Here is a 55,272-nt window from a genome sequence, read left to right as displayed (position 1 = left end):
AGTGGCTGACGCCCGAGGAGTCGGCGCGGGTGATGGACGACCCCGAGCGGGCGCACCGGGTCGAGGACGAGGTGGCGGACGTGCTCGCCTACCTGCTGCAGTTCTGCGCGGTGCTGGGCGTCGACCCGCTGTCGGCGCTGGATGCGAAGATCATGCGGAACGAGAAGAGGTTTCCCGCGCCCGGCGCGTGAACCGGGCCGCCCGGTCGGCCGGACCGGGAGGCTTTCTCACTCTCCGGAGTTGTGGAGCGGGGCGTTCTCGCAGAGTTTTCCACAGATTTCCGGCATGGTCTGGCGTATCCGTGCCCGACCCTTCACTCTGGGTAGTGGAACCGGTACGGCGTGCGCGGGGGCACGCGGAGAGAACGGGGGCGGCGTGGATGGACGCGGCACGGCTCATCGAGGTGGCCAGACGGGCTCTGGCGGTCAGTGAGGAACCACAGGCCGTTCTGGCCGAGGTGTGGCAGGCGCACGCCCTGGCCCAGGCGGTCGGCAGCCGGCTCGCGGTGTCCGGGCCGCCGGAGCTGAGAGGAGAGGCCCTCGGGCTGACGGAACTCGCCGGACGCGGCTGCGGGGCGCTGGGGCCCGCGCCGTTCGGCGCCGAGCACCTGCGCGCCGCGCGGCTGACCTCGGTGGGGGAGCCGTTCGCCGTGCTCGAGGCGCTGGGCGAGCTGCTCTCCGAGGCGGGCATCGCGATGATCGGCCTGGCCCCCGCCGCGGCGGACGACGACACGTACTGGCAGTGCATGGAGTCGATCGACGCGTCCGACGAGTCCCGTGACCGGGTGCTCCAGATGATCCGGCGCCTCACGCCATGACCGCCGCCCGGCCCGGATCCGGCGCCGCCGGGGCGGGGCGCCGCGGCGGGCCTCCGCAACGGCCCGCGGACCGGGCGCCGCACGCGAAGGCGCGCAGGCGGACGGCAGTGCGGTGCGGAAGCGGCCCGGGGCCGCCACGGCGTCCGTGGCGGCCCCGCAGGCAAGGCGCGGGCGGGTCAGGGGCGGGTGAGCACCGGGGGCTCGGTGCCGGCGCGGCCCGCGAGGACCGAGCGGTGGCGGCTGTAGCCGAGGTACACCGCCAGGCCCACGGCAAGGAACGCGGCGAACCGCACCCACGTGCCCCAGCCGGTCTCGAACATGAGGTACAGGCAGAACAGCACACCCAGCACCGGCAGCACCGGACCGAACGGCACCCGGAACGGCCGGGCCAGGTCCGGCTCCCGCCGGCGCAGCGCGATCACGGCGACGTTCACGGCGGCCATCGCGGCCAGCGTGCCGATGGTCGACAGGTCGATCAGCCCGTCCAGCGGCACGAACGCCGCGACCAGCCCGAAGACCACGCCGATGACGATGGTGCCGGTGACCGGGGTCGAGGTCCTCGGGGAGACCTTCTCGAAGAACCGCGGCATCAGGCCGTCACGCGACATCGACATCAGGATGCGGCTCTGCCCGTAGGTGACCGCCAGCGTCACCGAGGCGATGGCCACCACCGCGCCGAAGGCGATGACCGCACCGCCGACGTCGGAACCGGTGACCGTGTCGACCACGTGGGACAGCGCGGCCGGCCGGCTGCCCGCCTCCTCGGAGCCGATGGCGCCGATCGCCGCGAGCGCCACGGCGCAGTACAGGACGGTCACCGCGCCGATGCAGACCAGGATCGCGATCGGCACGTCACGCCGGGGGTTGCGGGACTCCTCGCCCGCGGTGGTGATCGCGTCGAAACCGATGTAGGAGAAGAACGCCGCCGAGGTGGCCGCGCCGATGCCGGCCACGCCCTCGGGCGCGAACGGGTTGAGGTGGCCGTCCTGGAAGGCGCTGAAGCCGACCGCGCAGAACACCAGCAGGATGCCGATCTTGATGACGGCCATCACCGCGGTGGCGCGGGCGCTCTCGCGGACGCCCCGGACCAGCAGCACCGTGGCCAGGCCGATCAGCACCACGGCCGGAAGGTTGACCACGCCGCCCTCGGTCGGCCCGTGCGAGAGCACGGCGGGCAGCTCGTGACCGAGGAGGCTGTCGAGGAGCTCGTTGACGTACTCGCTCCAGCCCACGGCGACGGCGGAGATGGAGATGCCGTACTCGAGGAGCAGGCACCAGCCCACCAGGAAGGCCCAGGTCTCCCCGAGACCGGCGTAGGCGAAGGAGTACGAGGAGCCGGCGACCGGGATGGCGCCGCCGAGCTCGGCGAAGGAGAAGGCGGTGAAGACGCAGGTGATCGCGGCGAGGACGTAGGAGACGACGACCGCGGGACCCGCCTCGGCGATCGAGTCCGACAGGCCGACGAAGATGCCGGTGCCGACCACGGCGCCCATGCCGAAGCAGATCAGGTGGAAGAGGCCCATGGTCCGCTTCAGACCGTGACCCTCGAGGTCGTGGCCCGATTCGGAGATCAGGAGCCGGGAGGACTTGACGCGTGGTGCGGGCATGACGGGTGGTGCTCGTTTCTGGGTGGTGCGGGTCGCGACGGGGTGGGTCGCGGTCGGACGGCACGGAAAGGGATGGTTCCACGCCGACCGTCGGTCGGTCCCGCGGCGCGACGGCCGCGGGGGAGTGTCACAGGGGCTTCGGAGCCGCCGAGGTCATCGGCCGAGCGCGGCGACCATGACGGCCTTGATGGTGTGGAGGCGGTTCTCCGCCTCGTCGAAGACGACGGAGTGCGCCGACTCGAAGACCTCGTCGGTGACCTCCAGCGACTCCAGGCCGTACTCGGCGTGGATCTGCTTGCCGACCTCGGTGCCGAGGTCGTGGAAGGCCGGAAGACAGTGCAGGAACTTCACGTCCGGGTCGCCCGTCGCGCGCAGGACGTCCATGGTCACCGCGTAGGGGGACAGGGCGGCGATCCGCTCGCCCCAGACCTCCTTGGGCTCGCCCATGGAGACCCAGACGTCGGTGGCGACGAAACCGGCGCCCCGCACGCCCTCGGCGACGTCCTCGGTGAGGGTGACGCGGGCGCCGCTGATCTCCGCCAGCTTGCGCGCCCGGGCGACGACCTCCTCGTCCGGCCAGTACGAGCGCGGCGCGACGATCCGCACGTCCATGCCGAGCAGGGCGCCGGTGACCAGGTAGGAGTTGCCCATGTTGAAGCGGGCGTCACCCAGGTAGGCGAAGGCGGTCTCCTCCAGCGGCGCGGCGCTGTGCTCGGTCATGGTGAGCACGTCGGCGAGCATCTGGGTGGGGTGCCAGTCGTCGGTGAGGCCGTTGAAGACCGGCACGCCCGCGTGCGCGGCGAGCTCCTCCACCTTGGCCTGGCTGTCGCCCCGGTACTCGATGCCGTCGTACATCCGGCCCAGCACCCGCGCGGTGTCCTTGACCGACTCCTTGTGCCCGATCTGCGAGGCGCTCGGGTCCAGGAACGTCGTCGAGGCGCCCTGGTCGGCCGCGGCCACCTCGAAGGCGCAGCGGGTGCGCGTCGAGGTCTTCTCGAAGATCAGCGCGATGTTGCGGCCCCGCAGGTACTGGGTCTCGGTCCCGGCCTTCTTGGCCGCCTTCAGCTCGGCGGCCAGCTCGACCAGGCCGCGGAACTCCTCGCGGCTGAAGTCCAGCTCCTTGAGGAAGCTGCGGCCGGCGAGGGCGGAGGGGAGGTGGGGCATCACGAGCTCCAGGGGCTGCTGCGGGAGACGGTGGAATCCGGACGGGGGCGGTGGAATTCTATACGCAAAAAAGAATGATTATGCACCGTTGCCGGACGCGCGAGACCCTACACCGGATCCCGCTCCACCGGACAGCTCATGCAGCGCGGCCCGCCCCGGCCCCGGCCGAGCTCGTTGCCGCGGATCTCCAGCACCTCCACGCCCTGCTTGCGCAGGTGCGTGTTGGTGGTGGTGTTCCGCTCGTAGGCGACCACCACGCCCGGCTCCACCGCCAGCACGTTGCACCCGTCGTCCCACTGCTCCCGCTCGGCGGCGTGGACGTCCTGGGTGGCGGTGAGGACCCGGATCTCGCTCAGGTCCAGCGCCGACGCGATGGCGCGGTGCATGTGCTCCGGCGGATGGTCCACGACCTCGATCCGCTGTCCGGCGCCGCCCGGGGTGATCGTGTACGAGCGCAGCATGCCCAGTCCCGCGTACTGGGTGAAGGTGTCCCCGTCGACCATGGTCATCACGGTGTCCAGGTGCATCGTCGCCCGCTTCTTCGGCATGTCCAGCGCCACCACGGTACGCGCCGAGCCGGTGGCGAACAGCTTGTGGGCGATCATCTCCACGGCCTGCGGAGTGGTCCGCTCGCTCATGCCGATCAGCACCGCGCCGTTGCCGATCACCAGGACGTCGCCGCCCTCGATGGTCGACGGGTAGTCGGCGTGTCCCTGCGACCAGATGTGGAACTCCTCCCGGCGGAAGAGCGGGTGGTGCCGGTAGATCGCCTCGAAGTGCACCGTCTCCCGGCGGCGGGCCTGCCAGCGCATCGCGTTGATGGACACCCCGTCGTAGAGCCAGGCGGAGGTGTCGCGGGTGAAGAGGTGGTTGGGCAGCGGGTCGAGCAGGAAGTCGTCCAGCTCCATCACGTGGAAGCGGACGGAGACCGGCTCCGGGTGCTCGTCCAGGTACTCCCGCTTGGTCATGCCCCCGATCAGGGCCTCGGCCAGCCGGTCGGCGGGCAGCGACTCGAAGACGGATCTGAGCCGGGAGGTGGCGAGCGGACCGAACTCCCGGGTGTCGAACACCTCGTCCAGGACCAGGGACCGCGCCTCGTCGATCGCGAGGGTCTCGGCCAGCAGGTCGCCGAAGAGGTGCACGGCCACCCCGCGCCCGCGCAGCACCGAGGCGAAGGCGTCGTGCTCGGCCTGGGCGCGCCGCACCCAGAGCACGTCGTCGAAGAGCAGGTCGTCCTTGTTGGACGGGGTGAGGCGCTTCAGTTCGAGGCCCGGACGGTGCAGGACGACGCGGCGCAGCCGGCCGGTCTCGGAGTCGACGTGGAATCCCATGTCCCTCATCCTGACCCCGCGAACCCGGTTTCATCCCTGTTCAGGGGGCCCTTCCGCCCGCTCGCAGGAGCGGGCCGCCCGGTGCGGCGCTTTACGCCAGCCATGATCCGTGCGAGGTTGCGGCATTGCGACAAGGCGGCGACATGCCGGAAACGGCATGCCGGAGACGGCATGAACCCGCCGCCCCATGGCGGGACGAGGACGAGTGGGGGCCCACGATGATCCAGGACGTGCTGGGACTGACGGAGAACGAGTCGAACGCCTACCGGGCGCTGCTGCGCCGGCCCTCCTGCTCCGCCGTGGAACTGGCCGACGTGCTGAGCGTGCCCGAGGGCGAGGCGGCCCGGCTCATGGGACGCCTGGAGGTGCTGGGCCTGGCCGCCCGCAACGGACAGGCGCCCGGCCGGCTGAGCGCCTCACCGCCCCAGCTGGCCCTCGGCTCCATGCTGGTGCACCGGCAGAACGCGCTCCGGCTGGCCGAACTCGAGCTCGGCTCCCTGGAGGAGCTCTACCGGGCGACCATGGCGGAACGATCCTCCTCCGACGTCCTCGACGTCGTCCGCGGCGCCGACGCCACCCGGCAGCGCCTGGAACAGCTCCAGACCGGTGCGCGCAGCGAGATCCTCTGCCTGGTGCAGGCCCCCGCCCGCTTCGTCTCCACCACCGAGAACACCGCCACCGAGGCCGCCGCGGCGGCCCGCGGGGTCGCCTACCGGGTGGTGCTGGAGCGGCGCATGCTGGAGGAGGACGACGGCATCGTCGAGGAGCTGGAGCGCGCGGTGCAGGCGGGCGAGGAGGTCCGGGTCAGCGACTCGGTCCCGGTGAAGCTGATGATCGCCGACCGGGAGCTCGCGATGGTCCCGATGGGAGGCCGCGGTCACCGGGCGGACGGCGCGCTGCTGGTCCGGCCCGGCGGCCTGCTCGACGCCCTCATCGGGCTCTTCGAACTGGTCTGGCAGCGCAGCTCCCGCCTCACCGTGCCCCGCGTCGGCCAGGTCGCCGTCTCCACGCCGAGCGCCCTCGACGAGACGGACGCCCGCATCATGAGCCTCCTCGTCGCCGGGCTCACCGACCAGGCGGTCGCGGTCCGTCTCGGTCTGTCGTTGCGCACCGTGCAGCGCCGGGTCGGCCAGCTGATGAAGCTCACCGGCGCCCAGACCCGCCTTCAACTGGGGCTTCAGGCGGCCCGGTTGGGCTGGGCCTGAGCTCCCGGGCGGCACCGGGACGGCGGGCCGGACCGGCCCCGGTGACACTCCGTCATGTCCGGCGCCTAAAATGATCAACGTGTCCGACCAGCGCGCTCCCCGTTCCCTCATCGTCACGCTCTACGGCGCGTACGGCCGCCACCTGCCCGGACCGCTGCCCGTCTCGGAGCTGATCCGGCTGCTCGCGGCGGTCGGCGTCGACGCCCCGTCGGTGCGGTCGGCGGTCTCCCGGCTCAAGCGGCGCGGCATGCTGGTCCCCGCCCGGACCGCCACGGGGGCGGCGGGCTACGCCCTCTCGCCGGACGCCCGGCAGACGCTGGACGACGCCGGACGCCGGCTGCTCGCCGGGCCGCCCGAGGGGGAGGAGTGGCTGCTGGCCGTCTTCTCCGTGCCGGAGACGCTGCGGCAGCGCCGGCACGTGCTGCGCACCCGGCTCGCCCGGCTCGGGTTCGGGGCGGCCGCGCCCGGCGTGTGGATAGCGCCGGCCCGCGTCCACGAGGAGGCCCGGCACACGCTGAGCCGGCTGGGCCTGGACCGGTACGTGGACTTCTTCCGTGGCGAGCACCTCGGGTTCACGCCCACCGAGGAGGCGCTCGGACGGTGGTGGGACCTCGACGCGATCGCCGCGCGGTACGAGGAGTTCCTCACCCGGCACACGGGGCTGCTCCGGTCCTGGGAGAACCGCGACGACACCCCGGCCGAGGAGGCGTACCGGGACTACCTCCTCGCCCTCGACGCCTGGCGCGAACTGCCGTACGCGGACCCCGGGCTGCCGCCGGACCTGCTGCCCGCGGACTGGCCCGGGCCGCGGGCCGGCGCCCTCTTCCACGCGCTGCGCGACCGCCTGCGCGACGCGGCGGAACGGTTCGTCACCGCCGGGTGACCCCACGGCCCCGCGGCGGGGACCCCGTGCGGCGCCCCCGCCCCGGGGCCCCGCACGGCGCCCCCGCGGCGGGGCCGTGACGCGGGGCATGCCCCCGCGGCCGGGTCACAGGCGCGGGTCGACCGGTTCCGACTCGAGGGCCAGGACCGCGAACACCGCCTCGTGGACGCGCCACAGCGGTTCGCCCTCCGCCAGCCGGTCCAGCCCCTCCAGCCCCAGCGCGTACTCCCGCAGCGCCAGCGACCGCTTGTGCCCGAGGTGCCGCTGCCGCAGCCGCTCCAGGTTCGCCGGCCGGGTGTACTCGGGGCCGTAGATGATCCGCAGGTACTCCCGCCCCCGGCACTTGACGCCGGGCTGCACCAGCCGCCCCTCCGCGTCCCGCACCAGCGCGCCGAGCGGCTTGACGACCATGCCCTCGCCGCCCCGCCCGGTCAGCTCCAGCCACCAGTCGACGCCCGCGGCCACCGAGGCCGCGTCGCCGGTGTCGACGACCAGCCGCCCGGTGCTCCGCAGCAGCCCGCTGCCGTCCGCCGCGACCAGCCGGTCGAGCCACGCCAGCTGCTCGTCGTGCGGCACGCCCGCCAGGTTGCGCCCCCGCCCGGCGAGGAGCTGGAACGGCGCGAACCGCACGCCGTCCAGGCCCTCCGTCGTCCAGCAGTAGCGCCGGTACGCCTCGGTGAACGCCCCCGCGTCCGCGGCCCGTCCACGCTGCCGGTCCAGCAGCCCCGCGACGTCCACGCCGCGCGCCCCGGCCGCCTCCAGTGCGGCCAGCGCACCCGGGAACACCGCCCCGGAGGCCGCGCCGACGGCCGCGTACTGGTTGCGCAGCAGCCCGCCCGCCTTCAGCGACCACGGCAGCAGCTCGCCGTCCAGCAGCAGCCAGTCGGTGTCCAGCTCCTCCCACAGCCCCGCCGCGCCGATCGCCGCGCGGAGCCGGCCGAGGACCTCCTCGGTGACCTGCTGGTCGTCGAAGAACGGCCGCCCGGTGCGGGTGTACAGCGAGCCGGTGGGCCCGTCCACGCCGAACCGCTCCCGGGCCGCCTCCGCGTCCCGGCAGACCAGCGCGACCGCGCGCGAGCCCATGTGCTTCTCCTCGCACACCACCCGCTCCACACCGGTCGCGGCATACTGCGCGAACGCCTCCAGCGGGTGCTCCAGGTAGCCCTCCACACGGGAGGTGGCCGTCGGCGCCATGGTCGGCGGCAGGTACGGCAGCAGCCGCGGGTCCACCGCGAACCGGCTGACGACCTCCAGCGCGGCGGCGGCGTTCTCCTCCCGCACCGAGATCCGCCCGGCGTGCCGGGTCTCCACGATCCGCTTGCCGTGCACGTCGCCCAGGTCCAGCGGACGCCCCTGGTGGCCGCCCGGCGCCTCGCCGGCCAGCGGCTTCACCGGCTCGTACCAGACCCGCTCGGCCGGCACCTCCACCAGCTCCCGCTCCGGGTAGCGCAGCGCGGTTAGCTTGCCGCCGAAGACGACACCGGTGTCCAGGCAGATGGTGTTGTTGAGCCAGGTCGCCGTCGGCACCGGGGTGTGGCCGTAGACCACGGCGGCACGGCCCCGGTAGTCCTCCGCCCACGGGTAGCGCACCGGCAGCCCGAACTCGTCGGTCTCGCCGGTGGTGTCGCCGTACAGGGCGTGCGAACGCACCCGGCCCGAGGTGCGGCCGTGGTACTTCTCCGGCAGACCGGCGTGGCAGACCACCAGCCGGCCCTCGTCGAGCACGTAGTGGCTGACCAGCCCGTCGAGGAACCTGCCGACGCGCTCCCTGAACTCCTCGCTCTCGCCCTCCATCTGGGCGATCGTCTCGGCCAGGCCGTGGGTGTGCTGGACCTGGCGGCCCCGCAGCCAACGGCCGAACTTGTTCTCGTGGTTGCCCGGCACGCACAGCGCGCTGCCCGACTCCACCATCGACATCACCCGCCGCAGCACGCCCGGCGAGTCGGGCCCGCGGTCCACCAGGTCGCCGACGAACACGGCGGTCCGGCCCTCCGGGTGCACACCGTCGGTGTAACCCAACTTCGCCAGCAGCGCCTCGAGTTCGGCGGAGCAGCCGTGGATGTCGCCGACGATGTCGAACGGACCGGTCAGGTGCCGCAGGTCGTTGAACCGCTTCTCGGTCACGACGGTGGCGTTCTCCACCTCCTCCACGCCGCGCAGCACGTGCACCTTGCGGAAGCCCTCGCGCTCCAGGTGCCGCATGGAGCGCTTGAGTTCGCGGACGTGCCGCTGGACGACCCGGCGCGGCATGTCCGCCCGGTCGGCCCGCGCCGCGTTGCGCTCGGCGCACACCGGCTCCGGCACGTCCAGCACGATCGCGATGGGCAGCACGTCGTGCTCCCGCGCGAGCCGGATCAGCTGGCGCCGTGCCTCCTGCTGGACGTTGGTGGCGTCCACCACGGTCCGCCGGCCGGCCGCGAGCCGCTTGCCGGCGATGTAGTGCAGCACGTCGAAGGCGTCCCTGGTCGCGCTCTGGTCGTTCTCGTCGTCGGACACCAGGCCGCGGCAGAAGTCCGAGGAGATCACCTCGGTCGGCTTGAACAGGCGTCGCGCGAACGTGGACTTGCCGGAGCCGGAGGCGCCGATCAGCACCACCAGGGACAGGTCGGTGACGGGCAGGGTGCGCCCGGTGGGCCGGGTCTCCCGCACAAGGGCGTCGGTCATGCCGCGGCCTCCTTACGGCCTTCGTCGTGGGTGCGGTCGGTGCCGCGGTCGGTGCGGTCGGTGCCGCGGTCGTCGGCGTCGCGGTCGGCGGTGCGCGGGGTGCCGCGGCCGGTGTGCCGCTCGCCGCCGGGGTCCGCGCAGAGGGTGAACAGGGCCAGCTGGGTCGGCGGCCCCACCTCGGGGTCGTCGGGTCCCACCGGCCGGTACTCGACGTCGTAGCCGTACCGCGCCGCCACCGAGTCGGCCCAGGCGCGGAACTCCTCCCGCGTCCACTCGAAGCGGTGGTCGTGGTGGCGCGTGCGACCGGCCGGCAGCGACTCCCAGCGGACGTTGTACTCGACGTTCGGGGTGGTCACGACGACCGTGCGGGGCCGCGCCGAGCCGAACACCGAGTACTCCAGCGCGGGCAGCCGCGGCAGGTCCAGGTGCTCGACGACCTCGCTCAGCACCGCCGCGTCGTACCCCTTGAGGCGGCTGTCGGTGTAGACCAGCGACCCCTGGAGCAGCCGGACCCGCGACGCCTGCCGCTCGCCCGTCCGCTCCAGCCGCAGCCGCCGCGAGGCCAGTGCCAGCGCCCGCATCGACACGTCCACGCCGACGACCTCGGTGTACCGGGTGTCCTTCAGCATCGCCTGCAGCAACTGCCCCTGGCCGCAGCCGAGGTCCAGCACCCGGGCGGCGCGCCGGTCGCGCAGCGCCGCCAGGATCGCCTCGCGGCGCCGCACCGCCAGCGGCACCGGCCGCTCCTCGGTGTCGGTGTCCGGGTCCACCGCGTTGTCGAGCTCCTCGACCTCGGTGTCGTCGGCCTCCGCCAGCCGCAGCAGTTCCTGCCGTTCGGTCTCCAGCCGGTCCATGACCTTCTGCGTCAGCGACCAGCGGCGCGACAGGTAGCGGCTGGTGATGAGCTTGTACTCCGGGTGGCCCGCCAGCCAGCGTTCACCCACCCGCAGCAGCTTGTCGACCTCGTCGGCGGAGACGTAGTAGTGCTTGGCGTCGTCCAGCACCGGCAGCAGCACGTACAGGTGCCGGAGGGCCTCCTCCACGGTCAGGCGCTCCGACTCCAGGACGAGCGAGACGTACCGGGAGTCCCCCCACTCCGGGAACTCCGTGTCCAGCGGCACCGGCCGTGCGTCGACCCTCCAGCCCAGTGGCTCGAACAGTCCGGCCACCAGCTCCGCACCGCCGCGCGCCGGCAGCGAGGGGATCTCCACCCGCAGCGGCAGCGGCCGCCCGGGCAGCTCCGGCCGCGCCTCGCACCGGCCCTTCATCGCCGTGGAGAACACCGCGCCCAGCGCCACCGCGAGCAGGGAGGAGGCCGCGTACGGCCGGTCGTTGACGTACTGCGCGAGCGCGGCGTCCGGAGCGCCGCCCCGCCCCTTGCCCCGGCCGCGGCGCACCAGGGCCACCGGGTCCACCTCCAGCAGCAGCGCCGCCGTGCAGCGCTCGTCGGAGGCCTCCGGGTAGAAGACGTGCGCCGTGCCGTAGGAGGTGGAGAAGGGCTGCGCCTTGCCGGGATGCTTGTGCAGCAGGAACCCGAGGTCGGTGGCCGGGCTCTGCGGCGTACCGGTCGTGGTGATGGTCAGGAACATCCGGTCCGGCCCCTCTCCGTCGTGTGCGTTCGGTCGCGTCCGGCCCGCACCGCGGCGGGACGTGCGAAACCCCCGGGACGCGCTGTCCCGGGGGTTGCGCAGGACGACGCCGCTCACGATCGCACAACCGGTGCGAGCTGCGCCTTCCTTTATCCGGCGGCCGGATGCGGGGGCCGGATGCGGGGGCCGGATGCGGCGGCCGGACGGGGCCGGACGCGGGGGCCGGTCAGCTGAGTCGGCTCTGCACCTGCGAGGAGATCAGCTCCAGGTGGTCCAGGTCCTCCAGGTCGAGCACCTGGAGGTAGATCCGCTGAGACCCGGCCTCGGCGTAGCGGCCGATCTTCTCGACCACCTCGGCGGGGGAGCCGGCCAGACCGTTGAGCTTCAGCTCGTCCACCTCGCGGCCGATCCGCTCGGCGCGGCGGGCCACCTCGGCGTCGTCACGGCCGACGCACACCACCAGGGCGTTGGAGTACGTCAGGTCGTCGGCGGACCGCCCGGCCTCCTCGGCGGCCGTGCCCACCCGCTCGAAGAGCACCTTGGTGTCCTCCACGGACACGAACGGCGCGTTGAACTCGTCCGCGTACCGGGCCGCCAGCCGGGGCGTGCGCTTGGCGCCGCTGCCGCCGATCAGCACCGGCACCTTCGCCTGCGCCGGCTTCGGCAGCGCGGGGGAGTCGGTCAGGTCGTAGTGCGTGCCGTGGTGGCTGTACGTCTTGCCCACCTCGGTCGCCCACAGGCCGGTGACGATCTCCAGCTGCTCCTCCAGGCGCGCGAACTTCTCCTTGGGGAAGGGGATGCCGTACGCCTTGTGCTCCTCCTCGTACCAGCCCGCGCCCAGGCCCAGTTCGACACGGCCGCCGGACATCTGGTCGACCTGCGCGACCTGGATGGCGAGGACGCCGGGGAGGCGGAAGGTGCCCGCCGTCATCAGCGTGCCGAGACGGATGCGCTTGGTCTCCCGGGCGAGACCCGCCAGGGTGATCCAGGCGTCGGTCGGACCGGGCAGGCCGGTGACGCCGCCCATGTGCAGGTAGTGGTCGGAGCGGAAGAAGGCGTCGAAGCCCAGGTCCTCGGTGGCCTTCGCGACGGTGAGCAGGGTGTCGTACGTCGCACCCTGCTGGGGTTCGGTGAAGATTCGCAGGTCCATGCCCCCATCCTGCACCGGCCGGGTGGGAGGCGGGCGCATTGGGGTGCCGGACGCCGGTCCGGGCGGTGAGCGCGCGCGGCCGATGTCCGTCCGGCCCCACGTTCACCTTGATCACCGCGCGGGTGAACTTCCGTCAACCGCGCTCCCTTCCGGCAGTCCGCTCAGTGACCGGCCCCGGCCGTGATCGTTGCTCGGGACGGAGCCGAAGATCGTCCGGCGCCCGCACCGGAGGTTCGCCGCCGGTGCGTCCGTAGTGTTCGCCCCTCGGGGCCAGGGCCTGGGAGCCTTCGATGTCGGAAGAGACCGTTCCGCAGTCCGCGCCGCAGTCGGCGCCGGGCGGGCCGGGTGCGCAGGGTGTGCCGCTGCAGCCGTCGGGTCTGCTGCAGCAGATGGAGGAGCTGATGGCGGCTCTCAACGCGGACCTCTCCGACCTGGGCGCGGCCCTCGGGGCCGACCCCGACCGCCGCGACCCGGTCTGACCCTCCGCCGCACCGCGGGCGGGCCTCACAGGGACTGGCCGCCCTCGGTGAGGCGGTGGTACCACCACACGTCGGGCTCCCACGGCCGGCGGCCGGCGAAGGGGTCGGGCAGCGTCCGCTCCCGGAACCGGGTGTCGAAACGGGCCACGTGACGCCTCAGCTCGGCCCGCGGCCGGTGCGGCAGCATGCGCAGCACCTCCTCGAGCACGTCGCGGGCGTGCCGCACGTCGGCGAGGGAGCACCCCCGGCAGGTGCAGAAGGTGTCCTGCGGGTACAGGGGCTTCCGGCCAGGCGTCCGCAGGAACTCCCGGCAGCGCCGCAGCGCGACCTCGGTGGCGCCGGGGAAGACGTAGTAGTCGTCGGAGAGGCGCTCCGCCCGGTGGACCGCCAGGCTGGTGCGTCCGGAGAGCCCGTGGATCCGTCCGGGCGGCGGGTCCTGCGGCGGGTCCTGCGGCGGGTCCTCCTGGAGGCGGGGGTAGTAACGAGGGGCGCGCAGGGCGCCGGGCCGTCTACGCGGCATCGGCCTTTCGGTACGCGATCACGCCCCTCATCCTGCCGCCCCCGCCTCCACGTGTCACCCCCATGGTCCGCCCCCGCACCGCGGTGGGGAGCCGGTCCGGGGATTCCGTCGACGTCCTGTTCGACTTCTGTGATGCCGCGCCGCAGGCCGACTTGGCCCCCGGACGCGGGGGAACGAGGGCGAGGACGCTGCGCGGAAGGAGAGCACGTGACGCATCCGTACTCCTCGCCGGCAGTTGCGTGGGTGCCGCCGGCGGGGACGACCCGCCCCGACCCGAACCCGCCCCGACGGTGACCGAGACGGTCACCGCGACGGCGGAACCCGCGCCGACGGTCACGGCGACCGAGACGGTGACCGAGCGGCCGGAGCGGGAGCCGGACCCGGAACCGGAGGAGACCACCGGAGGGGACGGGACCGGTGACGAGGACGACGGGACCGGCGGCGGGGGCGGCGACGTGTACTACGCGAACTGCGACGAGGCGCGTGCCGCCGGTGCGGCGCCCGTCCAGCAGGGCGAACCCGGTTACGGCCGTCACCTCGACCGGGACGGCGACGGAGTCGGCTGCGACACCTGAACCTGGGCCGTCCCAGGCGCGCGGCCGTGCCCCTCGGATCAGTCGTGGTCGTGGGGTCGGTCGAGGGTGAGGGTGAAGCGCTGTTTCTCCTGGGCGGAGGCGCCGACGCGGGCGTAGAAGCGGATGGCGCGCGCGTTCCAGGCGGGTGTCTGCCACTGGACCTGGCGGAGCCCCAGTTCGCGGGCGTGCGCGACCACCGCGTCCATCAGCGACTGCCCGGCCCCCCGGCCCCGGTGGCCGTCGCGCAGGAACAGGCAGTCCAGGTGCAGGTACTCCTCGCCGTCCCAGGTCGACACCTCCGGTGCGCACGAGGCGTACCCGACGATCTCCTCGCCCGGGAGAACGGCGACGAAGCAGCGCAGGCGCGGGCCGGCCGTACCGAAGAGCAGCGTCTCCAGCCGGCCGGCCAGGTCGGCGGGCGGCGGCGCGGCCCGCTCGTAGGCCGCGTGCTCGATCACCAGGCCGACCACCTGCGGCAGGTCCTCCGGGCATGCCTGCCGCACCCGCACCGTCACCGCGTCCGTTCGCACCGGAATCCCCCTACGACCGACCTGGCCAGACCACCGCCTGGGCGACGACGACCCGCTCGCCGTCGAAGGTGAGGGCCGGGCCCTCGTACAACTCGTAGCCGAGAGCGAGCACTTCACTCACGCGCCGGCAGAAGGCGGCGTCGTCCGGACCGGTCAGGACGCGGTAGGCGGGCAGTCCGTCGGGTGGTGTGGTCATGGGGGCAGGATCCCAGACGCCGCGTGCGGTGCGCGACCTCCTGGCAGTCCGGGGTCAGCCGCGGTTGTCCTGCCGTGGCTGCGCGGAATCCAACTGCCGCAGCCGGCAAAGCTCCGCCTCCGCCGCCTCCGGATGCCCGAGGTCCAGGGCCATCGCGGCGCGCCCGGCGAGGTAGAACGCGTCCTGGCGGACACACGGGTCCAGCCCCGGCCTGCGGCACAGGGCCAGGAAGGTCACCTCGATGCCGAGCTCGATGCGGGCCATCTCGTCCCGCACGACCACCGGGAGCGCGGAGAGCCAGAGGTCCTTGGCGTAGTCACGGGTCTGCCGGTCGGCCTCGTCCGGCCGCGCCTCGGTGGGCCGGTACGGGTGATCGGCCCACTCCGCGTCCGCCCACCGGACGAGCGTGTCCAGCTCGTGGCGGGCGCCCTCCATGTCCGGGGGCGAGGCGGAGAGGGCCGCGTCGGCCTCGGCGATCAGCCGGGCGAGACGGTGCCGCGCCTCCTCGTCGCCCGTCACGCACATCGCGACGAACCCCGACAGCACGTCCAGCTTCCGCCACACCTCCGCCTGCTGCCAGATCTCGTACAGGTCGCCCATGCACCGTTCCCTCTCCGCGGACGCCGCGTCCGCGCGCCCGCACCCTACGCCGCGCCCCCGCCGGCCGGTCCACCCGTTTTCCCGGGCCCGAGGGAGCCGAGGCCGTCCGGGAGCCGTGCGCGGACACCCCCGACCAGGACTTCGTCGTCCGTCGTCCGGGAGGACCGACCGCCGCACACCGGCGTCAGTGCGCCGCCCCGGTCTCGATCAGCAGGACGCCCGCGGCGATCAGGACGATGCCGAACGCCATCACACGGGTGAGGGGCTCGCCGAAGAGGACGCGGGACGCGACGGCGGTGAGGGCGACCCCGCAGGCGGTCCAGATGCCGTAGGCGACTCCGAGGGGCATGCCCCGGTCGAGTGCGGCGCTGAGGAGCACGAAGGCGCAGACGTAGCCCGTGGCGACGAGGGCGAACCAGCGGCGGGACGCGGCGGGCCGGGAGGCCATGCGGAGGGAGAGGGTGGCGCCCACCTCGGTGAGGATGGCGGCGGCGAGGAACAGCCAGGTCACGAGGCGGAGCCTCCCTCACGGACGCCGTCCCCCGCGTCGCCGCGCGCGTCGCCCTCCTCCTCCCCGCCCCCCGCGCCGCCGCGGGCGTGACCGCGTTCGTGCGCCTGCTGGGCGCCGAGTTCGACGCACAGGACACCGGCGATGACGAGGACGATGCCCAGGGCCATGACCGGGGTCAGCGGATCGCCGAAGAGGGCGGTGGCGAGGAGGGCGGTGAGGACGACGCCGGTCGCGCCCCAGATGCCGTAGGCGAGCCCGAGGGGCATGCCGGCCCGGAGCGTGAGGGAGAGGGCGGTGAAGGAGCCGAGGTAGCCGGTGACGACCAGCGCGTACCAGGCGGGGTGGCCGAGGGCGGCGCGGAGGGCGAGGGTGGCGGTGACCTCCAGGGCGATGGCGGTCGCCAGGAGCAGCCGGCGGCGTGTCATGAGCCCACCGTGCCGTGTTCCCGCCGGCCGGTCCAACGACGGGGGGCCGTGTGCCGCGCGGTCGCCGGAGCGCGCACCCCGGCGAGGGGCTTCGCCGGTATTCACGGGGCCGCGAAGTGGGTCACCGTCAGTGCCTCGTCCCACCGCGCGGCGGCCAGGTCGTCGTGCCGGATCAGGAACGTCGTGGAGTGCTCCTCGTAGACCCGGGCCTCCCGGGCGAGCGGTATCCATTCGCCGGCCAGCCGGAGCGCGTCCTCGTCCGCGTAGGACAGCCACGCGCCGTCCGCGAGGGACTTCGCCAGGACGCCGCCGACCGTCGCCTCGTCGTCGGCGTACCCGCCGATGACGAGGGGGGCGCCGGACGGCCACAGGTCGCGGGCCAGGGACCGGAGTCCGTCCAGGTGCGGCAGTTCGCGCTCCATGTACCGGGCCAGCCGCTGCTGGAAGGACGACATGTCCTCCCACTCGAGGTCCTCCCAGAACTCGTGCCAGCCCTCGTCCTCGTCGCCCTCCTCGAGCCAGAGGGGCAGCTCGGCCCTGAGGCCGGCCCGGACGTCGACGCGCTCGCCGACGCACGCGGGGTCCGGGGGTTCCGCGACCGCGGTCTCGGCGCCGGCCGGGACGTACACGACGCGTGCGTACGGCCCCGGGTCGGCCCGCGACGCGCCGAAGTCCCGCTCCCGGTGGACGAAGAAGAGCAGCGTCCCGTCGGCCGGCAGGCCGAAGCCGTCGACGGTCGGCAGCGCCCCGCAGTCGACGGACAGTAGCAACGGCAACGGGACGTCCCCGGCGGACGGCCACGCCATGCCCACCGGCAGCCGCGGCAGCCCGCCGATGTGCCCGACCGGAGCGCCCTCGCCGCCGGCCGACAGCCCGATCGCCAGGCGAAGGTGGCTGCCGAACCTGCTGATCTCGTCCTCCGGGACGCCCGACTCAAGCGCCGCCCGGCGAAACTCCCCCTGATGATCCATGCCGGAGACGATAGACGGCTCCCCCTCGGCCGGTGCCGGCCGAGGCGCCGCCGGCCGCGCGTTCGGCGACGTCGGCGGGAGCGGCGGCGATGACGTCGTCGAGCGCGGCGCGGGAGGTCTGCAGATCGACGATGGCCCGGGTGATCCGCTCGCGTTCCCTGGCCAGGTCGGCGAGGAGCCCGGGGCAGGTCGGCACCAGGCGTTCGTCCTCGTCGCGCAGGCAGGGCAGGATCGTCGCGATGGTGGCGGTGTTCAGGCCGGCCGCGAGGAGGCTGCGGATGCGGCGCACGGTGCCCACGTCCGCCTCCCGGTACTCGCGGTAGCCGCTGGGCCGCCGCTCGGGCCGGAGCAGGTCCTGCTCCTCGTAGTAGCGCAGCAACCGCTCGTGCACGCCGGTCCGGCGGGACAGCTCACCGATCCTCACGTCATCCTCCTCGGGACGCCTCGGGCGGGCGACGCCGCTTGACCCTCACATCGGTGTCAGACTCTAACGTCCTTTTCGTGCCCGGGAGTTACGCCTCATGCGTCTCCCGGCCGCGACCGATCCGGTGCCGCCCATCGCCCTCCCCGGAAGGACGAGTCCGACCATGCGAGCCGTCCAGATCGACCGCCACGGCGGTCCCGACGTCCTGACCCTCCGCGAGATCGCCGCGCCCGAACCCGCCGCAGGTGAGGTGCTCGTCCGCGCCGCGGCGACCAGCCTCAACCCGGTGGACCGGAAGACCCGTGCCTGGGAGGTCGGCCCGCCGCTGCCGGCCACGCTCGGCTGGGACCTCTCCGGCCGCGTCGTGGCGAGCGACGACCCGGCCCACGCGGTGGGAGCCCCGGTGATCGCCATGTCCGCGCAGATCGCCACCGGCCGCGGCACCTGGTCGGAACTGGTCGCCCTGCCCGGTCACCTGCTGGCACCGGCCCCGGCCGCCGTGCCGTTGACGGACGCGGCGGCGCTTCCGCTGGCCGGGACGACCGCCCTGCAGGCCCTGCGCGCCACGGAGTCGACCGCGGGGGAGCGCCTGCTGGTCGTCGGCGCCGCCGGGGCCGTCGGCGGTCTGGCCGTCCAACTCGCCCGCCTGACCGGCGTCCACGTCGACGCCCTGGTCTCCCGGCCCGGCCATGAGCGGGCGGCCCAGGAGCTCGGCGCGGAGCGGGCCTGGCACCACCCGGGGGACCTGCCCCGCGGCCGGTACGACGCCGTCCTCGACACCGCCGGAGTGGACGTGTCCGCGGCCCTCGTCCCCGGCGGGCGTTTCGTCTCCATCGCCGACCATCCCCTGCCCGACGTGCCGGGCGCCCGCAAGAGCTACGTCCAGGAGAACGCCACCGACCTGGCCCACCTCGCCCGACTGGTCGACGCCGGTGAGCTGCGGCTGCGGATCGCCGGCCGCTTCCCGCTCGACGACATCCGCGGCGCGCACGAGCGCTTCGAAGCCGGCGGCCTCCTCGGCAAGGTCCTCGTCACCTTCTGAGATGCTCTGCCGTGGCGGCGCCTTCTGGGGTGTCCGCGGTCCCTCGTAGGATCGGCTCCCGTGACCGCGCACCGTGAGCAGATCGCCCGAGTCGTCGCCTCCGTCGAGCCCCTCGACGCCCTGGAGGCCGAGCACCGCGGGGCCGTGCTGGAGTGGATCGGATCCGGAGCCGAGCTGTACCGGCTCGAGCCGCCGGACCGGCCGCCCATGCACCTGGTGTCGTACTTCGTGCCGTTCGACGACGCCACGGGCTCGCTGCTGCTCACCGACCACCGCAAGTCCGGACTGGTCCTGCCCCCGGGCGGCCACTGCGAGGCCGGGGAGCTGCCGTGGCAGACGGTGCGGCGGGAGTGCGTCGAGGAACTGGCAGTCGAGGCCGCCCCGTTGCCGTGGGTCGGCACCGGTCCGCTGTTCGTCACGGTCACCGAGACCCGGGGCACGGCGGTGCGGCGGCACACGGACGTGAGCCTGTGGCACGTGATCGACGTCGCGCGCTCCGACCCCCGACTGCGGCTGGACCCGGGCGAGTTCGACGGCGGCCACTGGCTGTCGTTCGACGAACTGCTCGCCCTGCCGCTCGATCGCCTCGACCCGCACGCGCACCGGTTCGCCCGCAAACTGCGCGCACGGCACGTGCGGGCCAGAGGCGTTGCGTCCTCTCTCCCGCGTGAACCATGATCGGGGCGACCGCCCCCGGAGGAAGAGAGCACCGTGCTGGAAGTGGATCAGCTGACACGCCGCTTCGGTGACCGTGTCGCAGTGGACGCGGCGTCGTTCCGGGTGGAACGGGGAAAGGTCACCGGCTTCGTCGGGGGCAACGGGGCGGGGAAGACCACCACCATGCGGATGATCATGGGTGTGCTGGCCCCCACCGGCGGTGAGATCCGCTGGAACGATTCGGCGCCCACCGCCGCGGACCGGCGGACCTTCGGCTACATGCCGGAGGAGCGCGGGCTGTACCCGAAGCAGCCCGTGCTCTCCCAGCTGGTCTACCTCGGGCGGCTGCGCGGGCTGAGCGCCGCCGAGGCCCGCTCGTCCGCCACCGCCCTGCTGGACCGCTTCGGCCTGGCGGACCGGCTCAACTCCCGTCTGGAGTCCTTGTCGCTGGGCAACCAGCAGCGCGTGCAGATCGCCGCCGCGCTGCTCGGCGAGCCCCGACTGCTGGTGCTGGACGAGCCGTTCTCCGGCCTTGACCCCGGCGCCGTGGACAGCATGACCGAGGTGCTGCGCGAGTTCGCCGGGCGCGGGGTGCCCGTGCTGTTCTCCTCGCACCAACTCGAACTGGTGGAGACCCTGTCCGACCGGCTGGTGATCCTGTCCGGCGGCAAGGTCGTGGCGCACGGCACCTCCGACGAGCTGCGCCGCCGCGGCCCCCGGCGGCACGTGCTGGTCACCGGCGGGGAGACCGGCTGGTTGCGCGATGTCTCCGGCGTCACGGTGATCGAGGAGGGCGAGGGCCGGGCCGTGCTGGAACTCGCCGACGGGCAGGCCACGGCCGACACGCTGCTCACGGAGGCACTGCGCCGCGGATCCGTGCGGGAGTTCGCCGAGCTGGTGCCGAGTGTCGCCGATGTCTACCGGGAGATGACCGCATGACCGCCCTGCGTGACCGTACCTGGTGGATCGTCGCCACCCGCGAGATGTCGGTGAAGATGCGCGACCGGGGCTTCCTGGTCTCGACCGGCATCACGCTGCTGCTGATCCTCGGCGTGCTCGGCTTCCAGGTCTTCATGGGGACCTCGGGCCGTGAGGTGACCGTCGCGGCGGTCGGCGACGGGTCCCGGCAGGTGCTGCAGCTGTCCACGGCGCTGGCCGAGGCGTCCGGGGAGGACGTCCGGTTCGAGGAACGTCCCGCCGGATCGGCCGCCGCGGCCCGCGCCCAGGTGCGCGACGACGAGGCAGACGTGGCCCTGCTGGCGTCCGGCGACGGCGGCTGGCAGCTGGTGGGCGCCGCCGAACGGAACTCCGACGCGGAGATCTGGATCGGCGCGGCGGTCCGCCAGACGGTGATGGAGGAGAACGCCGCGCGGGCCGGCACCAGCCTGGGCGAACTGGCGGCGGGCGCTGACGTGTCCTACACGCTGCTGGAGCCCGGCAAGCCGTCCGGGACGACCCTGTACTTCACGACCTTCGTCTTCACCTTCCTCTTCTACTTCTCGTCGGTGCTGCTGGGCAGCGGCCTCGCGGTGAGCGTGGTGGAGGAGAAGCAGAACCGGATCGTGGAGATCGTCGCCTCCTCCATCCGGGTGCGGGACCTGCTGATCGGCAAGACCCTCGGCGCGACGCTGATGGCCCTGGCCCAGATCGCGCTGCTGGCGGGCGTGGCGGTGGTCGCGCTGCTGGCGACCGGGCGGGACCGGCTCCTCGAGCAGATCAGCGGCGGGCTGGGCTGGTACCTGGTCTTCTACACGGTGGGCGTGGCCGTGCTGGCGTGCGTCTTCGCTGCCGCCGGGGCGGTGTCGACGCGGCACGAGGACATCGCGTCGACCACGACGCCCGTCTCCACCGTGCTGATGGTCATGATGTTCGCGAGCCTGCTGGCGTCCGGGTCGGTGAAGACGGTGCTGTCGTTCCTGCCGCTGGGGTCGGTGATGGTCATGCCGTCCCGGCTGGTGTCCGGGGACGCCGCGTGGTGGGAGGCGGCCGTCGCGCTGCTGATCTCGCTGGCCGCCGCGGCCGTGGTGATCCGGCTCGCCGAACGGATCTACCGGCGGGCGCTGATGCAGACCTCGGGGAAGCTCACGTTCCGGCAGGCGCTGCGGCTCACCGACTAGGACGTGGTCTCCGCGCGCGGCGTGCTCGCTCGGACTCGGCGACGTCCGCCGTCCAGGGGCCGTCCCCTCCCGCACGGTCGTGACGTGGGGGCCGCGGGGCGGGCGTTCGTGGGCGCCCGCCCCACGGGGCTCAGGCGGTCAGGAGGGTGAGGCCGTACCGGGAGAGGATCTCGTTGACCGGCTGGTGCCAGGTCTGGCCGCCGGTGGAGCAGTTGCCCCAGCCGCCGGAGGTGACGCCCTGCGCCTGGTCACCGCTGATGAACGCGCCGCCGGAGTCCCCGCCTTCGGCGCACACGCTGGTCTTGGTCATCTGGTACACCGCGCCCTGGCTGTAGTTGACCGTCTCGTTCTTGGCCAGGACGGTCCCGCAGTGCCAGCGGGTGGTGGAGCCGGAGCGGCAGATCGAGGCGCCGACCGGGGCCTCGGCGGAGCCGCGCACCAACTGGTCGGAGACGGTGCCCCAGCCGAGGACCACGGGAACCGTCCACCAGCCGCTGCCGACGTTCACCCACGCGTAGTCGTTGCCGGGGAACGACGAACCCTGGAAGGTGCCGATGTAGGTGCGGTCCCAGCCGTTCACCGCCTGCCCGACGCCTCCGCAGTGCCCGGCGGTGACGAAGCCGCCGACCACCGAGAAGCCGATGGAGCAGCGGACGTTGCCTGTGTAGTACGGGTCGCCGCCGACCGTGCCGGCCGCCAGGGTGCGCGGGGCGCCGGGGACGACGTCGACGGTGACGGGTCCGGCGGCGCGGGCCCGGTCGAGGAACCGCTGGACGGCGTCGTCGGAGCGGCTGCCGCCCGCCACGTTCACCACGACCGTGTTGGCGGCCGGGTCCACGTGCCAGCTGGTGACGCCGGCGGGGGCGTCGAGCCGGTCGACGCGCCGCTTGACGGCGTCGAGCTCGCGGGCGCTGTGCTCGACGGCGCGGACCGCGGCGCCGGTGGCTTCGACGGCCCGGCGGGTGCGGTCCGCGGCGTCCTCGGTGAGGGCGACGGTGAGCCGCCCGGAGGAGGCGTCGAACCAGGAGCCGCCGTACGCGGCGCCGGCGGCCTTGCGGGCCTTCGGCTCGGTGGTGGTGGCCCGCTCCTCCGCGGCGAGGCGGGTCTCGGCCTCGGAGGCGGTCAGACCCAGGTCCGCCCGCAGGGCACGGAGCAGGGCGGCGGAGGCGGGGGCCTCGGACGCCTCCCGGGCGCCGGCGCTGGAGGCCCGGTCGTCCGCGGCGGCCCGGTCGTGCGCGGCGGCCGAGGGGGCACCGGCACCGGCCCAGGCGCCGACCAGGAAGAGGGCGGCCAGAGCGGTGCGGGTGAGGGCGTTGCGTCTCATGGGAGTGCCTTTCGGTCGTTCCGGCGAGGTGGGGTGGAACGTGCTGAGAGCGCTCTCCGAACGGGCCGCGCGGAGTCCGCGCGGCCGGTGCCCGGCCCGGTGCGGGGCGGGCAGGGGTGTCCCTCCGCGGGAGCGGGCCGGGGTGGCCCGCCCCCGGGCGGGACGTTCAGGGGGAAGGGCCGGGCGTCAGGTGCCGGGGCCGAGCTCCATGGTCCAGGAGGTCGGGGCGCCGTCCTGGAGGTGGCCGTCGACCGGCGCCGAGCCGGTGGGGCCGACGTCGTCGTACGGGAAGGCGTAGCCGACGGTGGCGTGCTCGTGCACCAGCCGGGCGTAGTGGTTGGTGACCGGGTGGGTGTAGTACCGCTCCGGCGGCACGCCGTTCGGCTGGTCGTGGCCGCCCTCCACCAGCAGGGAGCTGCGGTTGAGGGCCGCGGCCAGCCGGGCCGCCACCGCGCCCCGGGCGTCGCCGCCCGAGTTGTACAACGGCCCGCTCGCGCAGCCGAAGATGTCGACGGCGCTCGGCCTGGTGAACGGCACCCCGTTGTCGTCGAGCCCGGCGAAGACGAGTGCCCCGCCCGTGACCCGGCCGGTGAACCTGCCGATGCCGCCCTGCCCGTCGACGGTGAGCGGTGTCGTCTCGAAGTGCCGCCACACCGCGTCCAGGTACGGCTCCCAGTAGCCGCCGAAAGCACCCGCCTCGTGCACGGGGGCCATGGCCCGGACCACCGTGCCCGTGTCGTCGGTGACCACGAGCCGGTCCCAGGGCGCGCCGTCGGCGGCGTGCTGGGCGCGCAGACCGTCGGCGATCCGGCCGAGGGCGCCGGCGGGCAGGGGAGGCACGGACTGCGGGCCCGCGCCGCCGGTGGTCGACATGGCGACGGGCAGGGACACCATGTCGACGTAGCTGATGTTCGCGTACAGGTTGGCGCTGTTGTAGGTGAACTCGCAGAAGGTCCAGTTGGTGCGCCAGTTGGGGTCGGCGGGGGTGAGCGCCGGCTGGACCATGCCCGGAATCCCGCCGCCCGCGGGCGGGTTGACGAAGAACTCCAGCTTCCTGCCGACCGAGAACCACACGCGGCCGCTGATCACGTACTGGTTCAGGGTGACCCGCACGCCGGGTGAGCCGGACGGGCCCAGCGGGATGGAGTGGTCGGGGACCGGGGTCAGGACCGCCGAAGGGCTGGACAGGCGGTGGAAGCCACCGTCGGCGCCGACGAAACCGGGCCACCCGGACTCGTCGGCGCCGCTGATGTAGGCGTAGACGGTGTCGCTGCCCGAGGTGTTGCGCAGGGTGACCGGCAGCGACGCCGCCGCGGCAGTGCTCTCCGCGCGCTCACCGGCCGCGGCCCGTGGGGCGCGCGAGAGGGCCCAGGCCGGCGCGCCCAGCGCGGCAGCGGCACCGGCGAGGACGAAGGATCGCCTCGAAACCACGTTGCTCCTCCTGAGGACGTCCCGAGGCGCGCGTCGACCGCACGCGTCCGGGAGGGTGGGGGGTGTTCAGGTGGGGTGGGGTGTGGGTGGGGCGGGGCGCTCGGGCAGGGAGGGGGAGGGGGACAGAACGGCCGGAGCGCCCGCCCCGTGTGGCGTGTTCGGAATTGATGAAAACGTGTGCCTGTTGTCGCGTCAAGAGCCTTGAGAGCGCTCTCAGTTGCGCAATGTTGTTGCGTTAAGCGGCTCTTCGGGGGTCGGCCTCGGGACCTCCGAGGTGGGGGCGCCTTCGCCGGTGTCCGGACCGGCAAGGGCTCCGGCGTCCGCCTCCGGCGCCCCGAACCGCGCGAGGTGGTGCCACACCTTCTTGATCGCCTGGGGGTCGTGGCGGCCGGTGCGCGCCGCGTCGCCCAGGATCCGGGGATCGAGCACGCCGTCGACGGCGATCCGCGCGCCCAGGTCGACGTACTCCTGTCCGCGGAAGTCGGGCCGGCGGCGCAGTTCCGCGACCTCGAGGCGGAAGCCGGGGTGCCACTCCACCGGGCACCCCACGCGCAGCGCCGCCGCCTCCACGGCCGTCCCCCGGTAGCAGGGGTCCAGGACCAGGGCCTCCGCGTCACGGTCCGGGCGCACCGGGCCGTGGACCTGCGCCTCGATGTAGTCGTCGAGGGGGTCCAGCCCCCCGGCGAGGGCCAGGTCGACGAGCCGTCCCATGCGGGCCGCGACGCCGAATTCCGTCGGGGAGAAGCAGCTGTCCGGGTAGCAGAACGTGGTCCGCTCCGATGCCGCGGGGGCGAGCCGGAAGTGGGCGGACCCGAACCGGGGCGCCCCGCCTACCGGCTTGCGGCGGAGGTTCAGCGCCCCGTAGACGGGACGTTCCCCGGCGGGCGCCTCGTCGTACGCCCCGCCGAACATCCGGCTCTCCCAGTGCCATCGGTCGCCGCCCGGGTGGGCGGTCAGCCCGCCGTTGCCGGTGCCGGTGACGAACTGCGAGCGGTAGACGCCGTCCCCGGCGAGGGCCTCCAGCATCGGCCTGCCGCGGAAGAGGTGGTCGGGATGGAAGTTGAGGGTGACGCGCAGCGACGGGTCCAACGGGGGCCCCTGCGGCGCCAGTTCGGCGACATGGCGGAGGGCCCGTTCCCGCGCCGCCGGCAGGACTCCGGGGCTCATCCGGCCAGTCTTCCCCGGCCCGGTGGGCCGCCGCACGCGAATTCCTGTGCAGCTCCACCGCACCTTGTGCGGCTCTACCGCACAGGGAGCCGTCGCCGCCCCTCCGGAGTGAAGGTGAAGGTCTCGCGGAAGGGCCCTGTTCCGCAGCGCACCGCCAGCAGGAGGGGTGCTTCGTGCTCGGGCGGCCATGACCGCTCGGATCCCGGAGCGCTGCCGTTCCAGAGGTGGAAGAACACCATCGGTTCCCTCGTGTCCTCCGTCAGGTAGCCGAGGGTCTTGCCGTAGTAGGGGTTGCTGCCCCCGAACAGGACGGACGGGGGACCGAACTCGTCGACGACGTCCGACCACACGCGGTCCTCACCCGCCCACCGGCGGACCGCACCCCGCAGGGCCGTGTATTCCTCAGGGTCCAGTACGCGGTCGGGCTTGAGCCAGCCACGGTGGTGCGCGAACTCGGCGTACACCGAGGCGATCCCGTGCTCGTGGGAGCGGCCCGGGAACAGGTCGCGGAACATGCCCCTGAGGCCGGTGCTGGACGAGGCGCCGCGCTCCTGCCACCTGCGCTGCTGGTCGGCCAACGCCTCGGGCTGTCCCTCCACGAACAGCAAGTGATCCAGCAGCATGCGCAAGGCCACCTCCTTCCCGTACATTCCGGGACGACGCAGAGCCAGGTTCAACTGATCGACGAGATGGGCACGGATCACGTCGGAGGCGGCGAGCGATATAGAAGCGGGCACACCACTGTCTCCCGCAGCATGCCGCCGGACCGCGATCACCGGCCTCGAGAAACACCACCCCCGTCATCTCGGAGGCTGACCCCGCTCCACTGCGAGGCGGACGCGGGGCGGGACAAGGCCGGCCTCCGCGTCGATCCGCGTCGCCGTGCCCCACGCCAGGGTGGACGCATGACGACGACACGGCACTCCCACCCGGACTCCGAAGCGACCGACCCCGCACGGCACAGCGTGCCCGCCTGGGCGGAGCGCGTCGCGCACGCCATCCCTCTGGTCGTACTGCCCATCGGCATCTGGCGCTTACCGATCGGCTTCGGGTACGGCATGGGCGGAGAGCCCATGCCCCCTGCCTGGTACAACGCCCCTTACGTCATCGGACTGACGATCCTCACCGAGTGCCTCGCGCTGCTCAGCTTCGGATTGGTCCGCCGCTGGGGCGAGGTCGTTCCCCCCTGGGTGCCGGGGCTGGGCGGGCGACGCATCCCGCCGGCCGCCGTGATCATCCCCGCAAGCGTGGGCGGTCTCTTCCTCACCGCGCTCTGCGTCCACTGGCTCTACGAAGCCGCCACCGCCGGAACGGAGGCCTGGCCGTACGACGAGGGCTGGGACGTCCTCGCGATGGCGATGAGCGGGCTGATGAACCTGTGGGGTCCGCTGCTTCTGGTCCTCACGTACGCGTACCACCGACGCCGCCGGACCTGATCCCCGTCCTGGACGGTTTCGTCCACGGCCCATCTACCCGGGTGGAGTGGCGAGTTGTCCGGATAAGGAACCCTTGACGCGGTTGGGGCCGATAGAGGAACCTGGGCGCTGTGCCAGGGGGGCCAGGGGAGGCCTCCCGCACGGCACGTCGCCGGGGGGCGCATGACCATAGGGGTGGTCGGCGGGGCGGGTGCGCGATCGGAGTTCCGGCTGCAGCGGCTGGAAGACGCGATGCGCAGACGTCTGGGCCGTGAATGTCTGTACGTGCCGTCGTGCCGTCTCGGGCTCTACCTGGCGCTGCGGCGCTGGTGCCGGCCGGGGGGCCGGGTGCTGATGTCACCGGTCAACGACGACGTCATCCTCTTCGTCGTGCTCGCGGCCGGACTCCGGCCCGTGCAGGCGCCGTTGAACCCGTACGACGGGTCGATCGACGTCGACGCCGTCGACCCGGAGGTGTGGCGGGGGCTCGCCGGGGTGCTCACCACCAACCTGTACGGCAACCCGGACCCGGCGCCCCGGCTGCGCGCCGCGTGTGACCGGTGGGGGATCCCGCTGGTCGAGGACGCCGCGCACGCCATCGGCAGCGAGGTGGACGGGCGGCCGGTGGGATCCTTCGGTACGGCGGCCGCGTTCAGCCTGTCCAAGCACGTGGGTGCCAAGGCCGGGGGAGTGCTGGCCTTCGACGACGACCCCGGCCTCCGCGAGGAACTGGTGCGGGCCCGCGACGCGCTGCTGGAACCCGCCCGGACGTCGAGCGAACTCGCCTACGCCGTGCGCCCGTTCGCCGAGGCGGCGGTGCGCTGGCTGGGGCTGCGGCGGGCCGCCTGGGCCACCCTGCGGCTGCTGGGGATGAGCGAACGCGACGGCATCCGCATGCCGTTGCGGGCGCCGGAGCTGGCCGCGGCGACGGCCTCGGCGCCCGGCCTCGCCGCCCACCACTCCTGGGTACGGGTCGACATGCACGACTACCGCCTCGCCCCCGGACGGGCCCGGACCCGCCGGATCATCCGAAGATTCGGGCGGCTCGACGACGTGCTCGCCGCCCACCGCGCGGGAACCGCGCTCCTGCTCGACACCGACTGGGCCGCACCCCGGGCCGCCGCCGGACCGCCCCAGCCGCTGTTCCGGGTGCCGCTGCTGGTCGACGACCGCGACGCCGCCGTCGCCGCGCTGGCCCGGCGCGGCATCGTCACCGGATACCTCTACGACCCCCCGCTCGACGACTACGCGGGCCCCGGGTTCACCGACCTCTCGACCCGGCCCGCGCCCGCCCGCCACTTCGCCCGGCACGCCCTCCCGGTGGACCCGCTGCGCGCCGCCGAGGCGATCGCCGCGCTGCGCCGGGCGGGGATCGGACCCGCCGCGGCGCTGCCCGCCGGGCATCCGGACACCGTCCCGAAGGGCGGAGGCGGTGGCTGACATCCAGGAGGTGGCGGACGTCACGGACAGCGGCTCGCGGACCGCCGGCGCACGGCGGCCGTCGAAGCGTGAGGACGGCGGGGACTCGCTGTTCAGGAACGCGTACTTCCTCATGCTCAGCACCGGCGTGTCCGCCGTGCTCGGCCTGGCCTTCTGGCTGGTCGCCGCCCGCCACTACTCCCAGGAGGCGGTGGGCCAGGGATCGGCCGCCGTCGCCGCGATGCGGCTGCTCGCCAGCATCACCGCCACCACGATGATCGGCGCCGTGGTCCGCTTCGTGCCGCGCGCCGGCCGCGCCACCGGCTCGCTGGTACTGCGCGCCTACGCCCTCAGTTCGCTGGTGGTGACCGTCGCCGGTGTCCTGTTCCTGCTCACCCTCGACCTGTGGGGGCCGTCGTACGCGCCGCTGGGCACCCCGCTCGCCGGGACGCTCTTCGTGGCCTCCTGCGTGGCCTGGGCGATCCTCACCCTGCAGGACGGCGTGCTCACCGGCCTGCGCGAGGCCGTCTGGGTGCCCCTCGGCAACGCGGTGTTCTCCCTGGGCAAGCTGGTCCTGCTGATCGTCCTCGCCGGCGCCCTGCCGGTGCTCGGCGTGTTCGTCTCCTGGGGCGCCGCCATCGCCCTCTCCACGGTGCCGCTCGCCTGGCTGGTGTTCCGCCGGCTGATCCCCCGGCAGGCGGCCGCCGACCGCCACCGCCGGCCGCCCACCCTCAGGACCATCGGCCGCTTCATCGCCGGCGACTCGGTCGGCGCCCTGTTCAGCCTGCTGATGATCAACCTGTTGCCGGTGATGGTGGCGGTCCGCCTCAGCGCCGAGGAGAACGGCTACTTCTACGTCGCCTACACCGTCGGCGGCACCATGGAGTTCCTCGCCATCAACATGGCGTCCTCACTGACCGCGCACGCCTCCCGCGACCCGCGCGCCCTCGCCGAAGGGGTCCGCGGAGCGCTCCGCCGGATGACCGTGCTGCTGGTGCCGGTGGTCGCCGTGCTGGCCGCGTTCGCGCCGCTCGTGCTCGCCCCGTTCGGCCGGAACTACGCGGACCAGGGAGCCACGGTGCTGCGGCTGCTGGCCGCCGCCGCGCTGCCGCGGGTGGCGGTCGAGCTCTACATCGGGGTGCTGCGGGTGGCGGGCCGCACCGCCATGCTCGCCCTGGTGCAGGGCGTGATGTGCGTGCTGGTGCTCGGGTCCGCCGCGCTGCTGCTCACCCCGGCCGGCATCGACGGGGCCGGCTGGGGCGTCCTGCTGAGCATGACCGCGGTCGCCCTGCTGTGCGTGCCCGGGCTGCGGGCCGCGCTGCGCGGCGAGGTCCAGGTCGCCGCCGACCTGGCCAACACCCCAGCCTACGGCACCCGTTGGGCACAGCTCAGGGCCGTCGACGGCGACGGCGAGGTGGTGCGGGCGACCTCCGTGAACGGGCGGGCGGCCTCCGTGACCGGGCGGGCTACCTCCGTGACCGGGCGGGCGACCGACGCCCGGTCCGCCCGGTCCGCCCGGTCCGCGTGGGACCGGGCGGTCGCCGTCGCGAGGGCGCCGCTCGGGCCGCTGGGGGAGCGGAGGCTGCGGGTGACCCTGTGGTGGCTGCTGGGCTCCGCCGTGGTCTTCTACGCGGCGGCCCTGCGGAACCTGCCGTGGTCGGCCGCCGACCGGACCGGCACCGCGGGCGTCGGCGACGCCGGCCGCACCGCCGAGGAGGTCCTCGCCGCCCTGCCGGGCATCGCGCTGGCCGCCGCGGTGGTGATGCTGCTGGTGTACGTCGCCGCGCTGACCCTGTGCGCCCCCTTCGACACCCGGCTGACCGCGGCCTCCCTGACCGCGCTGGTCCTCGCCCTCCACACCGCGCCCGCCGCGCTCGGCACACGGCCCCTCGCGGGAGGCGCGACCTGGTGGTCCGCCACCGTGGACGGGCCGCTCGCGGAGGTGCTGCGGTGGGCGCCCCACGCGTTCCTGGCGCTCGCCCTGGTGCCGCTGTGGCTGGTGCTCCGCCGGGCGCTGCGGCTGCCCGCGGAGACCTGCTGGTGGCTGCTGTGGCCCGCCGCGGTCCTCGGCTGGGCGCTGCGGGACACCCTGGCGCCCGCCGCACCGGGGCTCCTCGGGGCCCTGCTGCTGTTCGCCGCCGCCGGCGCCCTCGCCCACCGCGGCCCACGCGGCAGGCGCCCCGCCCCGGCCCCGCCGCCCCCGCCGCGCGTCCCCCGCCAGGGGAGACACGACGACCACTGACCGACCTGCCGGACGCCCGGGCCGAACGCCCCGCGGTGACGGCGCACCAGCGCGGGCGCGACCGCCGCCCGCCACCGACCACAGCCGCGGGGGGAACGTGCGACCGACAGCCACACCGGACCACACCGGGACACCGGAGCGGACCACGACCGGGGAAGGGAGAACCGAACCGGAGGCCGCCGGGTCCGACGGCGTGCCCGCCCTCGCCCGGCAGCCCGGCGCCGGAGGACCCGTCGGCGGCACCGGACCGCACGGTCCCGGGCGCCGCCGGTGGAGCGCCGTGTGGCCCGCCGTCCCGCTGCTGGCCGCGCTCGCCCTGTGGGCGTACGCCGTCCGGGTCACCGAGATCACCACGCTGGACGACTTCGGTCTCGTCACCGCCGTGCACCCCGCGTACTGGGCCGGACTCGCCGTGCTCACCGTGGGGTTCTGGTTCACCGTCCGGCGCCCGGACCGCTCCGAGGGCTGGTCCCTGGCGTACGTCCTCGGCCTGCTGGTCGTCGAGCGCGCCACCCAGGCCCTCGTCTATCCCACCCCCCTGTACGCCTGGGCGTGGAAGCACGACGCGGTCGTCGCCCACCTGCTGACCGAGGGCGGCCTGCAGACCGGGGCGGAACTCGGCGACATGGCCGTCTACGACCAGTGGCCCGGCTTCTTCGCCCTGCAGGCCGCCGTCGTCCGGCTCGCCGGCGTCGAGAACACCCTCACCCTGATGAGCTGGTGGCCGCTGCTCTCCGGCGTCCTGGTGCTGGCGCCCCTGGTGCTGATCCACCGCACCTTCACCCAGGACCGGCGGCTCGTCTGGACCGGCGTGTGGCTGTTCTGCGTCGGCAACTGGGTCGGCCAGGACTACTTCTCGCCGCAGTCCCTCGCGCTGGTGCTGCACCTGACGGTGATCGCCCTGGTGCTGCGCCGGTTCACCGCCGCCGACCGCCGCGGCCCCGGGCAGGCCGTGTGGACCACCGTGCTGATCCTGGTGATGGTCCCCATCGTGCTCTCCCACCAGCTCACCCCGGTGGTGACGATCATGTCGCTGGGCGTGCTGGCGCTCACCCGCCGCCACCGCGACTGGGTGCCCCTCCTGGCGGCCGTCGCCCTCTTCGCGGCCTGGAACCTCACCGCGTCGCTGCCCTTCCTGTCCGCGGCGCTGCCCGAGATGATCGCCTCCATCGGCGACATCGGCTCCAACGTCGAGACCGGGTACGGCACCACGCCCACCGGCACCGGAGCCGTGGCCACCTCCTGGGCGGCCCGCGCGCTGTCCGGCGCGGTGGTGCTGCTGGCCGTGCTCGGCGTCCTGCGGCAGCGCGAACTGCGGCGGCACGCACGGCCGTTGCTGCTGCTGACCGCGCTGCCGCTGCTGCTGATCGCCGCCAACGACTACGGAAGCGAGATGATCTTCCGGGTGCTGATGTTCATGCTGCCCGGCGCCGCCTTCTTCGCCGCCGCCGCGCTGCTGCCGCGGACCGGGGCCGCCGTCGAGGCGCCGCCACGCCGCGCGTCCGCCCTCCACGTCTGGCTGCCGCTGCCGGTGCTGCTCGCCGCCTCCCTGGCCTTCGTGCCCGCCTACGCGGGCAAGGACCGGCTGAGCTACTTCCCGCCCGAGGAGGTCGCCCTGGTCGGGGACCTCGTCGACCGCGCGCCCGACGGGTCGCTGATCGTCGCCCCCAACCGCAACTACCCGCTGGCCTACGACGACTACTGGCGGGTGGACCACTACTGGTTCCTCGAGGAGGACCGCACGGTGGTCGACGGCATCCTGCGGCGGCCCGCCTTCATGCTGGCCCTCGACATGAAGGACCTCCCCGCACCAGGACGCTCCTACCTCCTGTTCACCGAGGGCCAGCGGGCCAACGCCGAGATGAACGGGCAGCTCACGGAGGACGAATGGCGCCGCGTCGAGGAGTCGGTGGCCGCCTCCCCGTTCTTCGACCGGGTGGCTGGCAACGCCGCCGGCTCGGTGTACCAGCTCGACGTCGAGGCGATCGAGGAGGCCGCCCGGTGACCGCCCAGGAACTCGTCATGAGGATGCTGCCGCCCTTCGCCGGGTGGCTCGCGCTCGGCGCGCTCACCCTGCCCGACGGCTCCCCGGCGCGCGTCGCCGCCGTCGTGCTGTTCCTGGCGGCCGGACCGGGCACGGCGCTGGTGCGGATCTGGTGGCCCGTGCTGGGCGTCCGGCCCGCCGGTGCGCCCGCCGCCACCTGGGACCCCCGGTTCGCCCGCCGGACCGGCCTGCTGGAAGGGCTGCTCCTGGTGCCGCTGATCAGCGTCGCCGCCGTGACCGTCACCGCCACCGCCCTGCTGGCCGCGCACGCCTTCAGCGGCCGGCGCGTCCTGCTGGTGCTCACCCTGCTGACCATGCTCGCCGCGTACTGCCCGAGGACGCGTCCGTCCTGACCCGAGGAAGGCCGGTTCCGTGAGGTTGCCCCGTCGTTCCCGAAACCCTGACGGCCCGAACGCACGAGGCCCGAACGCACGAGACCCGAGCACTCGCGGACCGCGCCACGCCCGGCGCCGGTGGCCGCTGCTCCTCGTCGCCGCGGTCTGCGCCTCGCTGGTCACCGCACTGGCCGTCCGGGCCGGCGCGGGCCGGCCGGACGTCGCCCCGGAGTGCCGGGAGCCCGTCTCCGACCTGCTGGAGCCGGCCTGCGGCGCCTGGTTCGGCGCGTTCGTGCCGCACGCCAAGGCCGACCTGGAGGAGAAGGTCGAGGCCTACGAGCGGCGCGTCGGCCGCCGCCTCGACATCGTCTACACGTACCATGACATGTCCGAGGTCACCGCGACCCGCTGGGAGGGGCAGCTGCTGACCGCCCCGGAACAGCGGGTCGGCCGCGACCGGATGCTGCTCCTGTCCTGGGAGAGCAAGGTGTGGGGCGGCACCGAGGCCCAGCAGCCCCGCTGGGAGGACATCGCCGCCGGGAGGTACGACGCCGAGGTGATCGACGTCCAGGCGCGCCGGATCAAGGAGTACGGCGAACGCAACGACGGGCGGCAGGTGTTCCTCTCCTTCGACCTGGAGATGGACACCCGGGTCCCGGACCACGGCACCCCCGAGGAGTTCGTGGCCGCCTGGCGCCACATCCACGACCGCTTCCGGGAACTGGGCGTGGACAACGTGATCTGGACCTGGATCACCACGGGCTACCCCGGCCACCACGAGGTGATCCGCGAGCTCTACCCGGGCGACGACTACGTCGACTGGATCGGCTACAACCAGTACAACTACTACCGCTGCCACGCAACGGGGTGGAGGTCCTTCGAGGAGACCCAGACGGCGGTGCACCGCTGGATCCGCACCCACCTGTCGGACGACAAGCCGCTGATGCTCTCGGAGTTCGGCTCCGCCCACGACGCCGCGCGGCCCTCCCGGCAGGCCGACTGGTACCGGGACGTGCCGGACGTCCTCGAGAAGCTCGACGGGGTCAAGGCCGCCCTGCAGTGGAACTCCCGCGACCCCGGCCCGCACTGCGACCTCTCCCTGGCCAACGAGGAGTCCTGGGAGGCGATGCGACGGCTGGCGGCGAACCCCCACCTCAACCAGCCGCCGCCGTAGGGACGCCGGGTCCCTCAGCCCGCTCAGCCCGCTCAGCCCGCGAACTCGGGCCCGCGCGCCGCCGCGCGGGCCCTGCGGTACCAGCGCCAGCCGACCGTGAGGACGCCGTCCCGGTAGGGCGCGACCCGCGCGCCCTCCCCCCGCATCCACGCCTCCACGTCGGCCACCGTGTGGCCGCGCCGCACGATCAGCCGCGCGATCCGGTACCGCTCGTCCCGCTGCGAGCTCAGCGCGTGACGGACGGCAGCCGCCGTCTCGTAGCCGGAGCGCGCCGCCGCCCGCCGCACCGCGCCGCTGTTGTACCCGTGCGGGTACGCCAGGTGCCGGACCGGATGCCCCAGCGCGTCCTCCAGCACCGTCTTGCAGTGCCGCAGTTCGTACGCCAGGGCGCCCGGCCCCAGGGTGTCCAGCTGGGCGTGGGTCACCGTGTGACCGCCCACCTCGAGGCCCGCCTGCTCCAGCAGCGGCGCCTGGTCCAGCCGCATCATCGGCGCCGGCGGCAGCAGGCAGCGGCCGGACGGCACGATCGCCCCCGTGGTCAGGTAGGCGGTGCCCGGGAGGCCCCGCGCGGCCATCGCGGCGGCCGTCGGACCGGGCAGGTCCGCGAAACCGTCGTCGAAGGTCAGCACCACCGGCCGGGCCGGCAGCGGGGCGCGCCCCGCCAGGTGGTCGGCCAGCGCGCTCACCGTCACCGGCGTCCGGCCGCTCGCCACCACGGCGTCCAGCTGCGCCGCGAACTGCCGCGGTGTGACCGTGAACTCGGCGATCCAGTCCGGGGGATCGTCCATCACCGCGTGGTAGAGCAGCACCGGGACGGCGTCCGGCCGGGGCGCGCCCGCGGCCCCCGCCGCGCTCACCGGGCCGTCACCGCCCGCCGCAGCGCCCGGCGGGCGCGGGCGTAGCCCAGCGGCCCGTAGAGCATGCCCCGGCGCTGGAGCCGGGAGAGCCGCCTCGGCCAGGGATGGTCACGCCTCTCGTGGCCCCCCGGTGCCGTGCCGGGCCCGTCGCCGTCGCGGACGGCGGTGAGGCGGCGGGCGTGGGCGAGACCGCTCGGCAGGCGGCGCAGCAGCGCGGGCAGCAGGGCGGGGCGGCGCACCAGGACCGCCGTCAGGTAGGCGGTGAGCCCCGCGCCGTAGCCGAAGGCCTGGTTCTCCAGATCCCGCCAGGTCTCCCGGTGGTGGTGCCAGACCAGCGCGCGCGGCACGTACCGCAGCCGGTGGCCCTCGGCGAGGACGCGGACGAACGCGTACAGGTCGTCGCCGCCCTTCGCCGGGGTGCCCGTCCCGGTCGCCGCGTCGAAACCGCCGACGGCGCGGAGCACCTCCGTGCGGAACGCCATCGCCGCGCCCGAGCCGAACCGGCCGGCCGTGAACGGGAACAGCGGGTCGTCGGCGGGCGGATCGGCCGGGTCGAAGACGCGGGGCGCGAACCCCTTGGCGAAGCCGCCGTTGCTCTCCAGCAGCACCTGGGCGGGCGTGACCAGCCGGGCGGGCAGGATCAGGCCCGTCGTGCAGCCCAGGCGGGGGTCGGAGGCGAACGGGGCGGTCAGCTCCGACAGCCAGCGGGGGTCGGCGACCACGTCGTCGTCGGTGAACGCCACCACCTCGCCCGAGGCAGCGGCCAGCCCCGCGTTGTGGGCCCGGGCCAGCCCGGGCACGGGCTCCCGCACGTACCGCACGCGCTCGCCGTACCTGCCCTCGACCAGCTCGCGGGTGGCCGGGGTGACCGGCGCGTTGTCCACCACCACGACGTCGAAGTCCGGGTGGTCCTGGGCCAGCAGCGACTCCACCGCCCGGGCGAGCTGCTCCGCCCGCTCCCGCGTGGCGACCACCACCGTGGCGCGCGGCGGCCGTCCCGGATCCGGCCCGTCGCCGTCGGGGACCGGCAGCCGCCGCGCCGCCGCGGCCACCTCCTCCCGCGGATCCCGGCCCTCCGGCACGGTCACCAGCAGCGTGCCCACCGGCACGCCGCCGCGCCGCACCAGGGCGAACACCTCCCCGTGGGTGACCTGCGGGCTCCCGGGGCCCGGCCGGAGCACCGGCGGACCGTCCTGCGCGGCCTCACCCGTCCGAGGCCGCGGCCCCGGAAGTTCCAGCTCGGCGACCTGGACGGGCCGGACGGCCAGGAATCTGTCGATCTCCCGCTGTGTCGTACTACCGGTCATGCGAACTCCCCCTCTGTCGCGGCGGTTCCTTCCCCACCGCGGGTCGGCCGGGTGCGCGGTGCGGCGTGCGTTCCTCAACCGCGCAGGCGTCCCACGGCCTTCAGCGAACGCGCCGCCAACGAGGCCAGCCGGGGCCGGCCGCGCACGAACCCGTGGGCGCGGCGGGCCGGCTCGCGACCCAGCCAGTGCAGGGCGGCGCCCACGCCCGGCCGGATCACCGTCCCCTCGTGGACCCGCAGTTCACCGGTCTTGAGCGCGTCCTTGTACTCGGCCGCCCCGCGCCCCATGTCCAGCAGCCCGATGCCCGCCGCGGCGGCCGCCTCCGCCATCCGCAGGTGCAGCACCAGCCCCGGCGAGTACTTCGCCAACTCCGGTTCGTACGCCGGGAACCAGCAGGCCAGGACGGTGGACGAACGCAGACCGAAGTGCGCGGCCACCGGCCGGTCGGCGGCGTACAGCACCGACAGCACGCCCGAGCACTCCTGTGCCCGGGTGGCGGCCAGCAGGTGCACCAGCCGGCTGATCCACTCCCGGGCGAACCGGTCCCGGCGGCCGGTCCGGCGGTACTGCGCCGACTTCCACGCCATCAGGGTGCGCAACGCCCGTGGATCCCGCTCGTCGAAGACGAAGCGGACCTCGCCGACCTGGCGGCCGAGCCGCCGCTCCTTGGCCAGCGTGGTCTTCAGGAACTTCGGCGACTGCCGCCGCAGCACCTCGAGATAGGCCGGGTAGCCCTCCCTGACGTCGATCACGTACGACGGGCAGGCGTCGGCCGCGTGACCGGCGAAGAGGGCCTGTCCGTCCTCCAGGTTGTCGAAGGTGAAGCTGTTCAGCGAGCAGGCGCGCAGCAACTCTTGCGTGCTGAGCGTCACTTGGGGTCGCAGTACGGCGCCCTGCAGGTCGGAGACGCCGAGCCCGAGCGCGCGGCCGTTGCCCCACGGGCTTCTCTCGAAGGGCAGGAAGCCGACGATCTCCCGGTCGTCGCCGCCGAGGCCGCCGCCGCCCTCCTCGATCACCGCCACCCGCGCCTGCGGCCTGACCCGGCCCAGGGCGACCGCGAACTCGGGCTCCATGAAGGGGTTCCTGACCGCCCCCGACTTCGCCCTCAACTCCCGCCAGCTCTCGGTCTCCTCCGCCCCGAGCCGCTCGGGCCTCAGCACACGAACACGTCGTCCACCGCTCACGATGACCCCCCGGTCGAAGCGTCCACGGCCTCCGGACCCCCCGGTCCGTGGACACCGCGAGGATCGTATAGCGGCGGGGGAGTTCTCCGGTAGATACCGCCGCAGGACGTGACCAAGCGAGGAGAAAGCGACAACCGGAGCATTGGCTCCACCGGGCCGGCGGCGGCCCGTCCGCGGCGTCGCGATGACGCTGGCCGCGGCGTGGGGCGCGCTATAGCGTGGGGCGTCCGGTCACGGCGCCGCGCGCCGCGCGCAGTTCGAGGGGAACGGGACGGAAGGCATGTCGGGAGAGATCTCGTCCACGGAGGGGCCCCGGGGCACCGGGTCCGGCCAGGCACCCGAGGTGCGGGCCTCGCACGCGGACCGGGACCGGGTGGTGGACGTGCTGCGCGTCGCGGCGGGGGACGGCCTGCTGACCGCGGAGGAGCTGGACGAGCGCCTGGAGGCCGCCCTGTCGGCCCGCACCCTCGTGGAACTGTCCGGCCTCACCGCCGACCTGCCGCCCGTGTCGGTCACCGGCGGCGCGGTCCCCGGCGAGGTCAAGGACCTGGTCCGGATCGAGCAGGCGTTCAGCGGCGGGGTCCGGCGCGAGGGGCGCTGGGTGGTGCCGCGGACGCTGGAACTCGCCGTCACCTTCAGCGACGTGACCCTCGACTTCACGGACGCGGTGATCACGCACGACACCCTGCGGATCGATCTCCGCATGACGGGCAAGACGCTCACGCTGATCACCCGGCCGGGCATCGAGGTCGACACCGACGATTTGCAGCTGGTGCACAGCCGGGTCAGCCGCCGCCGGGCCGCCACGGCCCCCTACGCGCCGGTCGTCCTGCGCGTGGCACTGACCGGCAACAAGACCCACGGCCGGGTGGTGATCCGCCCGCGGCGACGGACGTTCGCCCAGTGGCTGATGCGGAGGCCGGCGGCCGACGGGTCCTGAGCGACCTTCGGCAGGCGTCTTCCCATCTGGTCGTCGCCGCCCGCCCGGGGGCGCCCGGAGGCGCTCCCGGACGGCCGGTGCGGTCAGTCCTGGGCGGCCGGGGACAGCGAGACGTACAGGCGGGTGCCGCGCGGGCGGAACCCGACGCGTTCGTAGACGCGGCGCGAGCCCTCGCCGGAGTACTCCAGCCAGACGGACCGCGCGCCCACCCCGAACATCGCACCGGCCAGGGAGGCGGTCACCGCGGCGGCGATGCCGCGGCCGCGATGGGCGGGCCGGGTGCCCACGCCGCTCAGCTCGGCCGTGTCCTCGGCCGGCGCGGAGCAGGAAGCCCCGCCGGCCACGCCGCCGTGCGGATCGCGCACGAAGCGGACGGCGCCGCCGCCCTCCTGGGTCCGGCGCAGGCGGGCGGCGCCCTCCGCGGATGCCGGGAAGAGGCCGCCGAACGCCTCCGCCAGCGCGGCGTCGAGCCGCAGGAACTCCTCGTCCGTCACCGGGGTCTCCACCCGCGGCGCACCCGCCTGCCGGGGCGGCGCCAGCGTGTCCGGGGCGCACACCAGGTACTGGTGCACCGCCTCGGTGGCGAACCCCGCCGCGCGCAGGGCCGGTTCCACCTCGGGCGCGGCCTCCGGGGCGAACTCCAGCCGGGGCAGCAGGCCGCGCTCCCGGAAGAGCCCGATCAGCGCCCTGACGTCCTGCCGGGTCGGCCGCGCGCCGGGCAGCGGGGTGGCGTAGTTGATGTAGGGGCTGTCGGTGCCCGGGACGAAACCGGCGACGAACCCACCGGCCTCGACGGTCTCGGGACGGCGGCGGAGGTTGGCGACGGCAAAGCTCTGGACCTGCATGTCCATGGTGGTGGTGACCTCACGGAAGTCTCGGAGAAGCCCTCGGCGCACAGGGACGCACAGGTGCCTGCGGTCCGGCGCGGGGCGCGGGAGAGTCGCGATGCCTCGGGCATCGCGTCGTGGGGCCGCCGTGCGGAACAGTCCGTACGGGAGCGTGTCAGGCGGAGCCGGGGCCGGACGGCCTCGGGCTCAGTGCCGACGGCGGCCGCTGGGGGACGCCGAGAACAATGGCTTTCGTTCCTCACCGTGGAAGCGCCCGCGGGAACGCGGACGCGGGCCACCTTCCCACGCCGCCCTCCCCGCGGGCAAGCGGGCTCCGTCCGCCTAGGGTTTCCGGCATGAGACGCACGGACGTCGTCCGGGACGACGGGACCTGGGCCGGCCTGACGCTGGAGGTGGAGTCCCGCCCGCTGCCCGGGCTGCGCCTGTTCACCGCCGGGCGGCGGCTGCTGCTCACCCAGGAGACCCGGCCCGTCCTCCTGGCCGCCGTCGAGACCGACCACTGCGGCGTCGAGTTCCGGCGCACCGGCGAGTACCGCTCGGTCGCCCCGCCGTGCCGTGCGGCGGAGGCGAGGGAGCTCGCCGGGCGCCCCGACCGCTGGGCGTACCGCTTCGCGGAACACCTCGCCGAGGCGCCGGGCGGCCCGCTGCACGACGGGCGGTGGCTGCTCACCCCCGAGAGCCCGCTGGGCGAGCACTGGGGCGAGCTGCTCGTCGAGGGCCACCCGGAGGGCCGCGTCGACTGGTTCGCCGACGAGCGATGCGACGAGGTCCTCCCGCTGCGGCGGATGCCCGACGCCGACGACGCCCGGGTCAAGGCGTACCGCAAACAGGCGGCGGACGGCACGCTGCCGCCCGTGCTGCTGTGGTGGGTCAGCGGGCTCGACTGCCACCTGCTCCTCGACGGCCATGCCCGGCTCGCCGCCGCGATCGCGGAGTCGACCGACCCCCCGCTGCTGCACCTGCGGCGCACCGCGCCCGCCGACGAGGTGGCCGCGGGCACCGAACGGGCCGCGGCGGAGTACGCGTCGGAACTGGCCCGCTTCGCCGCCCTCCGCGCCCGCATCGGCCCCCGCGTCCCCGACGGCGCCGCCGAGGCGGGCCCGGTGCTGGCCCGGCGGCTGGCGGCGCTGCGCACCGGAACGCGGCCCACCTGGGCCTGGCCGCTGCCCGGCGGCGAGGACGCGTGGTCGCGGATCGCCCGCGAGGTCACCGGAGGAGACCGGTATCCGGGTGCGTAGGCCGCCGTCCGCGGGGGACCCGGGCCGCGGAGGCGAGGCTCGTGGAACAGACCTGGCGGTACGGAAGACGGCGGCCCGGTGCGGGCAGGCCGCTCGAGGGCAGGGTCGCGGTGGTGACCGGCGCCGCGCGCGGCGTCGGAGCCGCGCTGGCGCGGGACCTCGCGGGGCGCGGCGCCCACGTGGCGCTCCTCGGGCACGGCCAGGAGCGGCTGGAGCGCGTGGCACGGGACCTGCCGACCCGCGCGCTGGCGGTGGAGGCGGACGTCACCGACGACGCCGGCATGGCCGAAGCCGCCCGTGAGGTGCGGGAACGGCTCGGACCGCCGTCCGTGGTGGTGGCCAACGCCGGGATCGCGGAGGGCGGGCCCTTCGTGGACTCCGACCCCGCGCTGTGGCGGCGCGTGATCGACGTGAACCTCACCGGCAGCGCGGTCACCGCGCGGGTCTTCCTGCCGGACCTGCTCCGCACCCGCGGCTACTTCCTGCAGGTCGCCTCGCTGGCGTCGTTCGGCTCCGCGCCCATGATGAGCGCGTACTGCGCCTCCAAGGCGGGCGTGGAGGCCTTCGCGCACAGCCTCCGGGCCGAACTCGCCCACCGGGGCGTGGGGGTGGGCATCGGCTACCTGAACTGGACCGACACCGACATGATCCGGGACGCCGACCGGTACCCCGTGCTGCGGGAGCTGCGCGGGCACATGCCGGCGCCGGCCCGGAGGATCTACCCCGCCCCCGAGGTCGCCCGGCGGCTCGGGGACGCGGCGGAGCGGCGCCGTGCCAGCACCTACATCCCCGTCTGGCTGCGGGCCGTCCAGGGGATCCGCGCCGCGATGCCGGCCGTGGTCACGGCGGTGTCCCGGTACGAGCTGCCGCGGCTGGAGGCGGAGGGGCCGCTGGAGCCCACCGGCCCGCTCGGGGCGGGCGGCTTGGCCGACCGGGCGGCGCGGCCGCCGGAACCGGGCGCCTGACGCCCCGCGCCGCCCGCAGCCGCCCGCCCTGGACGCGGGCTCCCGCCGCCCGCGCACGCGGCTTCCCGTCGCCCGGCCCGTACCCGGCCCGCCGCCGGAACCGCCCGGGTTCGTCCCCCGCGCTACGGGGCACCCGGCTCGCGACCGTCGGCAGCAGGGACCGACCAGGACGCGGACGCGGGAGACGGCATGGCCAAGCGGCACCGGTTGATCAGGGCGACGCCCGGACAGGTCTGGGACGTCCTCGCGGACGGCGAGCGGTACGCGGACTGGGTGGTGGGCACCTCCCGGTCGAAGCCGGTGCGGGGCGACTGGCCCGAGGTCGGCGCGGCGATCGCCTACGAGGTCCGCATCGGCCCGGTCCGGCTGCACAACGAGACCGTGGTGCGCCGCTGCGTGCCCGGCCGCGAGCTCGAACTCGAGGCGAAGGCGGGGCCGCTGGGCACCGCGCGGATCGCCATCGACGTCCGCTCCTGGGGCGACGACAGCCTGGTCGTCGTCGACGAACACCCCCTCCAGGGGGCCGGCGGGACGATCCACAACGTGGGCGTGGAGGCGCTGATCCAGCTCCGCCACCGGGAGATGCTGCGGCGGCTGGAGGAGGTCTGCGAGGAGGCCCGCCGCCACCCCGGCGGCGGACGGTCCGCGCCGGGCCGGCCCGAACCCGCCGGAGCGTGACAGTCGCGGGAGTCCGCCGCCGGACAAGCCGCGGAGCCCGCCGCCGCGTGACTCGCCGCAGCGTGATCGCCGCGGAGCCGGCGGCGGCCCAGGAGCAGCGGGAGCCCGCCGGGGCCTGGGAGCGCGGAGCCCGCCGAGCCCGGGAGCACGGAGTCCGCCTGGGCGTGACAGTGGCGGGAGTCCGCCGGAGCGTGAGAGCCGCGGGAGTCCGCGGGCCGGGGCCCGGGTGCCGGGCCGGAGGAAGGAGTGCCATGCCCGACGCCGTGGTGATCGGAGCCGGCCCGAACGGGCTGGTCGCGGCCAATCTGCTGGCCGACGCCGGCTGGAGCGTCGTCGTCCTGGAGGAGCAGCCCGAGCCGGGCGGGGCGGTGCGGCACGACCGCGGCGTCGACCCGGAGTTCGTGCACGACCTGTTCAGCGCGTTCTACCCGCTCGCCGCCGCGTCCCCGGTCGTGGAGGGCCTGCGGCTGGAGCGGTACGGGCTGCGCTGGCGGCACGCCCCCCGGGTGGTCGCCCACCCGCTGAGCGACGGCCGGTGCGCGGTGCTCGGCCGGACCCTCGGGCAGACCGTCACCTCCCTGGAGGCGTTCGCGGAGGGCGACGGCGAGGCATGGCGCGAACTGCACACCGTCTGGGACCGGCTGCGGCCCGACCTGCTGGACGCGCTGTTCACCCCGTTCCCGCCGGTGAAGGCCGGCGCCCGGCTGGCCTGGAAGCTCCGCGGCACCGGCGGGCTGCGGATGGCGCGCAGCCTGGTGCTGCCGGTGCGGCGGCTGGGGGAGGAGGAGTTCGACGCCGAGGGCGGCCGGCTGCTGCTGGCCGGGAACGCGCTCCACGCCGACCTGGCCCCCGAGGCGGCGGGCAGCGGCGGCTTCGGCTGGCTGATGGCCATGCTGGGCCAGAGCTACGGCTTTCCGGTGCCCGAGGGCGGGGCCGGCGGACTGATCTCCGCCCTGGTGGCCCGGCTGGAGGACCGCGGCGGCGTCGTGCGCTGCGGGGAGCGCGTCGCGGAGGTCGTGGTGCGGCAGGGCACCGCCGTAGCCGTGCGCACCGCCGGGGGCGACACGGTCGACGCCCGGCGCGCGGTGCTCGCCGACGTCTCCGCCCCCGCCCTGTACGGCGGGCTCGTCGCCCCCGAGCACCTGCCCGGCGAACTGCTCGAGGACCTCAAGCGCTTCCAGTGGGACTTCGCCACGGTCAAGGTCGACTGGGCGCTGGACGGCTCCATCCCCTGGACCTCGCCCGAGGCGGGGCTCGCGGGCACGGTGCACCTGGCGGACGGCGTGGACGAACTCACCCGGTTCGCCGCGCAGCTCGCCATGGGCCGCGTCCCGGACCGGCCGTTCTGCGTGCTCGGCCAGATGACGACCACCGACCCGACCCGCTCGCCGGCCGGCACCGAGTCCGCGTGGGCGTACACCCACGTGCCGCACGAGATCCGCGGCGACGCCGGCGAGGAGGGCATCACCGGCGCCTGGGACGCGGGCGAGGGGGAGCGGATGGCCGACCGGATCGAACGCGAGGTGGAGCGCTTCGCCCCCGGCTTCCGCGACCGGATCCGCGCCCGCCGCGTCCTCACCCCGCCCACCATGGAGGCCATGGACGCCAACCTGCACGGCGGCGCCATCAACGGCGGCACCACGGCCATGCACCAGCAGCTGGTGTTCCGCCCGATCCCCGGCACCGGACGTCCCGAAACGGCCGTGCGGCGGCTCTACCTGGCGTCCGCGGCCGCCCACCCCGGCGGCGGCGTGCACGGCGCGCCCGGCGCCAACGCCGCCCGCGCCGCGCTGCACGGCCGGCGCCCCGCGGGCATGGCCCGCGCCCAGCGGGCATGGCCCGCGCCCAGCGGCTGCTGACCCGGCGGAACCGCAAGGGCGAACGCAGCCCCGTACCGGACGAGTGGTGAGCGGCGGAGGCCGGGCGGTGGCAGGGCGGCGCCTGCAGGGCAGCGGCAGGGCGGCGTCTGCAGGGCAGCGGCAGGGCGGCCGGAAGGGCGGCCGTCCCGGTTGCCCGCGACCCGGCGTGGGGCCGGCATGAGGGCGGGCCCCTCCGGGCAGGATGGCCCAGGCGGGCCCGCCCGCCCGTGGGCGGACCGCGGGCCGAGACCGGGCCCGTGAGGAGGGAGACCCCCGATGGCCGCGTACTTCGGCAACGCCGCCGAGGACCTGGTGCCCGACGCGCTGGCGGGCTTCGCCCGGGCCCACGCGTCCCTGGTCACCTACGACTCCCGGCACGGCTACCTGCTGGCCCGGGACCCCGCGCCAGGGCGCCGCGTCGCGCTGCTCTCCGGCGGCGGCTCGGGGCACGAGCCGATGCACACCGGGTTCGTCGGGCGCGGGATGCTCGACGCCGCCGTGCCCGGCCGCGTCTTCGCCTCCCCGCACAACCGCTCCGTCCACGAGGCCTCGGTGGCGGCCGCCCGTGAGGAGGGCGTGCTGCACATCGTGAAGAACTACACCGGCGACCGGATCAACTTCGGCATCGCCGCCGAGCGCCTGGCCCGCCGGGGCATCCCCTGCGCCCGCGTCCTGGTCGACGACGACCTCGCCTCGGACTCCGAGGACATCCGCGCCGGGCGGCGCGGCACCGGCGGCACTGTGCTGGTCGAGAAAATCCTCGGCGCGGCCGCCGACAGCGGCCTCGGGCTGAAGGAACTGGCCGAACTGGGCAGCGACCTGGTGTCCCGCTGCCGCACCCTGGCGGTCGCCTCACGCGCCCACACCGCGCCGACCACCGGGCTCCCGGCCTTCGAACTCGACCCCGGCCGACTGGAGTTCGGTGTCGGCATCCACGGCGAGCGGGCCGACCGGGCCCGCGCCCACGGGCCGTCGCGCGACCTGGTGGGCGAGATGACCGCGGCCCTGCTCCAAGCGCTCGGCGCGGCCCGCGGCGACACGGTGATCGCCCTCGTCAACGGCCTCGGCTCGGTCACCCCGCTCGAACTCTACGGCGTCTACGGCGAGTTGGGGCGTCTGCTGGACGACCGGGGCATCGCCCTCGCCCGCTCGCTGGTGGGCGACTACGTCACGGCCCTGGACATGCGGGGCTTTTCGATCACCCTGATGGTGGCCGACGCCGAGGCACTCGAGCGGTACGACGCCCCCGTGCGCACCGCCGCACTCAACTGGTGACCCCTCCCGGGAGGAAAGCGATGACCACGGCCCCGCACGGCGCCGCCCCACACGACGGTGCCCCGTACGACGGCGCGTTCACCGACGCCTGGCTGCGCCGGTTCGCGGACGCCGCGCGCGCGACCGAGCCCGAACTCACCGCCCTGGACCAGCAGTCCGGGGACGGCGACTTCGGCGTGAACCTCAACGCCGGTACCCGCGCCGCCCTCCAGCGCCTCGACGCCCTCGACGAGGCCGGCCGCGGTCCCGCCGCCGGCCCGCTGGACGCCGCGGCGGGCGCCTTCCTGGACGAGGTCGGCGGCACCAGCGGCCCGCTCTTCGGCCTCCTCCTGCAGTCGCTCGCCGAGGCCTCCGACGGCCGCCTGACGACGCCCGCGCTGGCCGAGGGCGTCGCCGACGGCCTGGCCGCGATCCGCAGGGTCGGCGACGCGGAACCGGGGGACAAGACGCTGGTGGACGCCCTCCACCCGGCGGCCGGCGCGCTGGCCGCCGCGGGCCCGGACACCCCGCCCGACCAGGCCCTGCGGCATGCCGCGGAGGCCGCGTGGCAGGGCGTGCGGGACACCGCCGGGCTGCGCGCCCGCCAGGGCCGCGCCAGCTACCTGCGGGACCGCGCCACCGACGTGCCCGACCCGGGCGCCGTCGGCGTCGCGCTCTTCCTCACCTCGGCGGGCAGCACGGTCACCGCGCTGACCCCGTACCTGCCGCCCGCCATGAGCTGAGCCGCCTCACATCGGACGGGACCCTCCCCGCCGGGCCGGAACGGTCCGGCGGGCGTCGGGCAGCGCCCGGTCACGGGTCAGAAGTAGTGCTTCCGTCCGCCCACCGCGTGGCCGAGGGCGCCGGCGATCCACAGCGCCACGCCGACGACAAGCAGGATGATGCCGATCGTCCACAGGATCGACAGATCGACGAGGGCGCCGATCACCAGGAGGATGATGCCGAGGAGGATCATGACCGCCTCCGTTGGGGATGATGGTGCCCTTCCAGTGTGCGCCCGCGGCCGCGGTAACGCAGTCCGCCCCCTCCAGCCGTAGGTCCGGCCCCTCCGGATGCCGGTCGGGCCGGGCCCGTCAGCCCTCGCTCCGGCACCGTCGGCGGCCGGTCCGGCCCGGTCAGCCCTCGCTCCGGACGCCTCAGGCCTCGTCCCGCCCGCGGGCCCGGCGGAAGCGGGCCAGGCCGTCGGCGAGGTCGACCAGCGGCGGCGGGTAGCCGAGGGCGACGCGGCGCTCCTCGGGAAGCCGCCACGGCTCGTGCACCAACCGGTCCTCCACCTCCCGCAGCTCCGGCACCCACCGCCGCACGTAGGTGCCGCGCGGGTCGAACCGCTTGCCCTGCACCACCGGGTTCAGCACCCGGTGAGGCCGGGTGTCCGTCCCCGTGCCGGCGACCCACTGCCAGTTCATCTGGTTGTTGACGATGTCGCCGTCCACCAGCAGGTCGAGGAAGTGGCGCGCACCGATCCGCCAGTCCACGTACAGGGTCTTGGTCAGGAAGCTCGCCGCCGGCAGCCGCGCCCGGTTGTGCGTCCAGCCCTCGTGACGGAGCTGGCGCATCGCCGCGTCGACCAGCGGGTAGCCGGTGCGGCCCTCCCGCCAGGCGGTGATCTCCTCGTGGGCCTCGTCCTCGCCGCGCCACCGGTCGCCGCGGGTGCGGTAGTCCCGGAACGACGCGTCGGGGCGGGCGGCCAGCACCTGGTGGTGGAAGTCCCGCCAGCACAACTGCCGGACGAACGCCTCCGCGCCCGGGCCGCCGTGTTCGCGGGCCCCGCGGACCAGCTCCACCGGGGACAGGGCGCCGAAGTGCAGGTACGGCGACAGCCGCGAGGTGCCGTCCCCCGCCAGGTCGTCCTGGCGTTCGTGGTACGCGTCCAGCCCCGCGCGCAGCCACCGCGCCAGCCGCTCCCGCCCCGCCGTCTCGCCGCCCGGCGGCAGGCCCGGCGAGACGTCCGCCGTCGCCCCGCGCGACGGCAGCGGTTCGCCGCCCACCGCGTCCGGAACCCGTACGGAGCGCGGCGCGGGGAGGACCTCGCGCAGGCCCTCGGCGGACCAGCGGCGGAAGTAGGGGGTGAAGACCGCGTAGTGGTCGGTGCCCGACGGCGTGAGGGCGCCCGGCGGGACCGCGGTGGTCACCGCGCCGTGCGCGCGCACCTCCACGCCGCGTCCGCGCAGCGCCTCCCGCAGCCGTTCCTCCCGCCGGTGGGCGTGCCCGGTGACCCCGGCCGCCAGGTGCACCTCCGTCGCCCCGCACTCCGCGGCGACCGCCGCCACCTCCCGCTCCACCGGCCCGGACCGCACCACCAGGCGCCCGCCGCGCCGGCGCAGCGAGGCGTCCAGGTCCGCCAGGCAGTCGGCGAGGAACGCGGCGCGGTTGGGCACGTCGAACCCGGCGGCCGCCACCCCCGGGTCGTGGACGAAGAGCGGGACCACCTCGTCCGCCGCGGCGAGGGCCGCGGTGAGCGGGGGATGGTCGTGCAGGCGCAGGTCCGCGGTGAACAGGACGACCGTCACGGTCATGTTCGTATCCCTCCCAGGTGTCCTCACGTCACCACCGGGTGCCGCCGCGCGGCCCGTCGCCCGCGCGCACCCGTCCCGGCGAGCATCGCCGCGTGCGCCGCGGGAGCACGGACGCCACGCCGGACAGGGCGGGGAACCGGCCCGCGGGGCGGCGCGGCGAAGGGACGGGAAGAGGCGCGGCAAGGAGCCGGAAGAAGCAGGCGGCACATTGAGGACGGAAAGTGGCCGCAAGAGCGCCTATCGTCGAGGAGACGGCGGGCCCCGGGACGCCTCCCGTCGCGACCCACGGCTGAAGAGGACGGCACCGCATGGCGATCACCTCGACACGTCCGGACACCCTGTCCCGGCGGGCCCTGAACCGGGCCTTCCTGGCCCGCCAGCTGCTGCTGGAACGCTCCCCGCTGACCACCCTCGAAGTGCTCGAACACCTCACCGGCCTCCAGGCCCAGGCCCCGCAGGCCCCCTACGCCGGCCTGTGGACCCGGATGCGCGCCTTCGCCCCTGACGACCTGTCCGCCCGGTTGCTCGACCGGTCCGCGGTGCGCATCGTCCTGATGCGCGGCACCGTGCACCTGGTGACCGCCGGGGACTGCCGATGGCTGCGCCCCACCGTGCAGCCCGCCCTCGACCGGGCGCTGGGCCCGCGGTGCTGGCGGAACCTGGAAGGGGTCGAGCCCGCCGAACTGGTCGCGGCCGGACGGGCCTGGCTGGACGAGGCCCCGCGCAGCGCGGCCGAGCTGACCCGGCTGCTGGAGGAACGGTGGCCGGGCCTGGACCGGTCCCTGCTGGGGAACGCGCTGCGGGTGCTCGTCCCCATGGTGCAGACCCCGCCGCGCGGCGTGTGGGGGCGTTCCGGGCAGCCGGTGTACGCGACGGCCGAGACCTGGCTGTCGGCGCCGCAGGCGTCCGCCGCCGACCGCGCGGCCCTGGTGCGGCGCTACCTCGCCGCCTTCGGCCCCGCCTCGGTGGCCGACGTGCAGACCTGGTCCGGCCTCACCCGCCTGCGTGAGACCGTCGACGCCCTCCGCCCGGAGCTGCGGGTCTTCTCCGACGAGGCCGGGACCGAGCTCCTCGACCTCCCCGACGCCCCGCGCCCCGGCCCCGACACCCCCGCCCCGGTGCGGTTCCTCGCCGAGTTCGACAACGCGATCCTCTCCCACGCCGACCGGTCCCGGATCATCGGCGCCGCGGAGCAGCGGCGGATCATGACCCGGAACGCGGTGATCCCCGGAGCGGTCCTGGTCGACGGCTTCGTCCGCGGCGCCTGGAGCAAGGTCAAGGAGGGCGGGACGACGCGTCTCGCCGTCACCCCCTTCGCCCCGCTGTCCGCGCGGGAACGGGCCGAGGTGGAGCGTGAGGGCGTCGCCCTGCTGTCCTTCCTCGCGCCGGGCGCGGGGGAGGGGGACGTCATGTTCCTCCCGGCAGGATGATCCGCACGGTTCAGCCGTCCCAGGCGACCGGGAGGCTCTTCACCCCGTAGAGGTCCGCGCACCCTGTCCGCGCGCCCTGGGGGAGTCGGCACGTTGGCACCGCCTCGGGTTCACAGCCCTGCACGGGAAGGGTGGACCGGGCATTCCGGCCGGTTCCCGGTCAGTGCACGGCGTCCTGGGTACGGGCGGTCCAGACCGCCAGGGCGGCGAGCAGGGCGCAGGCGCCGCCGAGCCAGAGCACGCCGTGGAGCGTGAGCGTGTCGACGACGATGCCGCCGGCCAGCGCGCCGAAACCGATGGACAGGTTGAACACCGCCACCCACAGCGAGGAGGCCGCTTCCACCGCCTGCGGAGCGGCCTTGATCATCCAGGTCTGGAGGCCCACGGACACACCGCCGAAGGCCAGACCCCAGACGATCAGCAGGACGGCGCCACCGATCGCGGTCCGGCCCAGGAGCAGGAAGAGCGGCATCGCGGCCGCCACGGCCACGGCGACAACCAGCACGCTGCGGTGCACGCGGCGAGAGAGCGCCGCACCTGCCACGAAGTTGCCGATCATGCCTGCCGCTCCGAACGCGAACAGCAGCGGACCGACATGGCGTTCGTCGATCCCCGACAGATCCTGCAGCGCCGGGCTGACGAAGGTGTAGGCGGCGAAGTGCCCGAAGACGAGGAGCACCGTCGCGATGATGCCGACGCGCACGCCCGGGTTGCGGAGCTGCTCCACCAGGAGGCCGGGGCGGACGCTCCGGGAGGCGACCAGCCGCGGCAGTACCGCGAGCAGGGCGATCAGGGTCACCAGCGCCAGGGCGCTGAGCGCGCAGAAGGCGATGCGCCAACCGGTCAGGTCACCGACCAGGGTGCCGAGCGGGACGCCGAACACGTTCGCGGCCCCGACGCCGCCGAAGATGACCGCGGTGGCGCGCGGCACGTCCGCGGGCGTGACGAGCCGGACCGCCAGACCGGCGGCGACCGCCCAGAAGCCGCCCACCGCGATGCCGACCAGCACGCGGGAGCCCACCAGCACCGCGAAGTTCGGCGCCAGGGCGGAGCCCAGGTTCGCGACGGTCATCAGGGCCATCAGCCCGAGCAGCAGGACGCGTCGGTCCAGCGCCCCGACGGCCATCGGGACCAGCGGCGCCGCCAACCCGGCGACGATGCCGGGCACCGTCACCATCAGTCCGGCCGTCCCCTCGGAGACCGACAGCGCGGACCCCACCGAGGTCAGCAGGCCGATCGGCAGCTGCTCGGCGGTCACCAGCAGGAAGGTGCCCAGCGTCACCACGGCCACCGCCGTCCAGCGGCTCCCGTCCGGCGTCCCCGGTTCCCGCGTAGGCGCGGGGGTCTGTCCTGCGGTCGTCAACGGATCCTCCTCCGTACAGTTCGGGAGCGATCGCTCCCATACGTCGGCACAGTAGTATGGGAGCGAGCGCTCCACAAGCCGGGAAAGGTGAACTCATGGCACGCCCAAGGCAGTTCGATGAGCAGAACGCGGTCACCGCGGCGACCGAGCTGTTCTGGCGGCGCGGTTACCACGCCACGTCGGTCCGCGACCTGGGCGACGAGCTGAAGCTCACGCCCAGCAGCCTGTACCGGACGTTCACGGACAAGCACACGCTCTTCCTGCGCGCGCTCGACCACTACCGGGCCACCGAGTCCACGCAGGCCCGGCGACGTCTGGACGTGAGCGACCGCCCGGTCCGTGAGGTGCTGCGGGAATGGATGCTGTGGCTGGTGACCTGCCCGGCCGCAGGCGAGTCCGGCCGCGGCTGCTTCGTGGTCAACACCGCCACCGAACTCGGCGCCACCGATGCCCAGGTGCACGAGCGGACCGAGGCCGCGTTCGCGGTCACCCGGCAGGCCCTGCACGCGGTACTGACCGAGGGGCGGCAGCGGGGCGAACTGGCCGCCGATCTCGACATCGACGGGGCCGTGGAATCGCTCTTCACGACGGTGCTCGGCTTGCGGGTCCGGGAGCGCGCCGGTCATGACCTGGAGCGCCTGACCGTCGCCATCGACGGTGCGATCCGCGCCCTGGGGGACGAGCCCGCGCAGGCCGGCTGACGGCGCGGTGGGGACGTCCGGAGCGGCCGCTGTCGCCGCTGCCGTCGGGGCGTTCTAGGAGTCGGCCCGTGCCTTGTCGGGCCCGGCGAAGGCCTGCCGGCTGTGCCGGAGCAGTTGACGCATCCCCGGGCTGTGCGTGTTCCGCCAGACCAGGGCGAGCAGCGCGGGTGTCTCGACGTCGTCGATGGTCCGGACGGTGAGCCGGTCGCGGTGGCTCGCGGCCATGGAGTCGCTGAGGACGGCGACGGCGAGCCCGCGGGCGGCGAGGTCGGCGACGGCGTCCGCCGCGCCGGCCTGCAGAGGGATCGCGAGGTGGACGCCCTGTGCGGCGCAGGCCTGGTCGAGCACCGTGCGCAGGCCGGTACCGGGCGGCATGCACACGATCGGGTGGGCGGTCAGGTCGCGCAGGGTGACCCGCCGCCGTCGCGCCAGTGGGTGCCCGGCCGGGACCGCCACCACGAGCCGCTCGCTGACGATGGTCAGCGCTTCCAGCCCGTCGGGGGTGACGCCTGCCGCCCCGACGAGCGCCAGGTCGACGGTGCCGGTGCGCACGCCCTCGACGAGCCGGTCGGAGTTGTCCTCCAGCAGCGAGATCTCGACACCGGGATGGGCCCGGTGGAACGCGGCGAGGGCGTCGAACAGCGGGGTGACGGTGCAGCCGACGACCATGCCGACGGTGAGTCGCCCCCGGATCAGGTCCGTCACCTCGCCGACCGCCTGGCCGACCGCCCCGGCGGCGGCGAGTGCGGCGCGGGCGTGTTCGAGCGCGGCGTTTCCCGCGACGGTGAGGGTGACGGTCCGCGCCGACCGGTCGAACAGTTCGGCTCCGAGTTCCTGTTCCAGCCGCCTGATCTGGGCGCTGACGCCGGACTGGCTGATGTGCACCCGCTCGGCCGCCCGGGTGAAATTGCGCTCCTCGGCGACCGCGACGAAGTACTCCAGCTGCCTCAGTTCCATGACTCCTGATTCTAGTTTCCATGAGAAGCATCTGTTGGACTTCTGACGTGGGCGACGGCCAGGCTGGGGAGCGTCGAAGCTCGCCCCCGACGGCAGGAGGAAGCCATGCCGGAGTACGAGAAGGCCATGCGGCCCGAGGACATCACCCGCTTGTTCGTCGAACGCTCCAACGCCGGCGACGCGGCCGGGGTCGCCGCACTGTACGAGGAAGGCGCGGTGATGGCCTTCCCGCCCGGCCACCGCACGGTGGGCCGGGAGGCGATTCGCGCCCTGTGGGAGAAGGCGCTGGCCGACCGTCCCCGCTTCGAGCCGGAGCAGCCGCTGCCGACGCTGATCAGCGGCGACATCGCCCTCACCTCGACGCCGCCGAGGGACGGGGCGGGCGCCCGGGCGCAGGTCGTCCGGCGCCAGCCCGACGGAAGCTGGCTGCGCCTGCTCGATCAGCCCGAGTTCGTCCCGCCCGCTCGCTGATCCCTCGCCCCGCCCCCGGGAGGGCGCCTCCCGAGTTCGGCCCGCGTCGAGCTGACCCGTACTAGCCGCGCCACGACGCCGGCGGGTAGGGCACCGCCCGACCGACCACCGGTCGGCCTACGGCCGAGCCGCGGCCAGCACCTCGGAGACGTCCAGCGTCACGTCCGGCGCGCCGACCGAGGGGGGCAGCACCGCCCGCTCACCCGGCGCGTGGACGCGGTGGACGTCGTACTCGTCCGCGACAGGATCGGTCAGCACGTGCAGCCGGTTGTGCTTCCGGTCGACGACCACGTACGCGGGCACCCTGGCGATGGCGTACGCGGCGACCTTGGTGCGCAGGTCGGCCCGCCAGTTGGTGGACGTCACCTCGAGGACCATGCGGAACGCGAGGGGGTCGTAGCAGTTGTTCTCGATCAGGTGGTCCCGGATGTCGGCGTCGACCACCGCGAGATCCGGGACGGCGTAGTCCTCCGGCCCGTCGGGGAGCCAGAGACCGACACCCTGGAGCACCTTGCTCCCGCCGCCGTGCAGTCCGGCCGCCGCGAGGGTGAGCACGAGCTCGCTCAGGACGTGCGCGTGGGCCGCGTCCGGGGGAGGGGTCACGAGGAGCTGACCTCCGATGATCTCGACGCGGTAGCCCGGGAGACGCTCCCTGATCCGGTTGGCCTCCGCGACCAGCGGGCGGTCGTCGTGGGGCATTTCGACGGCTGCGGACATCGCATGCCTCCTGTGGGCGGGTCGAGACCATCATGGTAGGCCGCGTCACCGCGAGAGGCCCGGTACCGTCCGGCTCACCCGAACGTGCAAGCCGCCGACAGCCGGGGCCCGGCGCGTCGGCTTGTGGGGGTCGGCTGTCCGGGGACGTACGCGCACCCCGCCGAGGGCGAAGGCACCTTGCGCGTGTGGTCCGGTGGACCTGGCGCGCAAGTTGCCTCGGCGAGACAGCGACCGGCCTGTGGCCGAAGGTCACCAGTTCTTGTACTGCGTGACGCCGAGGCCGCAGAAGGTGCAGCCCTGGCGCAGGAAGTCCGTGGTGCGGCGGAACTCCTCGTCGGCCAGGTGCCACCGGAGCCAGGCGGTGATGATGTGCTGCCCGTTGCGGGTGGCGGCGATGTGGTCGGTGCCGTTCAGGACGTTGAACCACACCGGCACGTCGGTGTTGGCGTAGTCGCGCTCCACGTTGGAGGTGGCGAAGTCGTCGTCACCGCCGATGTACAGGGCCGGGTTGCGCAGGTTGTCCGGGCCGTTGCCGTCGAAGGAGCCGCCGGCGACATGGACGGTGGTCTCCAGGCGCGGGTCGTCGGCCACGTCGAACGTGCCGATCGAGCCGCGGGAGTGGCCGCCGAAGGCGATCTCGGTGGTGTCGATGTCCTGGTACAGCGGGCTGCCCGGGGCGGCGTTCTGGTCCTCGATCCAGTCCAGCGCGTCGACCATGTAGGCGCCGCTGCTGGAGGACACCTCGCTGTAGACCACGAATCCGTGCGAGGCCCACTGGCGCAGCATGTCCTCGTAGGCGGCCGGGTCGGACCCGGCGCCCGGACCCCAGACCAGGACCGGGTGGTCTACGCCGTTCTGGCCGGCGTTCGTCGGGTACACCAGCCACCCGTCGTCGCCGGGACCGGCGGTGGTGTCGACGGTCACCGCGTACGGCCCCGGCGCGGTCACGTCGGTCACCGGCGGCAGCGAGCCGCCCGGGGGATCGGTCGGACCGCCGCTCCCGCCGCCCTCGGCCTGCACGAGGACGTCGTCGACGGTCAGCGTCTCCAGGACGCTGCTCGCGTCCAGCGAGGACCGCAGCCGCACGCTGCGGCCGTCGACGGACGACGGCAGCCGGAACGACGCCGCGCCGGAGGCGGTGCGCGAGGACTCCAGCGTGGTGAACGCGCCGCCGTCGACGGAGTAGGCGACGGTGAACGCCTCGCCGAGGTCCAGCCCGGCCGCCGTCCGGGTGTACGAGACGGAGATGCCGCTGTAGCCGGCCAGCGGGACGGACGCGGAGGTGAGGGTCGGGTCGGACAGCAGCGATCCGCTCAGGCGGGCGGCGCCGGTGCTCGCGCCGACGGAACCGGTCGGGGTGAAGGTGCCGAGCCCGCCGGAGAAGTCCTCGGCGTAGACCGGGGTCGCGGCGGAGGCGGGGGCGGAGAGGACGCCGGTGGAGCCGAGGGCCAGGAGGCCGGCGGACGCGGCGCCGCACAGGCGCAGGCGCCGACGGAGGCGGGACGACATGCGGGGATCCCTTCGTAATGCCGGCCGCCCGCGCGTGTGCTGCGGCCGGGCGCCGGAGGTCGGTGAGGAATCGGTACGCGTCGAGTCAAGCGGGGGCGGCGGGGGTGCGAATCCGTGACATCACCGGCCGCCGCGAACCTGCGCGCCGCGCCCCGCGAGCCGTGCGGCCCCCGCGACACGCCGCGAGCCGCCGCACCCGTGGGCCGGGACCGCCGCCGGCCGTGCGGCCGTGCGGCCGTGCGTCATGGAGCGAGCCGCGCGCCCGCCGCGGGCCCAGGCCGCCGCGAGCATGAGCCGCCCCGCCCGGCGCGGGCCCGAGCCACCGGCCGCGAGCCGCCGCGCCCGGCGCGAGCACTAGGTCGTGTCCGCAAAGTCAGGGGAGCCAGAGTCGTAGGCAGGCGATGGTGACCATGGCTTCGTAGTGCCGGGCGCGTTTGTCGTAGCGGGTG

Annotated in this window: 54 protein-coding genes (1 of these 54 only partly in view); 26 read left to right on the top strand and 28 right to left on the bottom strand. The window is 74.5% G+C overall.

The genetic code is table 11. The features are described from left to right. Positions 1 to 191 carry the 3' portion of a nucleotide pyrophosphohydrolase gene (locus ACWD3O_RS32495; RefSeq protein WP_451418353.1) on the top strand. It extends 142 nt beyond the left edge of the window, so 191 of the gene's 333 nt are visible here — the last part of the coding sequence; the start codon falls outside the window, past its left edge; the stop codon is at positions 189 to 191. Positions 192 to 379: 188 nt separating this feature from the next. Further along, a complete protein-coding gene (locus ACWD3O_RS32490) occupies positions 380 to 817 on the top strand; it encodes a DUF6099 family protein (protein ID WP_451409299.1) in 438 nt (145 codons plus the stop codon). A 176-nt stretch (positions 818 to 993) separates the two neighbouring features. Here the strand turns inward: ACWD3O_RS32490 and ACWD3O_RS32485 are convergent, their stop codons facing one another. The 3 genes from ACWD3O_RS32485 to ACWD3O_RS32475 all read right to left on the bottom strand — a co-directional run bounded on the left by ACWD3O_RS32485 (position 994) and on the right by ACWD3O_RS32475 (position 4,919). Next, positions 994 to 2,424 (bottom strand): amino acid permease, encoded by a 1,431-nt coding sequence (locus ACWD3O_RS32485; RefSeq protein ID WP_451418352.1) that lies wholly within the window; start codon positions 2,422 to 2,424, stop codon positions 994 to 996. A gap of 153 nt (positions 2,425 to 2,577) precedes the next feature. Then, complete coding sequence (gene argF / locus ACWD3O_RS32480; RefSeq protein ID WP_451418351.1) at positions 2,578 to 3,588, bottom strand: ornithine carbamoyltransferase; 1,011 nt, start codon at positions 3,586 to 3,588, stop codon at positions 2,578 to 2,580. A gap of 107 nt (positions 3,589 to 3,695) precedes the next feature. Then, on the bottom strand, positions 3,696 to 4,919 hold the full coding sequence (locus tag ACWD3O_RS32475; RefSeq protein ID WP_451409302.1) for an arginine deiminase: 1,224 nt from the start codon (positions 4,917 to 4,919) through the stop codon (positions 3,696 to 3,698). A gap of 230 nt (positions 4,920 to 5,149) precedes the next feature. On the opposite strand from ACWD3O_RS32475, the gene ACWD3O_RS32470 reads away from it, so the two are divergent. Both ACWD3O_RS32470 and ACWD3O_RS32465 read left to right on the top strand, forming a co-directional pair. After that, entirely contained in the window at positions 5,150 to 6,124 is a 975-nt protein-coding gene (locus ACWD3O_RS32470) for a helix-turn-helix domain-containing protein (RefSeq protein ID WP_451418350.1), read from the top strand. A gap of 70 nt (positions 6,125 to 6,194) precedes the next feature. Continuing rightward, positions 6,195 to 7,007 (top strand): PaaX family transcriptional regulator, encoded by an 813-nt coding sequence (locus tag ACWD3O_RS32465; protein ID WP_451409304.1) that lies wholly within the window; start codon positions 6,195 to 6,197, stop codon positions 7,005 to 7,007. A gap of 105 nt (positions 7,008 to 7,112) precedes the next feature. On the opposite strand, the gene ACWD3O_RS32460 is transcribed toward ACWD3O_RS32465, so the two are convergent. The 3 genes from ACWD3O_RS32460 to ACWD3O_RS32450 form a co-directional block, all read right to left on the bottom strand. Then, on the bottom strand, positions 7,113 to 9,671 hold the full coding sequence (locus tag ACWD3O_RS32460; RefSeq protein WP_451418349.1) for a polynucleotide kinase-phosphatase: 2,559 nt from the start codon (positions 9,669 to 9,671) through the stop codon (positions 7,113 to 7,115). Further along, positions 9,668 to 11,260 carry a 3' terminal RNA ribose 2'-O-methyltransferase Hen1 gene (locus tag ACWD3O_RS32455; protein WP_451418348.1) on the bottom strand — a complete coding sequence of 531 codons (1,593 nt, stop codon included), beginning with the start codon at positions 11,258 to 11,260 and terminating at the stop codon, positions 9,668 to 9,670. The genes ACWD3O_RS32460 and ACWD3O_RS32455 overlap by 4 nt, the downstream gene beginning before the upstream one ends. Positions 11,261 to 11,486: 226 nt before the next feature. Next, on the bottom strand, positions 11,487 to 12,410 hold the full coding sequence (locus ACWD3O_RS32450) for an LLM class F420-dependent oxidoreductase (protein ID WP_451418347.1): 924 nt from the start codon (positions 12,408 to 12,410) through the stop codon (positions 11,487 to 11,489). Positions 12,411 to 12,700: 290 nt separating this feature from the next. Here ACWD3O_RS32450 and ACWD3O_RS32445 point away from each other — a divergent pair, with 290 nt between their 5' ends. Then, positions 12,701 to 12,889 carry a hypothetical protein gene (locus ACWD3O_RS32445; protein WP_356129538.1) on the top strand — a complete coding sequence of 63 codons (189 nt, stop codon included), beginning with the start codon at positions 12,701 to 12,703 and terminating at the stop codon, positions 12,887 to 12,889. Between the two features lie 25 nt (positions 12,890 to 12,914). Here the strand turns inward: ACWD3O_RS32445 and ACWD3O_RS32440 are convergent, their stop codons facing one another. Then, entirely contained in the window at positions 12,915 to 13,409 is a 495-nt protein-coding gene (locus ACWD3O_RS32440) for a hypothetical protein (RefSeq protein WP_451418346.1), read from the bottom strand. A gap of 290 nt (positions 13,410 to 13,699) precedes the next feature. Here ACWD3O_RS32440 and ACWD3O_RS32435 point away from each other — a divergent pair, with 290 nt between their 5' ends. Beyond that, positions 13,700 to 13,984 carry an excalibur calcium-binding domain-containing protein gene (locus ACWD3O_RS32435; protein WP_451418345.1) on the top strand — a complete coding sequence of 95 codons (285 nt, stop codon included), beginning with the start codon at positions 13,700 to 13,702 and terminating at the stop codon, positions 13,982 to 13,984. Between the two features lie 38 nt (positions 13,985 to 14,022). Here the strand turns inward: ACWD3O_RS32435 and ACWD3O_RS32430 are convergent, their stop codons facing one another. From ACWD3O_RS32430 to ACWD3O_RS32400, 7 genes are all read right to left on the bottom strand, one after another. After that, positions 14,023 to 14,514 carry an N-acetyltransferase family protein gene (locus ACWD3O_RS32430; RefSeq protein WP_451418344.1) on the bottom strand — a complete coding sequence of 164 codons (492 nt, stop codon included), beginning with the start codon at positions 14,512 to 14,514 and terminating at the stop codon, positions 14,023 to 14,025. A gap of 10 nt (positions 14,515 to 14,524) precedes the next feature. Beyond that, the gene (locus ACWD3O_RS32425; protein ID WP_451409311.1) at positions 14,525 to 14,710 is read right to left on the bottom strand and encodes a DUF1737 domain-containing protein; all 186 of its coding nucleotides are present in this window, start codon (positions 14,708 to 14,710) and stop codon (positions 14,525 to 14,527) included. 54 nt (positions 14,711 to 14,764) lie between these two features. Further along, entirely contained in the window at positions 14,765 to 15,310 is a 546-nt protein-coding gene (locus ACWD3O_RS32420; RefSeq protein ID WP_451409312.1) for a hypothetical protein, read from the bottom strand. A 184-nt stretch (positions 15,311 to 15,494) separates the two neighbouring features. Beyond that, on the bottom strand, positions 15,495 to 15,821 hold the full coding sequence (locus tag ACWD3O_RS32415; protein ID WP_451409313.1) for a DMT family transporter: 327 nt from the start codon (positions 15,819 to 15,821) through the stop codon (positions 15,495 to 15,497). Beyond that, a complete protein-coding gene (locus tag ACWD3O_RS32410; protein WP_451409314.1) occupies positions 15,818 to 16,246 on the bottom strand; it encodes a DMT family transporter in 429 nt (142 codons plus the stop codon). The genes ACWD3O_RS32415 and ACWD3O_RS32410 overlap by 4 nt, the downstream gene beginning before the upstream one ends. A 101-nt stretch (positions 16,247 to 16,347) precedes the next feature. Then, complete coding sequence (locus ACWD3O_RS32405) at positions 16,348 to 17,217, bottom strand: DUF1963 domain-containing protein (RefSeq protein WP_451418343.1); 870 nt, start codon at positions 17,215 to 17,217, stop codon at positions 16,348 to 16,350. Next, a complete protein-coding gene (locus ACWD3O_RS32400) occupies positions 17,180 to 17,641 on the bottom strand; it encodes a MerR family transcriptional regulator (RefSeq protein WP_451418342.1) in 462 nt (153 codons plus the stop codon). The genes ACWD3O_RS32405 and ACWD3O_RS32400 overlap by 38 nt, the downstream gene beginning before the upstream one ends. Before the next feature lie 163 nt (positions 17,642 to 17,804). Here ACWD3O_RS32400 and ACWD3O_RS32395 point away from each other — a divergent pair, with 163 nt between their 5' ends. From ACWD3O_RS32395 to ACWD3O_RS32380, 4 genes are read left to right on the top strand one after another with little or no spacing between them, the layout of a single operon-like run. Then, a complete protein-coding gene (locus tag ACWD3O_RS32395; RefSeq protein ID WP_451418341.1) occupies positions 17,805 to 18,683 on the top strand; it encodes an NADP-dependent oxidoreductase in 879 nt (292 codons plus the stop codon). A gap of 60 nt (positions 18,684 to 18,743) precedes the next feature. Then, positions 18,744 to 19,361 carry an NUDIX domain-containing protein gene (locus tag ACWD3O_RS32390; protein WP_451418340.1) on the top strand — a complete coding sequence of 206 codons (618 nt, stop codon included), beginning with the start codon at positions 18,744 to 18,746 and terminating at the stop codon, positions 19,359 to 19,361. A 42-nt stretch (positions 19,362 to 19,403) separates the two neighbouring features. After that, positions 19,404 to 20,279: an ABC transporter ATP-binding protein gene (locus ACWD3O_RS32385; RefSeq protein WP_451418339.1), complete on the top strand. Its 876-nt coding sequence runs from the start codon at positions 19,404 to 19,406 to the stop codon at positions 20,277 to 20,279. Next, positions 20,276 to 21,457, top strand: a complete 1,182-nt coding sequence (locus tag ACWD3O_RS32380) for an ABC transporter permease (protein WP_451418338.1) — start codon at positions 20,276 to 20,278, stop codon at positions 21,455 to 21,457. The genes ACWD3O_RS32385 and ACWD3O_RS32380 overlap by 4 nt, the downstream gene beginning before the upstream one ends. 130 nt (positions 21,458 to 21,587) lie before the next feature. Here the strand turns inward: ACWD3O_RS32380 and ACWD3O_RS32375 are convergent, their stop codons facing one another. The 4 genes from ACWD3O_RS32375 to ACWD3O_RS32360 all read right to left on the bottom strand — a co-directional run bounded on the left by ACWD3O_RS32375 (position 21,588) and on the right by ACWD3O_RS32360 (position 26,002). Beyond that, positions 21,588 to 22,781, bottom strand: coding sequence for a S1 family peptidase (locus tag ACWD3O_RS32375; protein ID WP_451418337.1), 1,194 nt, complete (start codon positions 22,779 to 22,781; stop codon positions 21,588 to 21,590). 186 nt (positions 22,782 to 22,967) lie between these two features. Beyond that, positions 22,968 to 24,212, bottom strand: coding sequence for a beta-1,3-glucanase family protein (locus ACWD3O_RS32370; protein WP_451418336.1), 1,245 nt, complete (start codon positions 24,210 to 24,212; stop codon positions 22,968 to 22,970). A 213-nt stretch (positions 24,213 to 24,425) separates the two neighbouring features. After that, on the bottom strand, positions 24,426 to 25,379 hold the full coding sequence (locus ACWD3O_RS32365; protein WP_451409322.1) for a DUF3626 domain-containing protein: 954 nt from the start codon (positions 25,377 to 25,379) through the stop codon (positions 24,426 to 24,428). A gap of 74 nt (positions 25,380 to 25,453) precedes the next feature. Continuing rightward, positions 25,454 to 26,002: a hypothetical protein gene (locus tag ACWD3O_RS32360; protein ID WP_451418335.1), complete on the bottom strand. Its 549-nt coding sequence runs from the start codon at positions 26,000 to 26,002 to the stop codon at positions 25,454 to 25,456. Positions 26,003 to 26,284: 282 nt separating this feature from the next. On the opposite strand from ACWD3O_RS32360, the gene ACWD3O_RS32355 reads away from it, so the two are divergent. The 6 genes from ACWD3O_RS32355 (at position 26,285) to ACWD3O_RS32330 (ending at position 34,008) form a co-directional block, all read left to right on the top strand. Further along, on the top strand, positions 26,285 to 26,815 hold the full coding sequence (locus tag ACWD3O_RS32355; protein WP_451418334.1) for a hypothetical protein: 531 nt from the start codon (positions 26,285 to 26,287) through the stop codon (positions 26,813 to 26,815). Between the two features lie 162 nt (positions 26,816 to 26,977). Further along, entirely contained in the window at positions 26,978 to 28,234 is a 1,257-nt protein-coding gene (locus ACWD3O_RS32350; protein WP_451418333.1) for a DegT/DnrJ/EryC1/StrS family aminotransferase, read from the top strand. Next, complete coding sequence (locus ACWD3O_RS32345; RefSeq protein WP_451418332.1) at positions 28,227 to 30,455, top strand: lipopolysaccharide biosynthesis protein; 2,229 nt, start codon at positions 28,227 to 28,229, stop codon at positions 30,453 to 30,455. The genes ACWD3O_RS32350 and ACWD3O_RS32345 overlap by 8 nt, the downstream gene beginning before the upstream one ends. A gap of 193 nt (positions 30,456 to 30,648) precedes the next feature. Next, complete coding sequence (locus tag ACWD3O_RS32340; protein ID WP_451418331.1) at positions 30,649 to 32,460, top strand: glycosyltransferase; 1,812 nt, start codon at positions 30,649 to 30,651, stop codon at positions 32,458 to 32,460. Continuing rightward, positions 32,457 to 32,852: a hypothetical protein gene (locus tag ACWD3O_RS32335; protein WP_451409328.1), complete on the top strand. Its 396-nt coding sequence runs from the start codon at positions 32,457 to 32,459 to the stop codon at positions 32,850 to 32,852. The genes ACWD3O_RS32340 and ACWD3O_RS32335 overlap by 4 nt, the downstream gene beginning before the upstream one ends. A 19-nt stretch (positions 32,853 to 32,871) precedes the next feature. After that, the gene (locus ACWD3O_RS32330) at positions 32,872 to 34,008 is read left to right on the top strand and encodes a glycoside hydrolase family 26 protein (RefSeq protein WP_451418330.1); all 1,137 of its coding nucleotides are present in this window, start codon (positions 32,872 to 32,874) and stop codon (positions 34,006 to 34,008) included. Between the two features lie 32 nt (positions 34,009 to 34,040). On the opposite strand, the gene ACWD3O_RS32325 is transcribed toward ACWD3O_RS32330, so the two are convergent. The 3 genes from ACWD3O_RS32325 to ACWD3O_RS32315 form a co-directional block, all read right to left on the bottom strand. Then, entirely contained in the window at positions 34,041 to 34,796 is a 756-nt protein-coding gene (locus ACWD3O_RS32325; RefSeq protein ID WP_451418357.1) for a polysaccharide deacetylase family protein, read from the bottom strand. A 65-nt stretch (positions 34,797 to 34,861) separates the two neighbouring features. Then, positions 34,862 to 36,172 carry a glycosyltransferase gene (locus ACWD3O_RS32320; protein ID WP_451418329.1) on the bottom strand — a complete coding sequence of 437 codons (1,311 nt, stop codon included), beginning with the start codon at positions 36,170 to 36,172 and terminating at the stop codon, positions 34,862 to 34,864. Between the two features lie 74 nt (positions 36,173 to 36,246). Beyond that, positions 36,247 to 37,332: a GNAT family N-acetyltransferase gene (locus ACWD3O_RS32315; protein ID WP_451418328.1), complete on the bottom strand. Its 1,086-nt coding sequence runs from the start codon at positions 37,330 to 37,332 to the stop codon at positions 36,247 to 36,249. A 304-nt stretch (positions 37,333 to 37,636) separates the two neighbouring features. Here ACWD3O_RS32315 and ACWD3O_RS32310 point away from each other — a divergent pair, with 304 nt between their 5' ends. Next, positions 37,637 to 38,296 carry a DUF1707 SHOCT-like domain-containing protein gene (locus tag ACWD3O_RS32310; RefSeq protein WP_451418327.1) on the top strand — a complete coding sequence of 220 codons (660 nt, stop codon included), beginning with the start codon at positions 37,637 to 37,639 and terminating at the stop codon, positions 38,294 to 38,296. Between the two features lie 83 nt (positions 38,297 to 38,379). Here the strand turns inward: ACWD3O_RS32310 and ACWD3O_RS32305 are convergent, their stop codons facing one another. Further along, positions 38,380 to 39,147: a GNAT family N-acetyltransferase gene (locus ACWD3O_RS32305; protein ID WP_451418326.1), complete on the bottom strand. Its 768-nt coding sequence runs from the start codon at positions 39,145 to 39,147 to the stop codon at positions 38,380 to 38,382. Between the two features lie 332 nt (positions 39,148 to 39,479). Here ACWD3O_RS32305 and ACWD3O_RS32300 point away from each other — a divergent pair, with 332 nt between their 5' ends. The 6 genes from ACWD3O_RS32300 (at position 39,480) to ACWD3O_RS32275 (ending at position 45,881) form a co-directional block, all read left to right on the top strand. Further along, entirely contained in the window at positions 39,480 to 40,382 is a 903-nt protein-coding gene (locus tag ACWD3O_RS32300) for a hypothetical protein (protein WP_451418325.1), read from the top strand. A 41-nt stretch (positions 40,383 to 40,423) separates the two neighbouring features. After that, positions 40,424 to 41,347, top strand: a complete 924-nt coding sequence (locus ACWD3O_RS32295; protein WP_451418324.1) for an SDR family oxidoreductase — start codon at positions 40,424 to 40,426, stop codon at positions 41,345 to 41,347. A gap of 189 nt (positions 41,348 to 41,536) precedes the next feature. Beyond that, on the top strand, positions 41,537 to 42,025 hold the full coding sequence (locus ACWD3O_RS32290; protein WP_451409336.1) for an SRPBCC family protein: 489 nt from the start codon (positions 41,537 to 41,539) through the stop codon (positions 42,023 to 42,025). Positions 42,026 to 42,276: 251 nt separating this feature from the next. Continuing rightward, positions 42,277 to 43,884, top strand: a complete 1,608-nt coding sequence (locus ACWD3O_RS32285; RefSeq protein ID WP_451418323.1) for a phytoene desaturase family protein — start codon at positions 42,277 to 42,279, stop codon at positions 43,882 to 43,884. Between the two features lie 276 nt (positions 43,885 to 44,160). Next, positions 44,161 to 45,159, top strand: coding sequence for a dihydroxyacetone kinase subunit DhaK (locus ACWD3O_RS32280; RefSeq protein WP_451418322.1), 999 nt, complete (start codon positions 44,161 to 44,163; stop codon positions 45,157 to 45,159). Positions 45,160 to 45,179: 20 nt separating this feature from the next. After that, positions 45,180 to 45,881, top strand: a complete 702-nt coding sequence (locus tag ACWD3O_RS32275; RefSeq protein ID WP_451418321.1) for a DAK2 domain-containing protein — start codon at positions 45,180 to 45,182, stop codon at positions 45,879 to 45,881. A gap of 77 nt (positions 45,882 to 45,958) precedes the next feature. Here ACWD3O_RS32275 and ACWD3O_RS32270 read toward each other — a convergent pair whose 3' ends face one another. Both ACWD3O_RS32270 and ACWD3O_RS32265 read right to left on the bottom strand, forming a co-directional pair. Further along, positions 45,959 to 46,114, bottom strand: coding sequence for a DUF6131 family protein (locus tag ACWD3O_RS32270; protein ID WP_356129476.1), 156 nt, complete (start codon positions 46,112 to 46,114; stop codon positions 45,959 to 45,961). Between the two features lie 181 nt (positions 46,115 to 46,295). Then, positions 46,296 to 47,675, bottom strand: coding sequence for a cryptochrome/photolyase family protein (locus tag ACWD3O_RS32265; RefSeq protein ID WP_451418320.1), 1,380 nt, complete (start codon positions 47,673 to 47,675; stop codon positions 46,296 to 46,298). Between the two features lie 308 nt (positions 47,676 to 47,983). Here ACWD3O_RS32265 and ACWD3O_RS32260 point away from each other — a divergent pair, with 308 nt between their 5' ends. Continuing rightward, positions 47,984 to 49,105, top strand: a complete 1,122-nt coding sequence (locus ACWD3O_RS32260) for a winged helix DNA-binding domain-containing protein (RefSeq protein WP_451418319.1) — start codon at positions 47,984 to 47,986, stop codon at positions 49,103 to 49,105. 160 nt (positions 49,106 to 49,265) lie between these two features. On the opposite strand, the gene ACWD3O_RS32255 is transcribed toward ACWD3O_RS32260, so the two are convergent. Continuing rightward, complete coding sequence (locus ACWD3O_RS32255) at positions 49,266 to 50,468, bottom strand: MFS transporter (protein WP_451418318.1); 1,203 nt, start codon at positions 50,466 to 50,468, stop codon at positions 49,266 to 49,268. A 95-nt stretch (positions 50,469 to 50,563) separates the two neighbouring features. Between ACWD3O_RS32255 and ACWD3O_RS32250 the strand changes: the two genes are divergently transcribed. Further along, complete coding sequence (locus ACWD3O_RS32250) at positions 50,564 to 51,169, top strand: TetR/AcrR family transcriptional regulator (protein ID WP_451418317.1); 606 nt, start codon at positions 50,564 to 50,566, stop codon at positions 51,167 to 51,169. 54 nt (positions 51,170 to 51,223) lie between these two features. Here the strand turns inward: ACWD3O_RS32250 and ACWD3O_RS32245 are convergent, their stop codons facing one another. Continuing rightward, positions 51,224 to 52,126: a LysR family transcriptional regulator gene (locus ACWD3O_RS32245; protein ID WP_451418316.1), complete on the bottom strand. Its 903-nt coding sequence runs from the start codon at positions 52,124 to 52,126 to the stop codon at positions 51,224 to 51,226. 105 nt (positions 52,127 to 52,231) lie between these two features. Here ACWD3O_RS32245 and ACWD3O_RS32240 point away from each other — a divergent pair, with 105 nt between their 5' ends. Further along, a complete protein-coding gene (locus ACWD3O_RS32240; RefSeq protein ID WP_451418315.1) occupies positions 52,232 to 52,597 on the top strand; it encodes a YybH family protein in 366 nt (121 codons plus the stop codon). Between the two features lie 117 nt (positions 52,598 to 52,714). Here ACWD3O_RS32240 and ACWD3O_RS32235 read toward each other — a convergent pair whose 3' ends face one another. Beyond that, positions 52,715 to 53,314: a Uma2 family endonuclease gene (locus ACWD3O_RS32235; RefSeq protein ID WP_451418314.1), complete on the bottom strand. Its 600-nt coding sequence runs from the start codon at positions 53,312 to 53,314 to the stop codon at positions 52,715 to 52,717. A 249-nt stretch (positions 53,315 to 53,563) separates the two neighbouring features. Next, positions 53,564 to 54,823, bottom strand: coding sequence for a poly(ethylene terephthalate) hydrolase family protein (locus tag ACWD3O_RS32230; RefSeq protein WP_451418313.1), 1,260 nt, complete (start codon positions 54,821 to 54,823; stop codon positions 53,564 to 53,566). Positions 54,824 to 55,272: the final 449 nt, after the last annotated feature.

Source organism: Streptomyces sp. NPDC002640 (genome assembly GCF_053592575.1).
This window is presented reverse-complemented; position numbering and strand designations above follow the sequence as displayed.

Coding starts and splice junctions, on each gene's coding strand:
- ACWD3O_RS32290 (WP_451409336.1), top strand. CDS start 41,537: ATGGCCAAGCGGCACCGGTTGATCAGGGCGACGCCCGGACAGGTCTGG.
- ACWD3O_RS32460 (WP_451418349.1), bottom strand. CDS start 9,671: ATGACCGACGCCCTTGTGCGGGAGACCCGGCCCACCGGGCGCACCCTG.
- ACWD3O_RS32285 (WP_451418323.1), top strand. CDS start 42,277: ATGCCCGACGCCGTGGTGATCGGAGCCGGCCCGAACGGGCTGGTCGCG.
- ACWD3O_RS32235 (WP_451418314.1), bottom strand. CDS start 53,314: ATGTCCGCAGCCGTCGAAATGCCCCACGACGACCGCCCGCTGGTCGCG.
- ACWD3O_RS32410 (WP_451409314.1), bottom strand. CDS start 16,246: ATGACACGCCGCCGGCTGCTCCTGGCGACCGCCATCGCCCTGGAGGTC.
- ACWD3O_RS32450 (WP_451418347.1), bottom strand. CDS start 12,410: ATGGACCTGCGAATCTTCACCGAACCCCAGCAGGGTGCGACGTACGAC.
- ACWD3O_RS32240 (WP_451418315.1), top strand. CDS start 52,232: ATGCCGGAGTACGAGAAGGCCATGCGGCCCGAGGACATCACCCGCTTG.
- ACWD3O_RS32270 (WP_356129476.1), bottom strand. CDS start 46,114: ATGATCCTCCTCGGCATCATCCTCCTGGTGATCGGCGCCCTCGTCGAT.
- ACWD3O_RS32425 (WP_451409311.1), bottom strand. CDS start 14,710: ATGACCACACCACCCGACGGACTGCCCGCCTACCGCGTCCTGACCGGT.
- ACWD3O_RS32275 (WP_451418321.1), top strand. CDS start 45,180: ATGACCACGGCCCCGCACGGCGCCGCCCCACACGACGGTGCCCCGTAC.
- ACWD3O_RS32440 (WP_451418346.1), bottom strand. CDS start 13,409: ATGCCGCGTAGACGGCCCGGCGCCCTGCGCGCCCCTCGTTACTACCCC.
- ACWD3O_RS32300 (WP_451418325.1), top strand. CDS start 39,480: ATGAGACGCACGGACGTCGTCCGGGACGACGGGACCTGGGCCGGCCTG.
- ACWD3O_RS32455 (WP_451418348.1), bottom strand. CDS start 11,260: ATGTTCCTGACCATCACCACGACCGGTACGCCGCAGAGCCCGGCCACC.
- ACWD3O_RS32405 (WP_451418343.1), bottom strand. CDS start 17,217: ATGGATCATCAGGGGGAGTTTCGCCGGGCGGCGCTTGAGTCGGGCGTC.
- ACWD3O_RS32325 (WP_451418357.1), bottom strand. CDS start 34,796: ATGGACGATCCCCCGGACTGGATCGCCGAGTTCACGGTCACACCGCGG.
- ACWD3O_RS32260 (WP_451418319.1), top strand. CDS start 47,984: ATGGCGATCACCTCGACACGTCCGGACACCCTGTCCCGGCGGGCCCTG.
- ACWD3O_RS32280 (WP_451418322.1), top strand. CDS start 44,161: ATGGCCGCGTACTTCGGCAACGCCGCCGAGGACCTGGTGCCCGACGCG.
- ACWD3O_RS32350 (WP_451418333.1), top strand. CDS start 26,978: ATGACCATAGGGGTGGTCGGCGGGGCGGGTGCGCGATCGGAGTTCCGG.
- ACWD3O_RS32245 (WP_451418316.1), bottom strand. CDS start 52,126: ATGGAACTGAGGCAGCTGGAGTACTTCGTCGCGGTCGCCGAGGAGCGC.
- ACWD3O_RS32375 (WP_451418337.1), bottom strand. CDS start 22,781: ATGAGACGCAACGCCCTCACCCGCACCGCTCTGGCCGCCCTCTTCCTG.
- ACWD3O_RS32380 (WP_451418338.1), top strand. CDS start 20,276: ATGACCGCCCTGCGTGACCGTACCTGGTGGATCGTCGCCACCCGCGAG.
- ACWD3O_RS32365 (WP_451409322.1), bottom strand. CDS start 25,379: ATGAGCCCCGGAGTCCTGCCGGCGGCGCGGGAACGGGCCCTCCGCCAT.
- ACWD3O_RS32465 (WP_451409304.1), top strand. CDS start 6,195: ATGATCAACGTGTCCGACCAGCGCGCTCCCCGTTCCCTCATCGTCACG.
- ACWD3O_RS32310 (WP_451418327.1), top strand. CDS start 37,637: ATGTCGGGAGAGATCTCGTCCACGGAGGGGCCCCGGGGCACCGGGTCC.
- ACWD3O_RS32305 (WP_451418326.1), bottom strand. CDS start 39,147: ATGGACATGCAGGTCCAGAGCTTTGCCGTCGCCAACCTCCGCCGCCGT.
- ACWD3O_RS32420 (WP_451409312.1), bottom strand. CDS start 15,310: ATGGGCGACCTGTACGAGATCTGGCAGCAGGCGGAGGTGTGGCGGAAG.
- ACWD3O_RS32250 (WP_451418317.1), top strand. CDS start 50,564: ATGGCACGCCCAAGGCAGTTCGATGAGCAGAACGCGGTCACCGCGGCG.
- ACWD3O_RS32265 (WP_451418320.1), bottom strand. CDS start 47,675: ATGACCGTGACGGTCGTCCTGTTCACCGCGGACCTGCGCCTGCACGAC.
- ACWD3O_RS32395 (WP_451418341.1), top strand. CDS start 17,805: ATGCGAGCCGTCCAGATCGACCGCCACGGCGGTCCCGACGTCCTGACC.
- ACWD3O_RS32360 (WP_451418335.1), bottom strand. CDS start 26,002: ATGCTGCTGGATCACTTGCTGTTCGTGGAGGGACAGCCCGAGGCGTTG.
- ACWD3O_RS32320 (WP_451418329.1), bottom strand. CDS start 36,172: ATGACCGGTAGTACGACACAGCGGGAGATCGACAGATTCCTGGCCGTC.
- ACWD3O_RS32485 (WP_451418352.1), bottom strand. CDS start 2,424: ATGCCCGCACCACGCGTCAAGTCCTCCCGGCTCCTGATCTCCGAATCG.
- ACWD3O_RS32490 (WP_451409299.1), top strand. CDS start 380: ATGGACGCGGCACGGCTCATCGAGGTGGCCAGACGGGCTCTGGCGGTC.
- ACWD3O_RS32475 (WP_451409302.1), bottom strand. CDS start 4,919: ATGGGATTCCACGTCGACTCCGAGACCGGCCGGCTGCGCCGCGTCGTC.
- argF (WP_451418351.1), bottom strand. CDS start 3,588: ATGCCCCACCTCCCCTCCGCCCTCGCCGGCCGCAGCTTCCTCAAGGAG.
- ACWD3O_RS32230 (WP_451418313.1), bottom strand. CDS start 54,823: ATGTCGTCCCGCCTCCGTCGGCGCCTGCGCCTGTGCGGCGCCGCGTCC.
- ACWD3O_RS32355 (WP_451418334.1), top strand. CDS start 26,285: ATGACGACGACACGGCACTCCCACCCGGACTCCGAAGCGACCGACCCC.
- ACWD3O_RS32445 (WP_356129538.1), top strand. CDS start 12,701: ATGTCGGAAGAGACCGTTCCGCAGTCCGCGCCGCAGTCGGCGCCGGGC.